Below are 55732 nucleotides of genomic sequence, written 5' to 3'. Positions count from 1 at the left end.
CCGTGCTCCGCCCGGTACTGCCCGCTCCGCGGGCAGTGGAGCCTCGGGGGGCTCGCTCCGCGAGCACCTCCACCTATGAGTGGCTCGGCGTAATGATGCTCGTGATGGCCGGAGTGGTGGCAGCAGTTGCACTGCTCAGCGGCGATCTCTGGTCGGTCGCAGTTGCTGTCCCATTGGCTGCCTTTGGGGTTCTCGCTGCCGCCGGCGCCGCCTCCGATGTAGTTGACGCCAGAAGGCGGCGCCGGCGACGGAAGGTACACGCGCCAAGCTGGGGATTCACTGCTGGTCATCAATGCATCGATCGACCGGCTGACTTCGTTGAGAGACGAGATCGCTCGCCTTGAGGAAGAAACAGCTGAGCGTCAGGTAGCGGCTCGTCAGGTTGCGGAGCTCGCTGAGGTCACCGAATCGCAAGCCGAGGCCCTCACGCACCGGCTCGACATCCAGTTCCGGGACTCAAGTAGACGTGCCTTCTGGATGTCAGCAGGTCTCAACTTAGCCTTCCTGACGGCTGGCGCCCTGATCTCCTACGCCCTTCGGTGATTCAGGCCGGGACGTACCGCAGGAGCCCACGCGCTGCTCGCCGCGGCTCCTCCCGGTCGTGGTCATACCGCTGAATGAGTTCCTCAAGTTCGATGAGCTCGGCCGCCCCACGGCGCCCCGCGATCTGGAGCAGCACACGGGACGTATCGCCACCGAGCGTTCGCAGCTGGCCGCGGCCGACGTTCGCATGCCCGGCGGCCACGACCACCAGCGGCGCCCGGAACCCGCCAGCGGAGCCGACGCCGTTGACGAGCTCACCTAGGGACATACCCGCTGCCCGGGGCCTGCGGCCGCCGACGAACCACCGCCCGCCTGGCCACGGCCGCCTCGCGCTCCCCCACGTCTTCTTCGTCCAGCCGGTCGAGGCCAGCACCACCACGTCGACCGGCAGCGTCAGAGCCGCACAGGCCGTCGCAGCGCTGTCCACAACATGCTCGGCCACCCGGGCCAGCGGGAACCGCACCTGGAGGTCCTCGACGACTGTGCGGTCTGCCTCGAGGCCGGCGAACCGCACCACCGCCACCTCCAAAGGCCGGCGGATGGTCGTCGGCCCGCCAGTCTCACGCCAGGTCTCGGTGTGACCGGTCGGCACCAGGTGCTTGGGGGTGATGCATCGGTGCTCGTCGACCCGGGCGAGGATCTCCTGCTTGAGCGCGATCGCGGCGTACTTGTTGGGCACCTCGATCGCGTCGAGGATCTCACCGTGCCGCAGCACCCTGGCTGAGGACTTGTGGTGCGTGACGACCGCGACCCCGTAGGCGTGCGCACGGGGCCAGTGCACGACGTAGACCCACCGCTTGTCGAGGGTGCCGTTCTTCTTCCACGTCGGGGCGATCCGGTCCGGCTCAGTCCGGATCAGCTCGTCGTTGCGCTTCGCGGTCGCGTACGCCAGTTCCGACCGGCGCCGGCTGGCCTCGTCGAGCGCGGGCCAGAGGTATGTCCCTCGACCGCGCAGGATGGCCCGCTGGTGCATCCTGACGACCTGCTGGCGCAGGAGCTTGGGTTCGTCCTCGGCGATCCAGCGGCGCAGCGTCGTGGGTGAGATCTCCAGCGCCTCGGCGATCCGCGCGATGTTCAGCCGGCCGTTTCTCGGCGGGAAGGCGGCCCACAGCCAGCAGACGAAGTCGGTCGTCGAGGGTGTCGCGGCCGGCACCCAGTCGAGCTCGAGCTGCTCGTCGGCCACCGTCTTGACGGTAGGTCTGACGGCCATCAGTCAGCGCCCTTGTCGCTCGTCTGCGTGGTCCTCGGCCAGGTGCTCTGCCCGACGGCGGTCCCGCGAGCTGCCCGCCAGTGCTCACGCACCGGCCATCCACCACGGATGTGGTGCCGCACGTACACATCGCCTCCAGCGGCCACGTCAGCCGCTACGGCGACCTCAGTAGCCTCCACGGCCTCCGGTGCCGTCCAGCCCGCACCAGGCACCCACACAGCGGTCTCAGAGCCCACAGGGGCCAGCGCCGGGTCGACCAACTGCGCGACGTACGCCTCGGCCTCGGCAGGGGTCAGGTCCCCCGCACCGGGGACACCGCGGGCCTCCTTGGGGTAGGACTGCGCCCAGTCGTTTGGCACCTGGAGTTGTGTGAACGGGGTGAGCTGGCTCAGAGCTGCCTTGGTCGCGATCGCCACCCGCAGCTCTTCGAGGTTGACCTTCTGGGTCCGGGCCAGCACGACTAGGTCGACCAGGTCCTTGACCCGACTGGAGCGTCGATCGGAATCTCCGTAAGTCGACATGGTCGCGCAGACCTTGTCAGCGATCTGATCGACTGTCGGGTAGAGCCGGTAGGGGTGCGTGACCAGCGGCCGCGCCAGATGGAGCCGGCTCGCCGGCTCAACAACCTCCGGCTTGCCCACCGGCGCCGGCCCTACGACGACGTCGACCTTCACCCGAGTACCGCGCTCGACACCCTCGCCGGTGCTGGTATCGATGCAGGCGAACACGAAACGTCGCATCAGCACACCGGGCTGGTTCTCCCCCTGCCCGATCTCCTCTTCGCCGGTGAACCGGAACGTCATGTGGTCGCCCAGGTCGACGTCGACCGCCCGCGACAGCGCTTCTCGCGCCTCGTCGAGGTCAGCTAGATCAGCGGCGAGGTCCACGTCCTTCGTTCGACGGGCAGCAGGGACCCGAGCCAGCATGCTTAGACCACCCTTGAGCATCCACCCCGACTGCTCTCCATCGGCGAATACCCGCGTCAGGAATCGGTCGAACCGGGCCTGCTGGATCTGTGCATCCAGACGCACAGACGGCGCCGTGGAACCCGTGTCACGCTCTCGCCGCTTCGCGGCCTCCTTAGTGGCCAGTTCGAGCGCCCGCCAGTTCGCGTACCCGCCCTCAGCCACGGTCCCACCTCTCCGGGTAGACACCCGCGAGCTCGAACAGATCGCTCGCCATGACTCGCCCGTCCCCCGCACCCACATCGGTGCGCCTCTGTGCCCTCGCAATCGGGTCGAGGTAGCTCACCAGGGCATCGGGAAACGCGAGCTTCCTCGAGGTAACGCCATCGCGCACCACGTCGGCCACCAGGGACAGGTCGACCCATTGCTCGACCAGGTCCGCGATCGTGCGCTCCACCGTCAGCGTCGGAAGCCCGTTGACCGGGAACACCTCATCGCGGGTCAGCTTCTTCACTCGCAGCTTCACCCCGGGCAGCCGGGTGGACTTGCGGGCCGGGACGATGAAGTCGATCTCGTCGAGGAAGAAGTCACCCAGCCCGTGCACGATCGCCGCGGTGGTCCCGGCGGCAACGACCGCAGAGACTCCCGGCGTCGGCGCCGGTGAGGTCGCTCCTCCGAGCGCCAGCCAGGTCGCATAGATCGACTCGTGGTCCTGAGGCGGAGCGCCAGCCATCCGGTAGACGCCCTGGGCGACCCGCTCGAGCACGCCGCTGGTCGACCACCGCGACAGCTGCTGACGGCTCACGCCGGCAGCCTCTGCCTGGGCAGTCGTCAGCAGACCCCATCGCTGCTCAGCGATGGCGCCCAGCGTCGTGAGGGTCACTGCGGCCATGTCGGCAATTGTACGTGAAGTGATTGACAAATGCTGTAGCAGAGGTGAGTTGATTCACATTCGGTCTGCATTTGTCGCACTGCTGTAGACAAATGCAGATCACCCCTTGAGGCGCGCCCGGTCGCCGCCGGAACGTCCGGAGACGCTGCTCGCCTTCACACCCCACCAACGGCTGTGTCCCTCTCGCCGAGACCGTTGGCGGCGCGGATCCGGCTAGCCAACGCACCCACCTCGGTGCGCAGTACTCCATCGACATGCTCCGGTTGGAGGCGATCGGCAACCAGCCTTGCGATCTCAGGTTTGGAGTATGTTCCTGCACGCATCCCCTCGAACGGCTTCTCGAACCTCCCGTACCCATCTGCCTTCTTGAGCCTGCGGCCGGCGTTCGGATGCCGCTCGGTGACCACCTCGCGGAACAACTCACGTGGGATCAAGTTCTCCACCGTGCGGACCTCCTCGATGACGACTAGGCGCCCGCTGCCATCCGATCGAGCTTCCTCTCGCAGGCGCAGGATCGTCGGGGAGAGTTCGGAGGTTGCCGACGCCTTGTCGCTGTCAGCGATCAGGGTGCATTCGCGTCCCAGGTTAAGCAATCGCACAAGGCCGTCCTCGAACGTATTCGCCGCTTCGTCGGGCTCCAGGCTCACTTCGCTAACCAGGTAGCCGCCGTAGCTCATAACGGTGTAGTGGACCCCTTCCGCCAGGTCGGGGTCCACCAGCTCGAGCCATCGACGCCAGTAGATCCGATCCGACGGGCCCTCGACCCATACCGTGTAGTTGGCCTGCAGTAGGTCGGAGGCCATATAGCCCAAGTCCTGACAGATTCGTTGCACCTCGGAGGCGCGAACCGCTGGAGCAACCTGCGTTGACTCGCCGTTGTGGGTGACATGGAAGATCCGAGCCCCTGGCAGATCTAGCACGTGTGCACTGTGGGTGGCGATCAGATACTGGTTGCTGGTCTTCTCTGCCAAGAACTTCATGAGCTTGCGTTGGAGCCCCGCGTGCAGGTGGATCTCGGGCTCCTCGAGGCACACCAGGTGATCGGAGTAGTAGACACACGCCGCCGCGATCATCAGTACCTGCTTCACCCCGTCGCCAAGATCATCGATCTTGAGCATCCGCCCGGCCTGGGCCAGGCGGACGTGGAGGTCTGTCTGGTTCGCGGCCACCTCAAGATCAGCATTGGGGTCCTCGAGGACATCGCGCATGAACTCTCGGAGACTCCCCCACCGCGCTCGGGCAGCGTCGTAGCCGGCGGTGCCGGGGTTCACCGGGTTCTGCCACGTCGCCAGTTCTCTGACAAGACCTTCCCCCTTGTACAAGGCGGGGGCAGTCTTCCCAGTCTCGTCATCAATAGGACTTAGAGCCCGGAAGGCAGGGATCAACACCGCCTTCCGGGCTAGGTGCAGCCCGATCGCGGCGTCATTAATGCTCGTTCCACCCGCTGGTCTCGTCAGCTCCTGCATGACGTAACCACTCTTGAGTTCGGTTCCGGGCTCTGCCTTCACCCAGACCGCCACCCGGGTGCTGTCCAACTCCAGCGCTTGGCCCTCGACGATCGCGGCCTGGAGCCCTTGCTCTGTCCGGAAGAAGCGCTTCATCGCCTCTCTTTTGACCGGCACGAGCGTTTCAGCGACCAAGCCCTTCGTCCTGGTCGACCCTGGGACCCAGCGGGTCGCTGCTTTAAGAAGGGTGGATTTGCCGTGGTTATTGCGTCCAACCAGGAAGTTCACCTTGGCGAGCGGCCCGACACGAACTGGGGTTTCGCCCAGCAGCCCACCCGGGCCCTTGATGGCGAAACCGTGCAACCACGCGGCCTGTGTGTCGTGCATCGAATCCTCCTTTTCGGTCTATCCGAAGGTGTCGAGTTGGTCGATCTCGACCAGGGTCACCGACCCACCGAACGCCTCACCGAACGCCTCCTCGAGGCTGGCCAATGCGAGCTGATCATCCGCGGCGAGGGCGGCGTCGAGGATCTGCGCCATCCGTTCGGGGCCGATCGTCACCGTTGTTCCACGTCGACGCTCATCGGCGCTGATGCGGACCTTTCCGTAGAACACCATCTGGGTGCCCTTGTTCCGTAGCCGCGACTCCCGCCGGGTGCTCAGTCGTGCCCGCCGCCCGGCCGGGCTGGCGCGCCACGATCCGTGCTGCTGGGTCAGGTTCTCCGCCGCTGCGCTTCTCTTGGGCATGCCCTGCTTGAGCCACCGCTGCACCGTCCGTTGGCTCACCCCGAGCTGTGCGGCGGCCCCCTTGGTGTTCGGAGACCCACGCCGGGTCTGTCCGTACAGGTCACGCACCATGGACTCCGGCGTCGGTCTCTTCTCCGGGGTCTTGCGCACCGCGGCCCACAGGGCCTCAGCGCGTGAGGGTTGGGGCTGATCAGGCATCGTCGCACTCCGCTCCAGTTGTGGCCAGCCACTCGCGCTCAATCAGTTGGGCCTGGGTCTCCCACCGCTGCGCGGACAGGAGGCAGTCGGCAGCGTCCTCAGAACCGGTCGGGTAACCGTTGGCCTCGGTGCGGTCGATCTCGGCGGACCGGTAGCACCCGTCGATTTCGACCGCGGGATCGACAAGGTTCCCGTCCCACACGTACGGCATCCGCCGATCTCGCTGGGCAGTCATCGAGCATCCCCAGCGAGAGCGGCGACAGCGTCGGCATAGTGCCAGCGGCCGGTCCTCTTGGGCAGGTACTCCGGCCCCCAGGTCTGCAGATCCGCGGTGCCGATCGGCTTCCAGGAACCCAGCGAGGTGCCGAGCTTGGCCGGGTCGCCGGGCCAAGCGGCGATCGGGTCGGGGTTGTCGGAGGCGTAGAAGACCGCGTCACGGTCGACCACCAGCGGGTGCTCTCCGGAGATCTCCTGCGCCTTCGTGATTGTGTACAGGATCGCGGTGCGGGTCGCGGAGATGACGTGGTCGCGCCAGTCCGGGCGCCACAGATGGAAGTCGGCGTAGTGTTCGCGCTCGGCGAGCTTGCCGACCGTGGCCGAGTACAGGGCCTTGATCGTGGCCAGCACAGCCAGCTCCCCCGCGTCCCGGCTGCCGATGAGGGCCATGCGCGCCTGCCCGAGAGCAGTGCCCGGTCCCTCGAGGTACCGCGCGGTCACACCCCAGGTGTAGGACTCGTGCACCCGCGGGGCGATCCCGTGAGCCTTGAGCTGCCGGAGGGTGTGCACGGTGACCCACATCTTGCCGCCGCCCACCCGGGCGCCAGCGGCCGTTCCCGGGTCCGGGAGACCCCACGAGGGCCACTCGTAGTTGGCGTCGATCAGGTAGTACCCGGGCTTCTCCTTGCCGTCCCACGCCGCGGCGTCGCCGGTGCGGTGAATCAGGTCCTCAACGCCCAGGTCGATGCTGCGCCACGGAACCAGGTAGCTCGCGTTGCGGTCGTAACCGTGGACGTACCTTCGGCCCCGCTCGCTCTCGGGAAGCGAGTCCCATGCGCGCCACCAGGAGAAGTCCTGCTCGAGGCCGGCGAACCGCGCGTCCTTGGAGTTGGCCCGCCAACCCGGCAGCTCGGCCGCGGTTTTGCGGATCAGCGCGACGCGGCCGCGGGAAGCGCCCTTGTCGTCGTCGATGCTGCGCCGCGGCGGGCGGTGGTGGTCGATCAGGTCGAGGCCGGTGGCGGCGGAGGTGATCCGGTAGGACACCCCGACGTGCCTCGCGAACAGCAGCAGGCGCCGGGAAAGCTCGGCCGGAGCGGGGTGGTCCTCGAACAGCGCCACGCCCTCGATGCGGTGCCAAGACAGGCCCACTAGCAGCGCGCCGGCCGGCAGCAGTTCGGGGTGCCAGATCCGGGTCCACACGTCCATGTGCCCGCCCTGCCCGAGGTGCCAGCCAGCCTCGAGCGCACCCGACACCAGTGGGTGGTCGTCGAGCTTGGAGAAGAGCTTCTGGGTCTCCTTGGCGCGCTGGGACTTGGTTAGCGCCTTGGCGGGCAGCGGCATCTCGGTCGGGAACCCGAGACGCTCCAGAGCGTCGGGGTACAGCCAGATCTGGCCCTGGTCGGGTAGCCGGTCCTCTCCCCCGCCCCAGCCGAGCCGCAGTTGCTCGCGGCCAGTCAGCAGGGCCAGGTCACCGATGTGGGAGATCTCCGGGAACGGTCGGGTGGTGCCGTCGGCCAGGTGGATGCTCTCGGCGTCGATGCAGGCAGCCGGGGCGGTGAACCGGGCCTCGCGGCCCTCGGTCGTCTTCCGGTGCTCCGGAGCCTCATTGGACGGCTGGGCGACCGGCGCCTTGCTCGGGGTGAGCTGGTCGACGCAGTCGCCGCCGTGGACCACGACGCCGTTGACGGCGTACCCGGTCGGCTCGCCGCAGACGTCGCAGGGCTGGAGGTTCTCGAGCTTCGTCAGGACTTCTCCGGAAGGTGCCTCAGCGGGGGCATCCGGGGTGGGCTCTGCGCCGGGAAAATGGATCTCGCTCGCGTGCGCGCCCACGTGTGCCCGCGAGGCCGTAACCCCCGTAACCGCCGTAACCCCGCAGGTCAGAGGCACATCGGCTGCCGTAACCCTCGCCGTAACCTCGTCCGCGGAAGCCGTAACCCTGTTGCCCTGGGAGCCAGAAAATGCGCGCCGGTCGATCACCGGTTCATCCGTAGTCGACTGGGCGTCGGGACCACCGTCACTGGGGCCCTCCTCAAGCGGCAGCTCCTCGTCGTTCTCCGGGCCGTCGAGTTGCGGGTAGGCGAGCTTGTAGAGCCGCACCCGCTTCTCCCCCCTGCCGACATTCACCACCGAGGTGAAGTTCCGGGCCCCCGGCTTGTTGGAGGACCCCTGTCGGATCAGCACGCCGCGCTTGGTGAGCTCACGGCAGGCAACGTCGGAGTCCACGCCGAGCTCGTTACACAGGGAGGTCCACACGGTCGGGAAGACACCCAGCCACTCCTCGTTGTTGGACACCAGCCCCTTGGTCTTGAGGGCTACGCCGTGACGAGCGATCTCTGTCGACGCCGAGTCTCCGAAGGTCGGCGCCTGCGTGTTCTCGATGTGCTGTGCGACGGTCGGCCAGCACGCAGGCTCCTGGAACAGGCTGTCGTGGATCGCCTCAAGCAGACGGTCGGCGTCGTGCAGCGGCGCTTCCCACTCGGCCAGATACTCGACCGCTCCGTCAGCCGCGGCCGCGGCCAGCAGCCCGTGTGTGCCGACCAGGTCATCGATCATCGCTGCACCGGCGATGTGCGAGACCAGGTGCTTCCGGATCTCGTATGCCATCCGGTCATCGGTGTCGATCTCGCCAAGCAGGTCATCAGCGAAAGCAAGGTAGCGCTGGGCAGTCTCGGTCGAGTTGGCCTCGAGCAGGGCGATGCCCAGGTGGCCGTAGACCTCCCGGGAGAGGCCCTCGATCGCGTCGGAGTGAGTCTCTGACTGTGTGAACGGGGTGCCCAACTCGACCACGCGCCGCGGCGACCCGGCGAACCCGCCGGCGCCCACGTTGGCGAGGAGCCGGCCGTTGCCAGCCGAGAACATGATCCCGTACCAACCACGCCCCCGGTGGTAGCCGAGACGGCCCGCCGCCGCAGGACGCCCACGAGAGGCGCCGTTGCAGATGTCGTAGATCTGTTTGCCCCACGCCTCGGGGTTGATCTTCCCAGCCATGGCACTCTCATCGAAGAACGCCGGCAGCACACCGAGCATGCCCAGGTAGGAGATCGGGCCCTGCCCAGACTGGTTCCATGACTCCACCAACCCGGCGTCACCGGCACCACCGGGGTAACCCCAAATGGATCCCGCGGTGCGGAGGGTGACCGACTTGCCCTGGGCTGCGTCACCATGCAGCGACACAATGTGCGGCTGACGGCCCGTGGCGCCTTGGAAGGGCCCGAACGCGGCCGCGCCGAGGACCATGGCCATGCGTGGGCTCTCAGTGGCCAGTCGGACGATCTCGGCCCACCGCTGCAGCGCCTCGGCGCGCTCGATCGGGCTTGCCACCAGGTACCCCGGCGGCAGGGTTTCGGGGATCGCTTGGGAGATCTTCCCTTCCGGCGTGAGCTGCGGGGTGGCCTCTACCTCGTCGGCCTCATCACGGGCTGCGTTCACCAGCGCCGTGGTGGCGGCGTTCATGATCGTGGTGTCGTACGGGGCGGCCAGGCCGAGGATGTTGGGCCAGGTCTGGCGGCTGAGCTCGTCGTGGCCGATCAGGACCCGGATGCTGTCAGGCTGAGCCGACACCAGGTAGTGGGTGCCGGTCGGACGCCCGAAGCCGTCGCGAGCGGTCACCCGGGCGTGGATGTAGGGCAGCGGCGCCTTGTAGGCCCACCGGTTGTCCTCGAGCTGGTACACGCCGCGCCGCCGGCGGCCGCGGCCGCCGAGCTCGTAGGCCCAGTGACCCTTGGACGTCGCGATCTGTCCGGCGGGGTCAGGCATCCGGGCCGAGGTCGGGTGTTCGACAACGCGACCGGACTCTCCCTCTCCCTCTCCCTCGTCCTCGACGACGTCTTCCTCGACTGCTGCGGGCACATCGATCTCGCCGAGGTACTGCTGCAGGTCGTCCCCTGCCGCGATCCCGGCTGTCTCGTGCGCGCCGATGGTCGAGTCCTGGCACGAGCGAACGGCGGCCAGCAGCCGCTCTGCCTGATCTTCGTCAGCGCTGTCGCTGGTCTGCAGCGCCTCCCACGCCTTGACCAGGTGCTTGCCTGCCTCGGCTGCCCAGCGACCGGCGAACCGTAGCTCGTCGTTGGCCCTCGCGCCACCAGTTGCGGCGATCTCGGCGCGGGCCCGGGCCTCAGCAGCCGCAGTCTTCGCTGCCCGAGCCGCTTCCTCGGCCGTGGCGACCTGCTCCAGAAGCCGCAGCTCCTCGAGCGTGACGTCGACGAAGTCCTCCAGGCCGTGCCCAGCATCGAAGTGGTCGCTGGCGTCCTCGTGGAGACCGAGTGTCACCGGCAGCACCACGCGCAGCGATGCGACCTCGGTGAGCACACTGGCCAGCTTGAGCCCGCGACGGTAGCCGGCTAGGTCGTGGTCCAGCACGGCCGTGACGTGCGCCCCGGCCAGTGCCGCTGCCTGCTCAGGCTTGAAGTTGCCTGCACCCGAGGGATTCGTGGTCGCCGCCTCGCCGAGCTCGAGGAACCGCTCGGCATCCTTGACGCCCTCGCACAGCCACACCGAACGCCCTTCAGCGATCCAACCCGCTAGGTCCGGGAGCCGGTACAGCACTGGCACGAACCCGGCCGGGGTCTTCTCGACCCATCCACCCTTGTTGTCGGGCCAGCGCTGAGTGAACCGCTTCTCAACCTGCTGGGAAACCTCACCGGTCTCGGGGTTGGTTACCTCAATCGACCGTTGGTGTCGCACCTCCTGGTGGATCACCAGTCCTTCGACGTCGCAGTAGTCGTACGTCGTGGTGACCGACCACTCGCTGAGCGGTCGCGGCTCGACCTTGGTCACCCGCCCAGGTAGCCGACCCTTTGGCAGCGCAGGCCGGGTCTTCTCGACCTGGACGCGCTTGGGTCGACTCGGCGTCATCCGTCTGCCGCCTTTGCGCTCCTCTTCTCGCTCGCGTGCTCGTCGCTGGATGAAGACTTCGGGGTCCTCGTAGTCGTCGAACAGCATCGGGGTGGTCAGCCCAAGCCCGGCAAGGATGTCGTCGATGTCGCAGGAGGCGAAGCATCGGATGAGGGTGGCGGGATGCTTGTAATCGATCGAGAGTGACGGGCTGTTGTCGTCGTGCGTGGGGCACTCGGCCTTGATGTGGTTGCCGCCGTGAGTCACCGTGTGGCGTAGACCCGCCGCCTCGACGGCGGCAAGAACGCGATCGAACGACGATCGGGCTCCACGGCCGGCAGGCTGGATCGTCATCGCAGCCCCCTACTGGGAAGGGCATGCGCTCCCTGAGAAAGGTCGCCGCTGCGGCCAACAGTGGGCGTGCGTGTGTCCAGGTCGCGCGAAGAAGGCCTCACACCCGGGGCAAGTACCGCGACGGGTGTGTGTGTGACACACATTCCGGAAGTGATCGACTTCATCAGGTCACCGAGATCGGCCGAGCCGCGCCACGCGGGCGGGGGACATACCATCGATATCCGTGATGCAGCATCCGGATTCGGGTACGCTCAAGGCCGGAACCTTTCTTCTACGTGGGCCTGGACAAGCCCGTCAACGTGGTGGATCCCAAAGGCAAGGGGCAGGTTTCACTTTCTGAGAGAGACCCTCGGCTGGCAGGCCGGGGGTCTCCTCACGTTTAGGCGCCGATCGGCAACTCCGCTTGACCTTTGTTCCGTGGGAGTAGGTACTCCGGAACAGGGAAGCCGTGGTGCTCTGCGAGGATCACGGCGACGTAGTCGCCCAGGGGCATGCCCGCAGCACGGGCAGCTTCCTCGAAGAGTGGCTTCTGGTCCGAGGGCACTCGGCAACTGATCGCTGCCCGGTTGCCCTTGGGCTTGCGGCCTCCGCGGTTGGTCATCGTTGTCGCCATGCGTGACATCATTCCGTTTCGGTTTCCGCACAGTGCGCCGACACGCCGACAAATCCGTTTCCGTTTCAGATCACCTCCGGGAACGTCATCCCGAGGTGTTCCTCGATGAGACGCTCAAGCTCGACCTCCGTTCTGGCGCTGAACGTGGTGGCTTCCCCCGTTGTGGGGTCGGTGACCTCGGCCTCATACCGCTTGCCTGCCATGTGCGAACCTCCCTTTTCTCACTTCGACGGCCAGTCGCCGTCCATGATCTTGTTGTGGGCCCGGACGGCCTTGTCGATCGCGGAGTGCATGATCTTGGCGTCCCCGCGGGACCAGCCTGCGATGTAGGCCGGCGAGAACGAATGAGCCTGCTCGTCTGACGCGCCCCTTGCGCGCATCGTGAGGAAGGCGACTGCCTCCGCCTCAGTTTCCATCTGGCCGCGGTGCTTGCGGTACTCGCTGTAGTCGACGTCGACGTGCCCACAGTGAACGTGCCCGAGCTCGTGCGCGATCGTCGATGCCTTCTGAGCGTTGGAGAGTCGGGAGTCGACGACGATCTTCTTGGTCTTGGGATCGGTGTAGCCGAGGGTCCCTTCCCCTGTCTCGGGTTGGCAGTCGGGGATCGTGACCTCTTCGTAGGTGTAGCCGACCGTGCCGACCCGGTTCCGGAGTCCCTCGAGGGTCCCCTGTGTCGCCTCGCCCGGTGCGGGCCTGCCTGGATTCTCGGGTAGTGGGTCTCCGGTGGTGTCGGAGATGTTGAAGACCGGCACGCTCTTGAAGCCCACGACTCGGCTGCGCTCGGTCTTCTTGCCGTCGTCGTCCTCCTCGGTGACCTTGCGAGTGATCGGCGCGAGGATCCACACGGCCTTGGCACCCTTGGACACCTTGCGGTTGAACTTCTCCCACTGACGGAAACCCATCAGATGCAGATCGTTGATATCGACGCCGCGCTGCGACATCTGAACCATGGCCAAGATCCGGTTGTTCGCGCTCCACCGGTTCATCCCGTTGCTGGCCATCGCGCCCAGCCACTCCCCCAGGCGACCGCTCTCGACGACGGCCTTCACTGACTCCTCCAAGTCGGCGACCATCGCCTTGACCCGCTCGTCGCCCTTCAGATCGCCGTAGTTGCATGCCGGCAAGCCCTCAACCATGGTGCCGGCAACTTCGCCGACCACGGGGGACGTACCCGCCTGGGCGAGCTGCACGCCGCGTGAGCTCGACGGGCAGGTGTGGCTGCCGTCGTACGGAAGGTACTGGCCACACCTGTCGCAGCGGCGGGGCTGCTGACGTTCGGCCACGTCCTCGGCAGCCCGGCGTGCGGCCGTCGACTTGGAGACCGGGTCGCCTTGACGACTGCTGATGAACCCGGCCCGTGGACCGTAGGGGTGCTCGGTCGGGTTGCTGCACGCGCCGGTGTGGTCTGCAGTCCACACGGTGAAGGTCCCCTGACTGGGCCCGCTCTCGGTGTGGTCGACGACGTTGCGCTCGGAGAGCTGGACGCCGCCGTGACCCTCGACCTCAGGGAAGTGAGTCGGAATCCCATCACCTGCGGTCTCCAGGCTCATGCTCGCCTCACGCATCCACGACTCCGACCCAGGTCGGCCTTTCGGAAGGGCGCTGGCCAGCCGACAGGCTCGTCCGAGTCCGGCCGAGACGTCAGTACAGGTCCGTGGTGGGTCGAACGACTCTGATCGCCAGACCTCAACCTGCCCGGCCTTGCTCGGCGTCACCAAGTAGGTCCCGTGGGGGCCGTCTACTGACCAGCACGTCTGGCCGCTGTGAGGGACATACTCAGTCACGGCGACGTCGCCATGCTTGTCAACGTAGCTGTTTGCGGCCGCCGCGGCTTCCGGGTTGACCACGACCCCGTCAGCTGCTCGACATGTGTGATGAGATCCCTTGAACTCACCACACGTCGAGCATCGCTGCTGCTGGTTGGCTGTTGTTTCTGGGTGAGTTTGCTCGAGTGCTTGACGTCTCCGGCGTAGCGCCTCCAGGCCGGCGGCCACCTTCGCGTCGCGCTGGCCGATCACTCCAACGGGTTGGGTGCTGACGTGGCTGAGCTGGCCGCCGCCGGCCACCCGCCACACCGCCGCCTCGGCCGCTGGCCCCGAGGGAACCGGATCAGCGGCCATGCACGTGGCCGCTGGGGAGAGGTCGGCTGCCGGCTGGCCGTATCCATGGTCGGTGCCGACCTCGGCCGTCGCGCCCTGGGTGCGTGTTCGCTTACGCCAGTGCCCGGCTACGTGGGTGCCGGTACTGGTCACATAGTCGTCGACCCAGACCTGGTCGCTAGCTCCCGTGGTCATCACCGATTCGTCCCTTTGCCTCGGAGTTGCTCCTTCATTCAGGGCAAGTACGAGACGAGGGCTATATGTGACAGCTGGGGAGCTGGGCGGGTGAGGGGCCTGAAGTGAGATGGCCTGCACGAAGGACGTTCAGCGGCCTCCGGATCGCACCTAGCCGATATACCCAGTGGGGACGACCTCGGTGATGGTTCGCCGTCCCCCATCCGACGAGGGATAGAAGACTGTCTGACTAAGCAAGTAGTTCCGGAAGTGTTTGCGTGCCTTCTTCTTGGGGAAGCCTTCCCCCTCTGGTAGCTGGGTCAGGAGGTAGGAAGCGATCCCGATCGCTCGCCACTTCGCCTTGTCTGCACTCTGAAAGGGCGTTGACTTGCTCACCACGGCACGGGGCCCACTCCACAGACCGTCGATACTTGGCTGGATCCAGAGGGTTCCCCACGGTCCCGAGGTTGACGAGATGGTGAAGGTGAGACGGCTGCCGTCAACTAGAGACGTTGTCCACACGACAGCGCCGTCGGGCCTGTCCGAAACCTCGAACCGATACTGGTACCCGTCCTCTGCTACCCCCTGGATGTGGACGATCGCGCTGAAGATCCAGTTGTTCTGAGCTGAGCCAAGCCCCATGTCGCCCTCACCTTCTTCACGGGCTGGTCGTCTTCAGAACAACCCTAGCTGGGACCGGGATCAACCTAGGGCGATTCGAGCCATTGCCGCGGAGCCGTGGCTCTTAGAGCGCTTGACGCGAGAGTGAGATTGTCTCGGCGTCCTGCTGGGCGAGCGCCTGGAGGAGTGCGGTGGTCTCGTCCTCGAGTTCGAAGCCGAGTTCGGTGATCCGGGCGTGCATCCGGGCGACCGCCTCGCTGACCTCGGCAGAGTTGCCGGCCGAATGTGCGGCGTGGATCCGCAGGCGCCAAAGCCGTTCGTTGCCGGGCTCGAGCAGTACGCCGAGCGCCGCGGCCTGGCCGGCCTTGCGCCAGGACCCCTCGAAGTAGCGGCGCCGGGCGAGCTCGTAGGCAGCATCGACGATTGTGTCCATCATTTCAGCCACGACGTACTCGGCGAATCCGTAGTGCTTGGACTCCTCACCTTCCAGCGGTCGCCCTCGGACCAGGCTGAGCGCCTCCTCGAGTGCCGTGGTGGCTGCCGTTGTCGGGTTGGAGCCGATCAGTTTGGTGAAGATGCCCCAGTCGGTTGTGACGGCGTCGGTGAACCGCAGGCTGCGCGGAGGCAGGTACTTCTCCTGAGTGTCGGGGTTCTCCCCCAGCCAGGCGCGCAGGTTGCTGATTCGTGAGTCGACAGTGCTTGGGGAGATCCGCTGCCCTCCCCACACCGCTTGGTTCAGTGACTGTCGGGAGGTGTTGGGGTTGAGGGCGAGGTAGGCCGCGATCCGGGTGCAAACCTTCTGATGGGTTTCAGAGGCCGGTGCGGGCGCGGTGGTGCCCACGATGTCGACCACCTCACCGAGGAGTCGGATCACGGGGTGCCCGGTCTGGAGGAACTCGTGAAGCGTCGCCTCAAGCTCCTCCGCGGGGAGTGCAGCCGACACAACAGCCGCCTCGAGGGACCCGGCCTCCGTGCCCACACTGGTGGCGTCGATGGCAGGTTCCTCAGCGGGGTCCAGGGCTGTCGCGTCGGCCTCTTCCTGGTCCTCGGTGGAGGCATCAGGGACGACGTCGTCGAGGACGTCGTCCGCGTCGAAAGGGACAACGGGCTCCCGGCTCTGGCTAGCAACAGGCTCGAGGAGACTGGCCTGCAGGATCTCCCGGAGCCCTTCGAACGTGCGGTCATCGACCAGTTGAGGGGTGACTTCAAGGTTGTAGGGCAGTAGCCGGGCTTGATCCGGGCCAGTGATTTGCAGGCCGGTGTCCCCCGCGGACCATCCGTGGGTGACCACCACCACGCCTCGGTTCCGCAGGGCTGAACATTCCTCACGGGTGAGGCTGCGCGCACCATCGAGAACGACCTCCAGGGCAGCTCCAGATTCCGGGGCGAGCTTCCTAGCGGAGGGGACATACCGTACGCGACCTGGTTCGAGGAGCTCCCCGAGTTCCTCGAGGGCCCCCACGATGGTGAGGGATACGTCCTGGCTCCAGGAGGCGGTGCCCAACTCGATCGCGATCGCTGCGAACACGTTGAGGGCCTGGGCTGCTCCGACAACCCCGAACGTCCCCACTTCCTCCAGGTTCAGCAGCAGCAGCCCGTCCTCGCCGTCATGCCCGACAGTGACCAAGCCGGGCCACGGCGCCGCCACCTCAGCAGCAAGGTCCGGGATCTGGGCGGCATCTGTGGTGGGCAGGAACCACACGGTGGACTCATCCGTGGCCCGCCAAGGAGCCGGCAGAGTTGCCGCGGCGGACAGATAGAGGTCGATCTGGGAGGCAGTCACGCGGGCCAGCCGTACTCGGGGTCTCGGTTCCCCGTCCTGGTCACAGGCGGCAGCCAACGCACGGAGAGCCACGTCGACATTGTCCACGGCCTGGTCATCGGCCACCACTCGCAACTCCTGCTCGACCTCGGCCGCCGCCGGGGATGACGGGAGAGGCATCCGCTCACCAGGCTTGCGTTGCCGCCGCTGCCGACCACGCCTGAGCGCGATCAGCGCGATGACACCGGCGGCTAGGAACGCACCGACTCCGCCAACGGTCCGGACAGGCCATACGGTCCCCTCGTTCTCGTCGAGGCTCACGCTGTCGCTCGTGGTTGTGCCAGCAAGCGACGGCTTCTCACCAGCGTCGACAATCTGGGTGAGGAACTCGGTGCTCGGATCCGCCTGCGGCGCCGCCACCGGCGGCTCGGTTGAGGGGACTGCCCCTAGTGCGGCTGCGTCGTTCGATTCGGCCCTCTCAGCCACGTCAGGTGTGTCGAGCCCTACCTTGTCGGTGGCCACCGTGCCGCGTGCTGGGGTGTCGCCGGGCACTGCAAGTACCTGACCGGGATGGATCAGGTTCGGGTCGTCGATCACCTCACGGTTGGCGTCGTAGAGTTCTGGCCACCGGTTGCCGTCGCCGAGTCGGTCCTGGGCGATCTTGGACAGGTACTCGCCCTTGGCCACTGTGTGGGTGCCAGCCTCCTGCGGCGAGGAGGGTTCGTCAGCCGTGGGGACTCGCAGCTCCCACCCGGCGTGGATGACCTCGGGGTTGGTGAACGTGGTCCCGTCCTTCATCTCCAGGCCTTGATTGAGTCGCGCGATCTCGGGCCACCGGTTCCCGGCACCGAGGTGGGTCTGGGCGATCGTGTAGAGGTTGTCCAGGTGACCAACTACCACGGTCCGTGTCTCTTGCGCGGCTGCGGCCAGGGTGGTTGGAGCCGCAACCTCGACTTCCTCCTCGGTGTGGCTCACCAGCATCGAGGACTGAGGCCCCGGCATCGGGGCAGGCTCTGCGGCGATGGCAGCCCCGGTGAAGCCAAGGACGGGGGTGGCGACGCCGACAGCCAGGACGGCAGTCACGAGCCTTCGGGCCAACTGCTGCTGGAACCCAAACGCCAGCGGTACCCCGACAGCCCGGTCGCGTTGCCGGAACGCCGCGGTGACCTCAGCCAGCACGCACAGCACGAACTGCGCCCACAAGACCCACACCACAACGGCGAGGATCCCGATCACCGCGCTGTCACTAAGCGCCGCCGACCACATGATTCCGCCCTCGGGCCACGGGTTCCCGATGAACACGATCAGCCCGGCTGGTGGCAACACCACCAGTGCACCCAGCATCAGTCCTGCCGCTACGGCCTTGATCCAACGCATCTGTAGTCCTCTCCTCGCGCAGAAGCCCTCTCGACTAGGGCAAGTGCCCGATAACCCGAAGGTGTGACATGACTAGTTGCCGTCCTCGTTGATGCTGACCGCGGCCGCCGTGGCGGCCACATCGAGCCGGTTGATACCGATCAGTGTCAACAGGGCGGTCTTGTATCGGTCGGTGACAGTCACCGTGACGGTGTCTCCGGACACCGTCACGGTTCCGGTGGCCCCGATCCTGGTCAGGTAGCTGTGGGCGGCGGTACGTGCTCGTGCCGGGGCGACTACGGGGTGGCCGGAGCGCAGGGAGGCAGAGTCGAGGGCGTCGGCGCCGACTCGGGCGGCGTGCTCGGCCGCGGTGGCGGCCTGTCGTTTGGTGGCCAAGGCTCCGCCGGCGTCGATGACGAGCCCGGCCATACTCATCAGCGCGGTGACGAGCAGCAGCACGAAGACAGTCACGTTCCCGCGCTCATGTTCCGTCGTGGCCACTAGTTACCTCGCATGGTTTCGATCGGGACGACCGCAGTCGCGGTGTACGCCTTGCTGCCAGGCAACCCCGACAGTGCGACGTCACCCAGTGATGTGGTGCAGGTGACGGTGACCTCAACCGAGCCACCGGGCCGGTAGTCGCTCACGTCGACGTTCACGTCGAGCCAGCGACACGTCATTCCCCGGTCCCCCAGCGAGGCGTCGATGGCCGCGCGGGCGGCTGTGGCCGACTGGATGGTGTTGCGTTCGAGGGAGGCGGCCCGGGCGCCGTCGGCGGCTGCGGATTGGACGTACTGCATTGCTGAGGCCATCCGCCCGAACCCGACGACCAGCAGCATGATCATCACCAGCACCGGACCCAGGACGACGAGTTCTACTGCGGCGGCGGATCCACGTTCTGTTCTCATGGCTGCGACCTTGGGGGGACATACCGTTCCACGGGGGCGGCCGCGGTCTTGGTGACTGACAAGTTCAGCCCGGGCACCACCGACATCACCGTCCCGGTGACAGTGACCTGCACCTGTACGGGGGTCCGCTGCACGGCGATGCTGCGATCGCGCAAGATTGTGGCGGCGTTGCCGGCAAGAAACTCCTCGGCCCGGGCCCGCCCCGCTGGGCCAGTGCCGTCGTGTCGTTTCGCCACACCAGCGGCCTCGTGAGCTGCGGCTTCAGCAAGGTGGTGGGCGTGCGCAGCAACAGCGAACTGCACGATCAACATCACCAGCAGCATCACCGCTGGGAAGATGATTGCGAGCTCGACTGCGGTGGCTCCGCGTTCTTCACGCCTACGCATGGGTGTCAGTTCAGCGAGATCTCGTTGGCCTTGTCGGTCACCTTGGCCACGATGATGGCCCCGACTGCGAGTACCAGTCCGGCCACGATGGTGATCCCGATAACCCACTCGACGACGCTGAGGCCAGCCTCATCGCGGCGCCGCTCCCCGAGCAGCGTGACCAGGTACTCCCGAGCCACGAGGATGTCGATCCACATAGATTTCTCCTTCTTCTAGGTCGCGAATCAGATCGCGAGGAACGTGATGATTGCCGGGTAGATGAGGAAGAGGAGGAAGGCGCCGGCGAGCACGAACCCCGATAGCGTCATGGTGTCGTTGGCCTTCTCCGCGGCGGCCTCAAGTTCGGTGACCCGCCGACGCCGCAGCGTCGCACCCCGGGCCATCAGGGTGGACCTGACTTGGGCACCGTCCTCGGCAACCAAGGTGAGTGCTCCTCCGAGGTCTTGCAGTTCCTTCATCTGAGTCCGCTCCCCCAGATCGGCCAGCGCCTCCCAAGGGGTGAGATCACGCCGCCGCGCGGCGAGCACTGTGTCGGCGATCAGCCCGAACGCCCGACCTTGTCCGAGCCGGGCAGCGGTCGGCAGCGCCTCGGTGATGCCACGGCCGCTGGCCATCGCCATAGTGACCAGGTCCAGGTAGGTCGACAGCGCGCGACGCAGGTCCTCACGCAGCTGGCCAGCCTCAGCCTTGAGCCGGGAGTCGGGCAGCAAGAAGAACGCGACCCCGAACCCGACACACGCCAACGTGGGGATCGTCCACGGCAGGTAGATGTCACCGGCAGCCAAGATGGCAACGAACAGACCGGGCACTAGGAACCCGACCACGGCGTAAGCCAACTTCTTCGCGAGGTGATCCTCTACGGTCTTGCCGACGAGCTCCAGGTCGGGCCGCACCCGAGTGAACGTGATTCCACGCCGAGCTGCCTCGGCCACGATCCGGTCCACCAGCCGTGCTGTCGGACGTCTCTCCTGGCCGCGGTCGACCATGACCCGGACCCGTTGGCGGTCAGCCTCCCACCGCCCCACCGCCACGGCGAGGTTGCGCCGCGGCGGCGCGATCGCGACCGCGAGCAGGTAAAGAGCGCCACCGAGCAGTCCGCCGGCGATGAGAGCGGTAGTCACCGGGCACCTCCGAGGCTGGCCATCTGTTCCGGGCTGGCCAGGAACCGTTCGGGGGCATCGATCGCGCCGGCCCGGCGGATGATCCACAACCCGAGCGCGAACCCGCCGATCAACAGCACCAGCACCATTTGACCTTGCATCGTGGAGTACGGAGCCACGAACTCACGAGAGAACAGCGAGATCGCACCGACCATCCCGACGCTGACACCCACGATGATCCGGGTGTTGCGCCGCAGCGATCTGCGGGCCGCCTCGATCCGGCGCCGCATCTCCAACTCCTCACGCGTGGTCTCGATCAGGTTGGACATCGTGGCCACCAAACCCGGCCCGTGCAGCCGCGCCGACAAGTACAGCGCCGCCACCACCTGGTCAGCAGTCGCGTCATCGAGATCCTCACCAAAATGCGCCAACGCCTGCGGAAGCGGTACTCGGGCCTGCATCAGGGCGACCAGCCGCCTGAGCGGCTCACCGATCAACTCCGACGCCCCGTCAAGAGAACGGGGAATGGCCTGCTCCAGGCTGGATGCAGTCGCCACGGTGTCACGTAAAGACTCCATCCAGGTGACGAGTGCTTCGAGGCGTTCGATCTGACGTACTCCGTCTCGGCCGCCCCCGAACACCGCAGGGCCGACCCACACCACCGCTGCAGCTGCGGCAGCGGCCACGGGCCAGCGGGAAAGCACCCCGACCACGACTGCCGCGGTGGCCGCGTAGGTGGCCCGCCGCGCGGCGGCTGATGACCACCAGGTCTTGGCCCTCGTCAGGATCACTCGGTCAGGTTCAGCGCCCCGGACAACGGCCACCAGCAGCACCACCGCGGCCGCGAACCCGGCCCCGACCGCGAGTCCAGTCAGCGTGGCCCACGACATGTCACCACGCTCCCCATCTAGAGGCCGGGTGTTCCCAGTCGACGTCACGGAATTGGTCGGTGCGGGCCAGTCCCGCGACATCGGGGTTGAAGATTGCCCTCTCGTTGTCGAGGACGACGACCTCACTGGTCACGATCATGCCGTCGTCGGTCTGGCCGGTGATCTCCCGGATCGAGGAGAGTCGGCGTTCTCCGGTGCCACGGTGCCGTTCCACGAACAGTACGAAGTCCAGGCCGCCGGCGATCAACCCGAGGGCTGCCTCTTTGGGCATCCGCTCTTCGGATTGGAGTGCGTAGGTGGTGATTCGGTTGAACACTTCGGCGCTGGAGCGTGCGTGGATCGTGGACATCGACCCGTCGTTGCCCTGAGTCATCGCATTGAGCATGGTGATGATCTCGGGGCCGAGGACCTCACCCACGATCACCCGATCCGGGCTCATCCGCAGGCTGCGACGCACCAGGTCTCCCATCGGAACCCCGCCGACACCCTCGGAGTTGGGGAGCCGGACCTCGAACTCGACCAGGTCGGGGTGACGGCCGGTCGCACCGAGGCCGAGCTCGAGCGCGTTCTCGACGGTGACCAGCCGCTCTCCCGGGTCGATTTCTCCTGCGAGTGCCCGGAGCAGGGTCGTTTTCCCGGCGTTGGTGGCGCCCGCGATCATGATGTTGCACCGCGCGGCAACCATGGCACGCAGGAACTCGGCGACCTCCTCGGTGACGGTCTTGAACCGCACCAAATCCTCCAGGGACACCGACTCCAGCCGGTTTCGCCGGATCGAGACCACCGGGTGTGCGCAAACTCCGAGCACTGCTGAGAGCCGTGACCCGTCGGGCAGCCGCAGATCCAACTGGGGGTTGGCCTCATCGAAAGGACGGGCGTTCAGCCCGGCGTACGCAGCCAAGTTCCCAACGAGCTCCCGCAACTCCTCGTCGCTGTCCGCGACCGGCTCTACCTGTTCCTTCACCCCACCGGCCCGGGTCACAAAGACGGTGCCGGGGCCGTTGATCGAGATGTCTTCGATCGTCTCGTCCTGCAGCAACGGCTGAAGCCGACCCGCACCGAACATCCGCGCCACGACGTGCTCGACGAGCTGCTGCTCATCGGCGGGAGTCAGCGGCTCCACTCCAGAGTTCACCAACCCGATCGAATGGTCACGCACGGCCGCAGCTGCGGCCGCCTGGAACTGCATCCGCTCGGTGGCCGGGTCGAGTGCTGTCCCGGTGTGGTGGACCCGGTCCCCGGCCTCTCGGTGGAGCAGCCGCACCAGGTCACTGCTGAACGTGGTCATGACTGCTCCCCTGCTCGGAACCACTTGGACGCGGCATCGAGGTGTTGGCTGTTGTCGACTGAGACGTGCTCAGCAAGCTCACGCGCGGACTTGATCAGGGAGGACTTCGCCAGCGACTTGTGGTGGGGGTCTCCCCCGACCTGGAGCCGCTGCAACCCAGTTGGATCCCAGGACAGGTGCTGGGTCAGGTCGGCGTGCACTCCGGCACCCGAAAGCACCTGGTCGACTTCCCCGCACTCGGCCGCCGCGTGCTTGGGGTGACCCACTAGCACCGGAGTCACCGCCACTGGAGAGGTCCGCTGCCGACGGATCCGATCCACGCCTTCACGCAACCAGACCACCTGCTCCATCGTCGGTGCCGCCACCACCAGCAGCCGGTGGGCCTCAGCGACGAACCCAGGCACCACAGAATGCAGCCGCCCCAGATCCACGATCACGTCGATCTCCTTGGCGGCGGCAGCCACGAGCTGCACGATCGAGGGCCACATGTTCGCCACCCCGGCCCCCTGGATCCCAGTGACCCCCTGAACCAGCCGTACCCCACAACCCAGCCGTTGAGTGGACTTATCCAGTACCGCTGCCGCTGTGGCCTCTGCACGGCCGGAGTGTGCGTCCTGGGCGAGATCCAACAGACCTGGCCGCGGCGTCGGCGGACCCCCTGCAGGAGTGAGGCACCGGTACGTCAGGGCCCCACCCACCGGGTCGGCCTCAAGCAACACCACGTCGCGTGGCCACACAGCGCCGAGCGCCAACGCCGCCGAGGTAGCCCCCGGCGCGCCCTTGGTCGCACACACACCCAGCAGCATCAAGACCCCCCAGACACCTTCATCACCGCTACCCGGTTCGCGGTCGAGAAAGCCGCCACCCGAGCTGCCTCACCCTCAGTGACCACCACCGTGAGCAACTGCTGGCCACCAGACAACGCCTGGCCATCGATCCCGTACACGATCGCCCTAGCCGCCAGCACCGTCGGCGCATCCAACTCCGCGCCCGCATCGGTGTTGGCCGTGGCCGGGGTGGCCACCAACGCGACCACATCCCCGGGCGCAAGCCCAGCGGCCGGGACCCGTGACGGATCCAGGGCCAACCCGACCAGCGCCTCACCAGGGCCTGGCACCACCTGGTCGGTAATCATCGACGGCAGCATCAACTGCCCCGGCACCAGATCGACCGCGGCGGTCTTCCCGACCACCTCACGCGCCTGCCCTACGCCGATCGCGCCCTCGACGCCAGCCACCGACCGTGCCTGCAGATCACTCTGAGTGATCACTTGGCCCTTAGCCACCGGCTGGGCCACCGCGATCACCTCCACTTTGTCACCGGCCCTCATCACGACGACCGCGACGGCCAGGCCGGTCGCAATCACGAGCAGCAGCGCCGCCAGAACCCGACCCCGCGAAGCGGTCGGCCGAACTGGCAGATCCCGCCTTGCCCCGCCACCGCCGCCTACAGCTCGGGAACCGATCCGCGACGTCCAGCCGCTGCCGGTGGCGGGGTTCTGCTGCATCGTGCTGCTCATCAGTTGTCTCCCATGATCACGACTGTTTGCCGCTCCCCTACGCGGATCGCCGACTCCCCAGCCGGCCCCGGGACCTCACCCAAGTTTCCATCCGGGGTCAGGCAGGCGCCGGTGCAGACCCAGTCCACCCGGAACTCGATCACCGCGCTGATGGCGAACGTGCCGTCCGGTTCGAACCGCGACACTCGGGTGTAGACGTGCTGACATTCGGTCTGCTCGTGCGAGGTCATCCCGATCACCCAGGCACGGCCCGCCGAGCCGCATGCCACGGCGTTTCCATCGCCCAGCTGCCAGGTCGTGCGGACTGGCTGAGCAGTCACTGTCACCGTCGTGTCACCGGCGGTCACCGACCTGGTCAACGGCTCCCATTCACTCGGGTCGATCCACAGCCACGTTTCGAGCCCGACATAGGTCATCAACGGTGGCGCTGGTGCCAGCCTCACAGTCGGGGTCGTGAGGCGCATCGCCGAGAACGCCTCCTCGGCCATCGCGGCCGGATCCGGCAACGCGGGTGCTGCCGAGTGCGGTACGAAGAAGTAGCTCCCGGAGGCGGTGCCGCCGTGGATCTCGGTGTACGTCATGCATAACCAGAGGAACCCATCGTCGACAGTGTTCCCACCCCACGCCGAGTTGGTCGGCTCGGGCTGAGGGAACTGCAGGTAGGCGTAGCACTGCTGAGAAGCGAACCAGCTGTACGACGTACCGGGAGGGTTGCAAGGCACCGAGTTCCCGTGGCTGTCCCAGCACTGCTGCGGCCCCGACTGCCCCCCACCGCTACCGCCACCGGCGTTGCCGCCCCCGCCCCCACCAGCTCCGCCGCCGGGGGTCCCGGGGTCCACCACAGTGGTGCACACCCACCCATCACCGTCGTAGACGGGCTCTTGGCCAGGACCGCAGGTTGGTTCCGCTGATGCCGGTGGCAGCACGCTCAACGTGGCCGCCACCAACAGCGCACTGATCAGGGCTCGCATGGTGTCCGCTCCGGCTCGGTGGGGGTACGCAGCGGCGGCCACTCGTAGAGCAGCCAGTCGTAACCAGCCGGCTTGTCCACGTTGATCTCCCGGATGTGCGGCTTGTCTGCTCCTTCGCTCCGGGGTCTCGGTTCCCCGTTCTGGTACGCGGTGACCGATGTCCGGTCGATGCACTGCTCAAGTCGCACGCTGCCGCCGTCTTCGCCGACGCCGATGTGGGTCGGTCGGCTCCAGTGCACAGTGGGGGTGCCCTGGCGAGATAGTCCGTTGTCTTCAGACCACTGGAGGTCGCTCAGCTGGGTGCGCCACTGGGGGTCGGGGAAGAACTCCTGGAACAAGTCCTCGGCTCGCTGGGTGACTTTCCCGTGACGCCAGATCGGCTCGGCTCGGCGTTCGTACTCCGCGATCCGGTCCACCGCGGCCTCGAACAGTTCGAGCTGCTCGGGCGTGTAGTCGGCGTGCCAGTCCGGGGTCGGGTCTGGATCTGGTTCTGGTTCGACGGTGACTGTCGGTGTGGGGAGGGCCTCGGGCTCCTCATCGTTTGTGCAGGCCGCGGCGGACAGTGTGAGGGCCGCGGCGATCACACCGATAGTGATCCGGTTGAGACGAGATTGGGTGCGCATCAGCGATTCCTTCCCGAGGACGTGACATGTCTCAGCTGAGCGTATTCGGCTACCACTGAGACGTGACTCACCCTCGGTCGTGACGTAGGAGTCCGCCACCCCCAGGCCCAGTAACGGGGGTCCCGGGCCTGGGGGTGACGGTGCTGACGCATGCCGGCGGACAGGACCGACATCTCGGGTGCGCCAGCTCTCGCGGATCGCTCGACGTGGGGGGACGTTCGAGCCGCCGCGAGGAACTCTCGGACATTTCCACCCGAGAGGTCACGGCTGCCTTCCACACCAGTGGTGGTGGCGTCGGCCGCGACGACGGTGTCGAGGGCAAGCAGAAGTGCTCCCGAGTGTGGCGTGGACTGGCCCATTTCCGAGTGCCCCCTTCTGCTGTCCGAGTCAAGTGTGCGGGATCGCTGTGCCTCGTAGCACCCCTGGAAGTTCGGTTCGTCAGCTTCGACGCGTCCCTCTGAGGCACTCAGAAGCTAGTATCATCGTCACTTGTCAATTGACGATTGTCAACACGCTACGGAGGGCGAGTCACCATGAGCCAGTCCGAACCCGGCAGAATGCTGGCGTGCCCAAACGCCTGCCCATCGCGGTCCCCACGCCCATGAGCGTGCACGCCGCCACCCAGGCCTTCGGGAGCGAACTGCGCGTCCACCTGATCCACTACTACGCATTGCACCCCGGCACCCGCCAGGTCGACGCAGTCCGCGCCCTCGGAGTGGAGCGGGCCGTGGTCAGCCTCAACACCCGAGCACTCCTCGACACCGGGGTTCTGGCCCAGGCAGAGGACCGGACCTACACCGTCGACCAGACCCGCTTCCGGGAGTTGCTCCGGGCGCTCGAGGACTTCGGAACAGTTGAAACGCCCGGCACGCCTCCCGAGCGCCGGAACTAGGTTCAACGGTCACTCGGGCACGTTGAGGTCCCGCACGTACCTGGCGAAACCTGGAACGGTAAAGCGCAGCCTGCCGTGCCCGGCCGGCTCGATGACTCCACGGTCGACCAGCTCCTGCCGCGGCCGGCTGACCGCCTCTGTGCTTACCGCCAGTCGGGATGCGATCTCCGCCCGAGCAACGTCGTCGTCACCTAGCGCGGCCATCGCATCCACGAACCGCCGCTGCTCGGGGGTCAGCTTGGCCAAACGGCTCCGATACAGACCCGCCATTCGTTGGTCGACCAGATCCGCGGCTTGCTGCACGTGACCGGCTGCGATGAGGTCTCCCTGGCTCGGCCGCGCAGCCTGCCACGTCATGTCACCGATGAGCTGCACACGATGGGGGTAGCCGGCGGCTTGCTCGATAGCAGCCCCGATCGCGTCATCGGACCACTCGACATCGAGTCGCTTAGCGGGTAGGCGGAGCGCCTCGGCCACCGCGACGTCGGTCAGCAGACCTACCTCGATGAAGTCAGTACGCTCCCCGAACGTAGCGGCTTCAGGAACCGCCGCATGCATCGAGGGAAGCCCGGCTGCAATGATCGCGACTGGGCACCCGGCCGGTGCGCCGTCGAAGTGCTGGAGTGCAATCAACAGCGATCGGCGATCACCTAGGCGTGCCTCTTGGAACTCATCCACGAACAGCGCTAGTCCGTGCTTGTCGTGGTTGCGTGCGAACCGGCCAGCATCCTCAAGCGCCTCCTCAATTGCGGCACTCTCACGCGAGCTGGCGACTTCGAAACCTACCCTCGCACCCGGCACGCCGAGCTCGACCTGGACTCTGTCCAGGTTGTGCAGCAGACCCTTCGCGCGGTCACCGAACGCCTTCTCCCGCCTGATCTCCTCCCCCAGCCAGCGTGCCAGTTCGGGCGCGAGCGATACATCGTCGCGCCCGGTCACCCAGGCCGTGAGGAAGCCAGCGGCCTGCGCCTGGCGCTGAGCTTCGCGCAGGAGTGAGGTTTTCCCCAGCCCACGTGAGCCGTAGAAGGCCAACAGCGGGCCGCCGGAACGGTTGAGCATCGTTACCCGGGCCAGCCGGGTGCGGATTGCTTCAAGCTCAGACCCGCGGCCGGCGAGGTAGCCGGGCTGTGAGCCAGGTGAGTAGGGACTTGGTTTCATCCGGCCAGCGTCGCATAGGTACGTATAGAACTGGAGTAGTTATACGAAACTATTCATGCCTGCGCTGCACTTGTTCCTCGATCAGTAGTCCATCCCCTCGGCGTCGTACAGGGCCTCGATAAGTGACTGGTTGGTGGCGGCCGCGACCCTCTCCGCAACGCCGGGGGCCGTGAGATCGAGCGCTCGGATTCTCCCCCCGACTTCAATGATTGCGAGGCAGCGGCGGACGCGGTCGGGGTGGTCTTGGGCGTACTTGGCGAGTGCGCTCCACTTGGGTCCAGTGTCGGCCTGATTGTGCTGGTGGGGGTCCACGATGTCCATGACGATGCCGTCGCCGTCGTTGTGCCAGAACAGGAAGTCGGGGTGCATGAGGAGGTGCTGGTCGCCGAACTCGTATGAGATCGCCAGGGCGTGGCGCCCGGAAGGCGGGTTGCGGTACCAGCCGAGGAGCGTCGATGCGTTGAGTTCGGCCTCCAGCACCTTCCGTTCCCACGAGGACCGAGAGGTGTCGACGGGGAACTCCCCGGTTCCCTTCCGTCCCTCCGGGATCACGTACAAGTGATGGGGATAGGTCGGGATCCGCTCGGTCTGGTCGCCCTTCACCTTCTGTGTCGATGCTGGGTAGACCTCTCGGGCCTCCACCGTTGTTGGATGCATCGGCGATGACCCGAGGTGCCAGAGGGGCTCGATGAGGTCACGCACCCATCGCTGCAGGCGGGACACCGCTGAACGGTGCTGATCCCGCCAGGTGCGGATCAGACTGGCGGCTGCCTCCTCGATGACGTCCTTGAAGCCGAGCCCGGCCATCGCGGCCACCCGGACGCCGGCGTCCACTTCCTCATAGTCGCGGTTGCAAAGGTCGTTGTAGTACCAGGCCGCTGCGCCGTCCGGGAGAAGCCGGACGGCCTTGTTGTAGTAGCCGTCGAGGTCACGCTCGGAGGTGGCGAACTCCTGCGTGTCCCCCGACAACATGATGGCTTCGCCGTAGCCGACGACCGTGGTGCCAACTTTGAGGGCCAGGATGTCATCGACCTTCTTGTCGATCTCGTCCTTGCGCTGGCCATCGGCGGCACGCATCTGATCGACAATCCACGCCTTGGCCTTCGTCGGGGCGTTCGCGACGAACCGCTCCCCCGGCGCGGGCCCGTACTCGTTGAGCGCTGCCGCCAACCGCATCAACTGAGCGGTCCGGGACGGGTACGACACCCTGGGTCGCATGTACGACGGCAGGGTGTCGAGGAGCTCGAACACCTCGCCCGGCACCTTCGTGGAGCGACTGCACATCTCCGGGGAGATCAGGACCTCGGTCTGGACCGTCTCGTCCTCGGTGAGCGCGTTGACCACGCGCACGACGTGCTCGGTCCTGAAGCCCGGCAGATAGGCGACGACCTCGTTGAGCCGGTCATCGCCACCGTCGACCCGCTGCGCGAGAGGAGTCCGGACCAGGCGTCCTATCAACTGGGCGATCTCGGTGTAGGAGTCCTTGCCCTGGAACGACACCAGCACCTCTGCACGAGGGCAGTCCCAGCCGGTCGTCAGTGCGGACTTGAACAGGACCACCCGGGCGCGGTCGTCCCCCGAGATTGCCTGCGGCGGCAGATACCTGACCGTCCGGTCGCCGACAGTGAGCGGACCGTGGGGGTCTCCGAAGGCGTGGGCTACGGCATGGCCGGTCAGTTCAGACCACGCGGTGGCGATGACGTCGAGAATCTCGGTCAGGCGCTTCTCGGTGACCTTGGGCGGCACCTGGACGACGAGGAGAGGCTCAACCAGCCGGTCCCCCGTGTTCTGGTGGTGTGCCCGCCATGCCTTGCCGGCGTCCTTCAGATCCTCGACGGCGAGCGCGAGCATCGTGTTGTCCGCTGATTGGTCCTCGGCGATGTTCCGCAGGAGTATGCGGTCCTTCAGCAGGCCGGATTCACGCACGTCGCCAGGCGGGACTTCAACGAGTCGCATCGTCCGGTCGGCGGCCTTCATGGCCGAGTAGAACCGGTCAGGTGTTGCGGAGATGCCGAGCACCACGGGTGCGGCAGGCTGCTGGGTGCCAATGTTCGTCGGGCCTCCATTGACGATGGTTCCCGCGATGGACTTCCGGTCCGTCTTCGTGGTGCCGGAGCCCCGGTGTGCCTCGTCCCAGATGACGATGAAGTCTTCGCCACGGTCCTGGACGGTGTTGGCGATCATGTCCCACGCACCGTAGGTGCGCTTGTCGTTCTTGGTGCCGTCAGGGCGGTGGGCATGCAGCGTGGAGTTCTTCTGGAGCGCCTGGATATGGACGAAGTAGATGAAGCCCGGTTCCAGGACCCGCTCGTCGAGGTCCCACAGGAACCGGATCCGGTTGGCGTCGATGCGCCCGCCGGACGCCTGGAGGATCTTTCCGATGGTCTGGGCGTTGAGGGACCGGTCGTCTGTGAGCCACAAGACGGTTGCAAGTGGGTCCGGGTCGCGACTGGGTGTGCCCTGGTAGATGCCTTCCAGCACGGCGGTGGCGATGACGGTCTTTCCCGCGCCGGTCGGGGCGGTGAGGCCAACGGCGGTCTTCTCGCCGTCCTCCTCGTATCCCCGACGGGCCTTTGTCAGGGCGGCGAGGACGCGTTCGACGGCCTTGTCCTGGTAGTCCTCAAGCGTGAACTTCACCGGGCACCGCCCTCGATGTTGATGGTGTAGTTCGACAGGTAGTCCTGGTAAAGCCGCACGGTCTCGATCCCGACAGGAAGTCGTTCACACGCCTGCTGGTACTCGGTCGGCGAGTCGGTGATGACGAAGATGATGGCAGGTGGCCGCTCCTCGGACGCGGCTCTCGACACCGCGTCTGCGAACGGCGCCAGCTCGTCGACGGTGAACAGGACGCCGTACGAGTCGGTGAGCGCCCAGCCGTCGTCGGGGATCGTGTCGACCCGCTCCCCCCGGGCGCCGCCTTCGAGCCACATCAGCGGTGCCACTGCCTCGTACTCGTGTCCCCTGCGCACTCGGCCCGGGTCGAGGTAGGTCAGGTTGAAGAACTCGACGTTCGCCTTGGCGCCGCTATCGAGGACGTTCTTGATCCTGGTGGTCGTCACGGCTTGGAACACTCCCTGGGACTCCCACTCGGGGTCGCCGGGGTGTAGCCCCTTCTTCCGGAGTGCCTTCGCCTGATCGATGCCGACCTCGTTGTTGGTGACGAGGATGCACTGGCGCCGCCCGCCGTCTCGCGAGTTCATCTCCATCACTGCGTGGGCAGTGCTGCCCGACCCGGCGAAGAAGTCAACGATCACGGCATCGGGGCTGTTGTTTGCCCAGCGAACCAGTTGCTGGATGAGCCGAATCGGCTTCTTGCCGTTGTTGAAGGGGATTCCACCTTCGCGGTCCACTCGGGCCATGTCCTTGAAGAATCCCTTCCACAGGTCACCCCGTAGGACCGTGCGACCGTACCGGGGCTTGTGGTCGTCGCTCCACCGGTAGTTGAGGGAAAGCGGAAGTACCTGCACCTCGGTACCACTCGACAGGGTGGTCAAGATGTACTCGCGGTGATCCGCGTGGAAGCGTACGTAGCGCCCCTGGGGCGGGTTCTGTCCCCGGCAGGAAACGGGAAGGCGGTCCGTTCTCGCAATCCGGTCGACGTTCTTCTCGACGAACTCTCGCGCTGCATCTGACAACACCAGCAGGTCGCTCATTCGGTTCATGCTGAACGTTCCACGCCCACTCATACCGAGGGCCGCAATATCTGCGGCGACTTTCTCATCGGCCAGCAGTTGCTCAGCCAAGGTCCCCATAGCGCCGTCATCGTGCAGCCACCACGAGTAGTTCTGCGCCCAGCCCTCAACGCTGTCGACCAGTGGCGTATGCGAGACATCGTCGAACGCGGAGCTCTTGCGATAGATGAGCACGAACTCGCAGTTCTTGACGATGGTCCCTTGCTGCGCGTTGACGGTCTTGGGCCCAGACGTCGTGGACATCTCGACTGTGAGCACGTTTACGCAGTTGTCAGGACCGAACACCTGGTCCATCAGCAACCGGAGCCGATGCTGCTCGTCGTCACCGATGCTGACGAAGATGGCGCCGGAGTCCTTAAGCAGGTCCCGCGCGATCTTCAGTCTTCGCTCCATGAACGAGAGCCATTTCGACGACTTGGCTCGGTCACTGCGATCAACGAACTTGTCGTTGTAGAGCCAGGAGGTCTTGCCTCCAGTGTTGTAGGGCGGGTCGATGTAAATGAGGTCGACCTTGTCCCGATGGGTGGAGCGGAGCGCCTGGAGTGCGTGGAAGTTCTCACCGTTGATGACCGTGTGCCACGGAGCATCGTTGGGGCCGTTCTGGATGCGCTCGACGGACTCCAGGCCCGGGTAGACCGGCTCGCCGAACTCACGGATGACGATCAGGTCATCGACAGGGCGCTCCTTCCCCACGCCCAGAACGGCGACCTTGCGGGTCTTGTCAGTGAAGCCGAGGACCGGCCAGGTCTCGTCGGAGGATTCGTCACTCAGCGCAACCCGGACACCCTTGCGGATGGGGTGCTCAGGCAGGCGCACGGACTCGGGGAGGTGACGGTCGAACACGAGACCGAAACTGCGGGAGCCACGCAGCAGTTCGATCTCGCGGGCGATCCGAGAACGAAGGCTCGCGTCCTCGACCTGGTTGACCAGGACATCGAGGATGCTGGTCCCTTCGTCTGCCACTGTGCTTCCACCCTCCGTCAGGCCGTTCTCCCGAATCCTGCCGCATTAGACGGCAGTTGACAGACGAACCCCTTCAGGACCTCGGATAGGTGACGCCGGGGAGCGCCTGGCACTGTGGGTGATCTCCGCCGCACTGGCTGCTCGTTGGACGCCCGCCGCTCCCCCCCCGGATGGGACCCCTGGTTACGCCGGCAAGGTTGCTTCCAGCGCGGCGTTGATCAGAGCTGACCGGCTCCGCGCCCCGCTGGATTCGACCAACTGGTCGATGACTGCGAGTTGGCTGTCAAGCACGCCGCGGATGGTGAGTTGGACCCTGGGAGGTGAAGCTTCAGGTGTCGCAACGGCTCGCTCGAAGAGTTTTCCCTGGATGTGGGGTTGCTCGGTGGTTTCCGCGACTAGGTCAGGAAGACGGTCGACCGTGGCCTCGAGGGCGTCGAGGACCTGGTCGAGGTAGAGAGCCCCGGTGGATGATTGAACGGCTTGCATGCGCGCTCGGATTGACACCGGGGTCCACAGCACGAGGCGGCCTTGACCGGCTTGTGGTCGTCCGATTGTGCCGGGTGCCTTACCCGCGGCTGTCCGTCTGGTTGATGGTGGTTTCGCGGCGCGTGGCCGTTGTTCAGTGGCCGGCGCTCGTGAGGACTGGGGCTTCTCTGCGGGGATCTGAGGGTTCGACAGGTCTTCGGTGGGCGCTGGGTCCGGAACGGAACTCACGGACCGCTGGCGGGCTTGTGAGCGCTTCTGCGGGGGCTTTCTGGTCGGGGGTAGCTGTATGCCCGCGCCGCGGGAGGGCTTGGCGAATGCTGTGGAGAGGTCGGTTGAGGGCAGCGGCTTGTTCATGCTGACTCCTCGGCGCGGCCTTCTGCATCGCCGAGCAGGTTGACGAACTCTTGGGCCAACTCTGCGTAGTCCTGGGCAAGCCCGGTGGTGCTGGGTGCGAGAACGATCTCGGCTTCGTCGGTGCGGTCTGCCCTGTGGGCGCCTGGCTTGGTCGCGGCTTCCTTGACTTTGCGCTCTCGTAGTCGTTCGAAGCGGGCTTTGAACCAACGCTCAGCCTCAGGCTCGAGTTCGTGCGGAAGTCGGCCGGTGTCCCGCACCGCTTTGGCCGGGCGCTCTGCGTACCGGATGCAGGTCTCGAACACCGGGGCCGCTCCCCCAAGGTCGGCCGCGATCTCGCGCCTGACCTCTTCGCGGATTCCTTTGGCTGAGGAGGTGATGCCGGTGCGGACCACTCCGAGCAGCTCGAGGTCTTCGTTCCAGGCGCGTGCGGCTGCGAACCTGCGGGCAACCAGGCGCATCCCCTTGCGGCTGCCCGCGTCAGAGCGAGTGGGGATGACCACGTAGCGGGCGGCGACCAGTGCGAGGGTTTGCAGGATGGGTAGTCCCGGGGGGCAGTCCATGAGGATCAGGTCGTAGTCGTCGCGGATGCTCGCGATGGACTTCCCGAGGGCGTACATCCACTCCGGGTCCCGGGCCTGGCGGCCCTGCATGACGGATGCGAGGTCCTCGAGTTCGATGCCGCCGTGGATGATGTCGAGCCGTTCCCGGCCGGTGGGTTGGGGTTCGAAGGGCCGTCCCGCAGGGATGACTGCGACCTGGTGCTTGCCTTCGTCGGTGCTGTCGGCCAGCCCCAGATCCTCGGATTGGTTGCCCTGGATGTCGAGGTCGATGAGGAGTACTCGCCATCCGGCTTCGGCTAGCAGTGCCCCGACGGAGCTGACGATGGAGCTCTTGAAGACGCCACCTTTGCCGTTGATGACGGCGATGGTGCGGGGAAGGCCCGCCGCTGCGTTGGTCATGTGCGTCCCTTAGTCCTTTCGCGGCTGCGCTGCTCCTGGTAGGGGCAGCGCCAAAGGTTCTAGCAATGGTGTCGTGCCACCAGACACGAGTATCTGGTGCGCTATGGGATCACGTCGCGTGACCGCTCTATATGGCTTCACAAGATAAGGCGCCACCATAGCGCGCCAGACAGGCAAACTATGGGAGCGGCAAGGTCTAGGTGCAAGCGTGTCGCACCAACAGAACGCGCCCCCATAGGGAACCACCATTGCAGGCAATAGGTCCGCGCAAGAGTATGCGCCAGATCTAGCCGCCATAGGCACGTGCAATAGTTTCGGGCTAGAGAAGGTTGGCGAGGGATCGCAGAACCCGGCTCGCTGCCCGAGCATCGCCAGCTGCTCGGTGGCCGCCGTCCAGACGGCACCACGCCCGTCCCTCCTGGAGGGCCCGAGCCCGCATGAGGCACCCCCACGCATGTCGTCGACCGAGCCTCCCGAGTTGGAAACCCGTCCGGTCCGCTTCGGCGGTAAGTACCGCTCTGTCGTAGGGGGCGTTGTAGGCCAGGATTGGCCGTCGGCCCACCAACGCCCGAAGTTGGGGGAGTACCTCGAGGACGGTCGGCGCGCCGGCCACGTCGGCGTCATGAATCCCGTGGACCGCCGTGGCGGCCGGGTCGATGGGGCAGCCGGGGTCGACGAGGGTGTCCAGCAGGACGGTGCCCCTGGCGTCAGCCACAGCCAGTTCGCAGATCCGCCCGTGCAGCGTCGTGGTCTCGGTGTCGATGATGACGGCTCGCCGCCAAACCATCCAGCGGGCCCACGTGCGAACCGCCGCGGCCTGGAACAGTGACTTGGGGAGCACCATGCGAGCACCGTAGAGGCGACCCCGGACACTTCCCCGAGGTGAGATGGAAAGAGAACTGGGCTCGACATGGCAATTCAACTGGCCAGGGCCATCGAGTCGCCCACCGCTGCCACTTCAGCTGCTACGGCCGAACAGAGGCGGCTGCGCAGCCGGGAGACCCGCTGACGGGTGGCGGCGTGGCTGAGCCCGAGGCGGCGGGCAGCATCCTTCTGGTCCCCTCCGGAGACCAGATAGACCTCCCCGAGGAACTTGGCCTCTTCGGGGGTCAAGCTGCCCGCGTCGCGCATCTGCAGCAGCAGCTCCGCAAGGTCTGTCTCCGGCCCCGCAACCTGTCCCGCTACCTGGTTGTGGTCGGGCAGGTCCTGGTCCCCCTCATCGTGGTAGGTGACGTGCTCCTCCCAGGCATCCGGGCTGCGACGGTGCGCGGTTGCTCGGTGGAGCGTGTCCATGCGCAACCGCCCTGCAACCCGGGCGCGCTGGATGGTTCGGGGCTGAATGATCACCAGCCAGAACTCGGACAAGACCCGTTGGAGGCGATCCTCGTAGGAGTCTTCGCCCCTGGGTGCCCGGATCCGCTTCGCCATGCACGTGAGCGTCGGAAGCATGGTCTGTAGGAGAACCTCACCAGCGAGACGGTCCCCGTCCTGAACGAGCGCGAGCAGCGAACGCAGGATCTGGTCTTCTCCATCGTGACTGGCCGCGACGATCTGGTCGAGCACCTCTCCGGGGGTGCCAAGACCTGTCAGAGGCGGATGCGTTTCGCCCCACAACCGGACGGTCGCTCTGGCCTCTGCTGAGGCGTTCAGGCGCGCCCAGTTGTCGCAGATCTGTCGCAACAGGGGAGAGGACAGACTGGGCGCCTTCTCGTGCTGCATGAACAAGTTCGTGGCCACGGGCGGGTGTCCCTTCAATGGTCGGGGCCTGACGTGACTCACGGTCTGTTTCGACCCTTGCCCGATCCCTTGCCCGATTCAGACCGTGGCGAAGAAGGTTCCGGGCAAGCACCCGGCCCACTTCTTGCCCAACCCGTCTGACCTGCACAAACACACCTCGCTGCCGCTGCGAAGAAGTTCCTCGAACTGACCTGTCACACGCCGGCAGATGCGGCCACTTGCCCTGAGTGAAGGGCCCAGTGGAGGGCAATCGCCCCGCCGTAGAGAGGAACTAACGAGGACATGGACGACAACGAGCAGGCCACCGCCCGCGATCTCGCTGCAGCCGCCGAGGTCCATGCCGCGAAGCGTCAGATCGATGGAGCGATCGCCGACCTGGCGTCCAGTCCACTCGATGAGGCGGCAGCCGACCGCATGCGCGAGGTACTGGCTAGCTCGAAACTGCGTAGCGCCCGCCGGGCCCTCATCCGCCTGCAGAAGCCGCGCCGAACCCACCTGAGTGTGGTGAGTGAGCTCGATGCCGATGAGCCCGAAGAGCCTGTTCGAGTGCTTGCCGGAGGTGCAGCATGAAACTGAAATCTCACAGCGCCAACGAACCCGAGGACCTCGCGGCAGCGCCCGGCCGATCCGATGGAACGCCTTCGGCTGCCCTGGAGTGGACGGCCCCTGCCGCCTGGATCACCAAGGTCACCACCGGTGCGTTGTGGTGCTGTCTGGCAGCCGGGCCGCCCGCGCTTGGTCTTGCGGTCTGGGCTGTCTGGAACGCCCCGGCACCTGCTCCCGTGACAGTCGCCTCGACGCAGCCCGGCACTCTCGACGAGCGAGCCGCAGTCGAGGCCTTCGCCGTGGACTACGTGATCACGTGGTTGACGACCACCCGCGGAGACGAGAAGGCATTGGCCCGCTTCCTGCCGACCACGGCAGGTGCGGCACTGCCCGAGTCCGGCTGGCTGGTGCGGGACGCCGCGGTGTCGGGGATCGACCAGGTCGAGGGCGCCTGGTCAGTCACCGTCGCAGCCACCGTTGCCGCTGAGGCCGCTGAAGAGTCTCGCCGCTACTTCCAGGTGCCGGTGGCCTACGAAGCCGGGGCGCTCATTGCCACGATGCTTCCTGCCCCGGTCGCTGCCCCCGGACTGGCGAACCCACCGGGCTTGGCCTACCGCCACCGAGTCACCCCAGCTGACCCAGTCGCTGCAGCGACTGCCGAGTTCCTTCACGCGCTACTGGTGACCGGCGACGTCGCCCGAGTGATCGTCCCCGGGACCCCCATCCGGCCAGTCACTCCACCTGTCTTCGCCGCGGTCAAGGTCACCAGCGTCTACGCCGACCGAGACCGGATCCCCACGGATGCGCCATCGGACGGAGACGAGATCCGGGTCCTCGTGACCGCGACCGGTACCCCATCCAGCGACACCGCGTCACTGGCCATCGGGTACGCGCTCACCCTCCAAGCCCGCGCCGGCCGATGGGAAGTCGCCGCGATCGACGCGGCCCCCGTCACCAAAGCCCAGATCCCCGACCACGCCACTAACGAGTGAACCCGAAAGGAAACCCACCATGTCCGCCATCACCACACTCCTCATCGAAGGTCTCCCACTGGCCGCGAACGATGACCTCATCGGCTGGAGCACCGAGAAGCTCGGCGCGCTCGAGACCCTGATGAAGACGTTCGCCGTCGTCGCCGGCATCGCCTTCGTGATCCTCCAAGCGATCGCTTCTCGGGGTGCGATGGCCCGAGTTGTGATCTCTGGACTGGCCGCAGGCCTGTTCATCTGGATCGTCCTCAACGTCGAGCTCGTGAAGGACCGCGTTGACAGCGAGATCAACTCCGCCCCCGAAGTCACCCACGTGACACAGGTCTGAGCAGCCTGAGCCGAGGGGACGAGCACCGTGAGCCACGAGACACCAGCCGAGATCGTCCGGTGGTACACACGCGCCAGGAAGTTCCCGCAACTAGTCGGACGCACTCCAGACGGCACCAAGATCCCCTTCGGCCCCTACACGGTCACCCAGGCGGTAGCCGCCGGCGTGATCTTGCTGGTCGCGTTCAACACCACCAGCGTGTGGGCTCGTTTCGGGCTCCTCGTCAACGTCACCGCCTTCACCTGTGTGCTGGCCGGCACTGTGTGGCTGATCGGTCGTATCCCGGTCGGCTCCCGCAGCCCCGTCTCGGTCGTCCTCGGTGCCGTGCAGGCCATCACAGCCCCGCGCGCTGGCCGAATCGGAGGCCGGGTCATTCGCGTCCGCCCCCCGCACCGTGTCCAGCATCGCCTGGTGGTGGCCGTTGACCTCCCAGATGAGCCGTCCCCGGCTCCCGAACCCGCGGCGGTCAAACCCGCACTGACCCAGATCCAGACCCTCCTTGCCGCTAACCCAACCCCCTCGGAGACCCGATGAGATCCCCCGCCCGCAACATCGCCGGACACCTGATGTGGACCCGCAGCGGATCGGTGTGGGCGCTGTGGAGGCTCGAACCACTGCCGTACGGGTATCGGCCCGCTAAAGACAAGGCCGAGGCACGAGTCCTCCACCAGGCGCTGTTCCGGTCCCTGCCAGGGGAGAGCCTGGTGCTGGGCCTTTGCGCTGGGTTGGAGCCGGCTGCCGTCGTTGAGCGCATGATCGACGGTGTCGACCTGGCTCGTTGCCCCGATTGGGCCGCTGAATGCGTCGCCACACTCGACACCCTCGACCAGATCGGGATCGGGCAACGGATCTACTGGCTTGCGGTACCCCTGAGCGACCCGTCAGGTAGAGATCGAGCCAAGGAGTCCATCACCGCCGCCTTCGCTGATCTGCGTGATGCTCTCGGCCTCCCGCGAGCCGGCCTGACCCAACGCGAGGTCGATCGTCGAATGGAGCAGGCCCGCAAGGTCGAGGCGATGATCCCGGCACCCTTCCGTCCGGTACCCGCCACTGCGGCCCAGATGGTGTGGCTGCACCTGCACGCACAGGAGCGCGGACTGTTCGCTGATATGGCAGTCCCTCAGAGCCACAGCGATATCACCGACCAGCTCCTCACCCCCCGATCAGGGGCGGCCCTCACCGACCCACTCCTCGACGAGGGCGGCCAGTCAGACCTAGACCGGCGACAGTTGAGGAACTGGAACCCCCTCGAACGGCGCTATCTCAAGGTCGCTCAACCCCACGCCGTGCCAGGAACCACTACTGCCTCCTACCAGTCACTCCTCGTCCTCGCGGACGTCCCCGACGAAGGAATGCTGTTCCCCGGCTCGGAGTTCCTCGGCCGCGTTGATGAGTCCGGTCTGGAGGTGGACTGGGCCCTGAGGCTGACGGTGCGGTCCTCGCAGCAAGTCGCCAAAGAGAACCGCCGGGCCCTGAACAACTTGAACGAACAGTTCGGGCAACGCGAAGGCGAACTTTCCCATGGCCTCAACACCCTAGAACGCGCTGCCTCGGACCTGGCCGAGTACGCCGCTCTCTTGGACTCGGACAAGCTCGAGGTCGAGGCCCAGGCCACAGTCGTGTTCGCAGTCGCCGGCCCGACCCCCACTGCAGCAGCCGACGACGCCCGCAAGCTCACGAGCTACTTCAATGACGCTGGGTACCGGCTCGCCCAGCCCTTGGGCTACCAAGAACTGTTGTGGTGGGCGATGCTCCCTGGGGCCCCCAGCAACAAAGCAGTTCGAGAGTTCGCTCAGATCACCACGTCCAAGGCACTGTCTGCCGCGGTCCCGCTGGCCTCCACCGAGCTCGGCGACTCCCGAGGCTCCCTGCTCGGGGTCAACATCTCCGGTGGCCGGACCGGGGTCGTCCTGCACGACATCGCCGGCGCGTCCCTGCGTGACGTCTCAGGCAGCATCGGGATCGCGGGAGAGCTAGGTAGCGGCAAGTCCCTGCTGCAGAAGAAGCTCGCCGGGGATGTCGTCGACCGTGGCGGGCAGATCGTGGTTCCAGACCGTACAGCGATGGGGGAGTGGGCCTTCTGGGCGTCCTCGGTGACCGATGCCGTCGTGGTCGACATCGCCGACCCGGCAGTCTCGTTGGATCCGCTGCGCATGTACGGCCGTGTGACCGGGTCACGGATCACCCAGAGCTTCCTCACCCCGCTGCTCAATGTCGCACCCGCCTCCGACCGCGGCGCTCTCCTCGCGGAAGTCCTCGCCGCCGAGTACCTTGCGCGCCACGAGCTCACGGGTCTAGGTGACCTGGTGGCCCACTTGGAGAGCAGCTGTTCCCTTGCTGGGGCTGGGGATCTGGCTCGGCTCATGAGGGTGTTCGCACGTCGCGACTTCGGTCGAGTCGTGTTCGACAACAGTTTGCCGCCATTAACTCACGACGCCCCAGCCGTCATCATCCGCACTCACACCCTCGAGCTGCCCAACCGGGAGGAGCTTGAGGTCGAGCACCTGTTCAACCAGATGAGGTTGGAGAAGGTTTTCGGCCGTGCTTGCTACGCGCTAATCGCTGGGCTCGCCCGCCAGATGTGCTTCACCGACCGTTCCCGCCTCGGCCTGTTTGTGGTCGACGAAGCCCATCACCTCACCTCTAGCCCAGAAGGTGAGCGTGAGATCAGCGACTTCGTTCGCGATGGTCGCAAGCACCAGGCCGCGGTCATCCTCGGTTCCCACGACCCGGAGGCCGACTTCGGGTCGGACACGCTGCGCGGGCTGATCCCCACACGGATCCAGATGCGGCAACGCGACAGAACCTTGGCCAAGAAGGGCCTGCGCTGGCTGGACATGGACCCTGACGACGAGGGCCTGCTGGAGATGTTGATCTCCGATACCTCCCCGATTGGCCCCGAGGCGGTTGACGAGTGGCGTCGAGGTGAGGCCTTCATCCGAGACAGTTCCGGCAACATCGGCCGGATCAAAGTGTTGGCGCCCTCGCTGCCCACCCGAAACGAGGCCGTGCGCACGAGCCCGCCCCCGTCCAGGTCGGAGCCATGATGCGCACCGGGGGATCCGCGAGAGAAGGGGGTCGCCGCCGGCGGTTGAGCAGGGGAGTGCGCTGGCCCCTCTCCCTGATGGTCCTGACGCCCGTTCTCATCCTGATCACCGCACGGGCGGCGGCCGCGGCCGACGGCTCGGCAGGGGTGTTGGACTGGATCGTGGTCGAGGACTCCTACGGCGTCAGCATCTGGCAGTACGAGATGAGCCTTGACCGTGGCGGCGTGACGGCACCCTTCAAGGGGGTCTTCGCGATGCTCGTCGACCTGAGCTGGCAGGCCTACCGGGCGTACGTCGCGATCGCGATCTGGATCCTCGACTGGGCGCTCGGCTTCAGCTGGCTCGGCTGGCTTGCTGGGCCCGTCATAGGGCTGGGCGATGCCCTCACCTCCGTCGTGGACCAGTTCGGGCTGACCACGGTGCTGGCCACGATCACTGCCTGCGCGGCTGTCCTGTGGATGGCCCGCGGCAGGTGGGTTCTGGGCTTCTTCGAACTGTTCCTGACCCTAGTGATCGCCAGCCTCGCCATCGGAGTCCTGGCCAACCCGGTCGACCGAGTCGCCGGTGACGAGGGGCTACTAGTCAAAACCCGCGACGCATCGCTGGCGTTGGCGGTCGGGCTCAACAACGGCGGAAACCTGGACGCTGAGGCACCCGCCGTGGCGACCCGAAGGGTCACCAGCGGACTGGCGGACGCCCTGCTGCGCAAACCGCATCAGCTCGTCAACTTCGGCAAGATCCTCGACGGCACCGAATGCGAGATGGCCTACCAGGACGCGATCCTCGCCGGTCCGCACTACCTCGGAGACGACCTACGGGACGCCGTGGGCCGCTGTGACCCAGCGGCTGGCCAAACTGCTTCGAACCCCTCAGCGGCCATGGTGATGAACATGTGGGTGCTAGCTCCGGCAGCCAGCTTCATGGTCATCTTCGCGGTCCTGTTGTCGGGGACTGTCGTAATGGCTGGGCTCTACGCGCTCTACCAGTCCCTCAAGCTGATCATCGCGCTCGTCCTGGCGCTCCTCCCCGGTTCCGCCCGCGGCTCGTTGTGGACCACAGCCGCTGAACTCGTCATCGCCGTGGTGATGATCGTGTTCACGGTCGTCTTCCTCAGCGGTTATCTCCTCCTCCTCCAGGGCATCTTCGACTCTGCTGACGGTGGCCGAAACAACATTGAGACGTTCTTCGTCGTCGACATCTTGATGCTGGTCGGCCTGTTCGTCTTCTGGAAGGGCCGCAAGAGGATCAAGGCTGCTACCGAGAAGATGGCGCGGGCGATGTCCACCAGGCCCGGTGGCGGGCCAACTCAGCTGCCGGCCAAGATCCGGTCGAACCCGGCCGAGCTCTACTACAAAGGCCGCATGGCGCTGGGTGGCGCCAAGGTTGCAGCTGGGGTCGGCAGCACCGCGGCTGGGCTCGCAGGCCGAACAGTGAGCGCCGCCGGCCGGACCGCCTACGCCCCCGTTGGCCAGGCTTTCGCCCGGATTCGGTTCGCCAACGCCGCAGCAAACACGCAATCCCCGGGATCCGCGGATGCTACGCCTGCAGAGGCCCTGACGACCAGGTTGCGCCGCCCCAGCCGCACTGGCCAACTAGTCCGCATTGCCGCCCATGTCGGGGCCGCCGCCGCAACGGGCGGTGCCAGCGCCGCCACTGGGGCGGCCGGCACACGAGCAGTCGCCGCCGCCGCCCGACGGGCAGCCCTCACAGCACCCACGCGGGCATCCACGAAGACTCCGCACGAGCCACGGCCGCTGACCCCTCGGTCGGGGGCCCCGACAGCTGCACCTTCAGTGGTTCCAGGGGAGGTACTCACGAGCACCACACACCAGCCCCGCCCCCTAGCTACCGTGACCGGCAGTCCCCCTGCCCGATCACTGACCCCACAGGAGCAGCTGAGGGCACGCCTCGAGGCACGGCTGGGCCCCCGGCCGTCCCTCAACAGCCAGCGGGCACGCATAGAGGCGCGTCTCGGCCCGGCGCCACACACCCAGGGCTGACCATGTCCACCGCAACGAAGACTCTCCTGGCTCTCGGTACCTTCGTGGGGTTGCTCGGGTTGGGGCTGGTGCTCCTGCCGCTGGTGATCATCGCGTCAACCGCCGGAAGTAGCGGCGCTGCCGCCAACTCCGGCTGCCCTCCACAAACTACATCGACACATCCGGACTTGACCGAGGAACAGGCAGCAAACGCGACAACAATCATCGCAGCCGCCCACGAGGTCGGCGCTGGGGAGCACGGCGCTGTCATCGCGATTGCGACCGCCTGGCAAGAATCCCGACTGCGAAACCTCGACCACGGTGACCGGGACTCTCTTGGGCTGTTCCAGCAGCGACCCAGCCAGGGCTGGGGCACCCCGGCGCAGATCCGGACACCTGCCCGCGCGGCACGTGCCTTCTTCGGCCGCGCCACCCACACCCACAACCCAGGGTTGTTGGACATCAGCGGCTGGGAATCCATGCCCGTGGCCCAGGCCGCCCAGGCCGTGCAGCGATCAGCTGACCCCACCGGAGCCTGGTTCGGGCAGCACGAGCAGTTGGCCCGCCAGATTCTCGTCATCCACACAGCAGGTGCCACCCCGGTGCCGCGGACCATCACCATCGCGCAGGCCAACATCCCCAGTGGCGCACCCAACATCGTGGACGCGATGACCCAAGTTGTCGCAGACACCCCCGACTTCGTCTCCCTCAACGAGGTCGCGCACCGCCGGACTGCCGACCTCAAACCCGCTGGTTACGACGTCTACCGCGACCAACCCAGCGATCCACGCAACCAAACTCACTCGACGGCAGTAGCTTGGCGAACCGACACCTGGACGATGACTGCCGGTGGCCGGATTCTGATGGTCCCCGACGGCCCGCAGAAGTGGGACGCGGGCCGCTCCGCAACCTGGGTGACGCTCACAGACCAGACTCGCGAGGTCTCCATAGTGAGCGCCCACCACATGATCAACCCCGCCAAGTACCCGGTGCACAACCCGACTGTGCGCCGAGAGCGGCAACGTCTCTACCGGGAAGGGATGCAGCGACTGCAACGCCTGATCCGATCGCTGGAGCCACGCGGCCCTGTGTTCGTGGCAGGAGACTTCAACTCCCAGTACAACGCCGACGACCCGTGGGGGCCCCGAGCGCTGCTCGGCGAGATCGAGTTGCGGCCCAGTTTCGACTTCGCTGGCGCCACGCCCACTCACGAACAAGGTGGCGTCATCGACTACATCTTCGCCCAACCCGCCCACGCCGAGTTGACCCGCCAGTGGACCCGCGCGATCCCCTCGGACCACCTACTGCTCGCTGCCACCTACACGCTGACCACCCAAGCCGTCGCCGCAGCAGGGGAGATCTGCGGTCCCGCCACAGCAATGACCTGCCCAGCCACGCCCTGGCCTGACCTCGAGGCCGGGCTGACCCCTGACGCACTCCGGGTCCTGCGGTGCGTACACCAGGCGTTCCCTGAGATCGACTCCTACATCGGCGTCGCGGATCGGCCCAACAATCCAGACTCCAGCCACCCCACCGGCCGGGCCCTCGACGTGATGATCCCCGAATACAGCACCCTCCAGGGCAAAGCGCTCGGGGACGCGATCGCCGACTGGGTGCGGGGCCACGCACACGCATTGGGCGTGCACTACATCATCTGGAACGACCAAATCTGGTCCACCCCGCGCGCTGCCGCGGGATGGCGCCCCTACACCCACCCATCAGGTGCCACCGACGACACCCATGCCCACCGCGACCACGTACACGTTGACGTCTACGGGAACGCCGCCGGCACCACGACCGGAGGTGACTGGACCCTTCCCATCGCGGGGACATACCGCCTCACGGCCAGGTTCGGGGACTGCGGCGCCGCATGGTCCAGCTGCCACACCGGCCTCGACTTCGCCGCCCCCCTGGGCACCCAGACACTCGCCGCCGCCGGCGGCACAGTCGTCTCCGCAGGGTGGGGTGGTTCGTACGGCCAGCTGGTGATCATCGACCACGGCGCCGGAGTCAGCACCTACTACGCACACCTGCTGCGTCCCGGTGTCACAGCGGGGGAGCGAGTCCAGCCCGGGCAGCCGATCGGGCTAGTGGGGTCGACCGGCAACTCCACCGGCCCCCACCTGCACTTCGAGGTCCGCACCAACTCTGGGCCGACTGACCCCGCCGGGTTCCTAGCCAGTCGAGGACTCCGGCCGTGACCGGCCCACGCGCGGCCATCGTGGTTGCCCTCTTAGTAGCAGCCGGGTTCGCCCATAGCCTCCTTGCCCGTCCGTCCAGCGAGGACCTTGCCCAATCAGAGGGGCAGCCCGAGTTGGGCGCCCCGGCCGTCACTGGCCCACCGGTGGCCGGCGCCGATGAGGACGAGGCCTCCCCCCCAGCAGCGGCCGGCCACCACCCAGCTGCAGACGAGACGGGCAGCCTGAGTGCCGCAGCCGATGTCTTCTCCCGCACCTACTTGTCTGGAGAGTTCGAAGGGTGGCACGCCGCCCTGGAACCGGTGACAACCCGGGACCTCGCCCAAGCGCTGGGCACTGTGAACCCCGAGAACGTGCCGGAGGGTGAGGTCCTCTCAAACCAGATCTTGGTGAGGTCTGGTCTCACCGCCGCGGTCGAGGTCACTACCACCTCCGGCGTACTCCTCCTCGAACTCACTCACCTCGACACGTGGCGAGTCCACTCCGTCGACCCCCGGGGCCTGTACCCCGCCGCGCCGTAGCCAACCTCTCCCGGCCCCGCAAGACCAGGACCGGCCCGCCGCGCTCCCGGACTCCACCGGCCGGATGGCCGAAGTCATCAGTGCACCGGCAGCAACATTGGCCTGCCGGGCGCCTGTTGAAAGGACCCGGGAATGACCATCCTGGTGTGGGCGACTATGAACATCGTCGCTGCAGTCATCGGCCTGTGGATGTACTTGAGGGTGCAAGAGACCCTCCCGGAGCGCGACCGCTTCAAGGCGCTGAAACTGTGCCTTGCGCTCTCATGCGCGGTGCTGGTCCTCAGCGCCTGGCGTCGGGAGGTCATCAGCTTCCTGATTCGCCTGCTCGACATGGTGGAGCGCCTGTGAAGGTTGCCGGGCGTCAAGGCCAGCTCGACTGAAATCGGCTCCGGGCCCCCTTCCCGATGGGCCCCTTCCCGGTGCCGATTTTAGGAGGGGGGGCGACCACCATTGCAAGTTTGGTAGCGCGCAATGGTGGCCGTAATGGTCGCGGGCAAGGTGGACAGGCCATATGGGCACCTGTCGGGGCCAACCAGGTGAACCGGCCACGGTGGCCCGCCACCAGACCCAAGGGCCGGTCCCGGGAGAGAAGCCATGTCACACCGTCCTCGTTCGCTGCACTTGCCCCAGGTGAGAAGCAACCTCGCGCGAAGGGAACGAACCCATGGCGATCGCCACCACCGCACCCCGGCCCCGGGCCCACGTCCGCGACGGCCTGGCCCTGGGCTGCGTCGGCCTCGCTGGCTGGGGAGCGGCCCCTCTCATCGACCGCCCCGGCCTCGCCCTCCCCGCCCTGGCCATCGGCACGCTCACCGGCGCCGGCGTGATCACCTTCGGCCAGCGCTCGGCCCGCAGAGCCGAGCTTGTGAACTACCTGAACGAGAACCTCGCCCCGCTGCTCGGAGCGAACAACCGCTCCCGCGGCCCGGCTCGGGTCAAAGGCTGGACCCGCGGCTGGCCCGGGGTCCCGCGCCGAGTGCATCTGCGGTACGGAGTCGGCCGCATCCGGCTGGGAGCCGACCCGACCGCGATCACCGGGTCGTCGTCCTCGGCGACCGTTGAGCTCGGAGACAACCGGTGGGTCTCGGAGATCTCGCGCCAGGTCGGCCGCCGTTTTGGGGCCGACTACGCCGTCGACCACAACGACCCGGTACGCGGCCGCCTGGTCCTCAAGCTCCGCCCTGCCGCCGAGGAGAAGGGCGAGACCCCAGAGACCCCCCAGTTGAGTCGGGCCAAGAAGGTCGTCAACGAACTGCTCGCCGGCACTGCCACGATCGGGAAGGTCGAGGTCGACGAGGCCACTGGTGAAGTACGCCGCCTCGAGGTCAAGCACGAGGTCGGGGCGAAACTGGTCGCATCCGGCTACCGGGCCCGCGTCGAGCGGACTCTCTCGGTGATGTTGCCCGGCCGTTGGCGGGCCAGGTGGGACATGGAAGGCGACTCAGTCGTCTTCGAGGTCCGTCCCACGCTTCCCGAGAGCCTGTGGATCCCGCCGCTCGAACTGCCCGACGACGATCCGCTCCACAACTACCGCCAGGTGCGCATCCCGTACGGCGTCGACGAGGACGGCGAGGTCATCGCCTGGCAGCCAGCGATCAACCCTCAGTGGCTGATCACCGGCGGCACAGGCTCGGGCAAGACCTCGACCGGGCACGGCATCCTCACCCAGATCACCCAGTTCGGGTGGCCGGTGTGGATCGCCGACGGCAAGGGCATCGAGTTCCTTGGGTTCCAGGACTGGCCGAACGTCCAGATCGTTGCCTCGGAGATCGCGCAACAGGTCGCGGTCATCCACCGGGCCTGGCAGTTGATGGAGTACCGCTACCAACTGGTGGTCGAGCGACGGGCCCGGACCGAGGACTTCGAGCCGCTCATGGTCTTCGTCGACGAGTTCACCGATCTCAAGGCCAACCTGCTCACCTGGTACGCACAGATCAAGGTGAAGGGCGACCCCACCAAGCCGGCCACCCTCTCCGAAGTTGGCTCGATCGCCCGCAAGGGACGTACCGCCAGGGTCCACCTGGTGCTCTCGATGCAGCGACCCGACGCAGACATCCTCACCGGCGAGGCCCGGGAGAACTTCGGTCAGCGCACCTCCATGGGCCCCCTGTCCCCGCAGGGCGCGGAGATGATGTGGAACAGCCCCGTCGTCGGGGTCACGATTCCCCGTGGCCGCACCGGCCGGGCGATCGGCACCAACAACCTCGGTGTCCCGGTCGAGATGCAGGCCTACCGCGTCCCCGACCCCAAGGACGCCTCTCCAGGGACGCCTGAGGGTGAGTTGATCGAGAAGCTCCGCCCGCGCGAGGCGCGCCACGAGAGGTTGCTGATCGTTTCCCCGGAGGTCGACTGGTCGGGTGATGAGCCGTGCGAGCCGACATTCTCTGACTTCGCCGGAGCCGAGTGGGTCAAGGCCGCCGACCGACCCGACCTTGACCCCCTGGCCCAGCGAGACAGCGACGGGGATGCGGCCGATGCTGATGGCCGTGCGCTCTCGTCCCCGCTCACCCTGCTTGGCCTTAACGGCACCACGGTCCCGTCAGTCCCCGCGAGCTCGCGTCGCAGTGTCGTCGAGGACCTGAACGAGTCCGCCGGTATGTCCCCGGTCTTCTCGAGTTCGGCAGCCATCGACGACGACCTGTACGCCGACGGCTACGGCCAGCCTTCGGGCACCCGGGCCTCGATGCTCGCGATCGGCGACCTCATCCGCGTCGACGAGGACCTTGATGCCTGGGCCGTAGTGGAGGAAGAGCCGGTCGAGGACTTCGACGACCCCGACTTCCTGGTCATCGCCTGGCGTGACGACCAGGACAACAGCGGCCAGCTGAGTTTGCCCAGCGAGGCCTTCATCCAGGCCCGCCGACCCATCTGAGAGGAACCGAGATGTCAAGCAGTCAGCTCACCCCGACCGAGGAGTTGCTCATGATCAAGGTCGGCATGGTGGCGTTCGCTGTGGTCGTCGGCTCGATCTTCACTGTGGCGACGTGGCACAAGGCGTTGGACTGGCTCGTGGCCCACCAGGTCCTGGTGACCGCTGCCGAGTCCCCTCTGGTGACGCTGCCCGCCGGCGATGGTGTCGGCCTCGATGCTTCACGGCTGGCGATCGCTGCTGCTGCCGCGGTGTTCGCGGTCGTCAGTGGGGTTGCTGCCCTGCGCCGACACTTCGCCGCGGCGGGCAAGGAGCAACTGACGTGAGGCCGATGAGCCGCGAGGTTCTCGCTCGCGACGCCGCAGTGAAGTTGACCGCCGCTGAGATGCCGAATGGCGCCTGTACCCGTCGAGGGCGACTGTGGTCGGTCCTGGAGCGTGCTCATCGCCGAGCGAGTCAGCCCGAGGAAGCTCGCGACGTGATCACCGCGATCCGGGAGGAGTTCTGCGGGAACTGCGCGGCTCGGCTGGCCTGCCATCAGTTGGCGACGACCGGTGAGTACACGGGACTGGCCGCCGGGGCCGCCTACGAGAACGGCGAACGGCAGGACGCCACCTGGACTGCGCCCAAGGCCGGGAGGTCCGGCCGTCGGACCTCTGGCCGGTCACGGGAAGCCAGCTGAGGCCCACGCGGCCTCGAGGAAGCGTTAGGTCCCTGGTTCGGACAGCCCGGGGTGCCTAGGGAGAAGGAAGAGGGGAATGAGCTTGGGGGCAGAACAGTGTGTCGGGCGATAGGTGACGGCGGCCGTCGTTGCCGCTGTGTAGGTACTCAGTTGGTCAGGCACAACGAGCGTCGTCGAGAGAACCGGGCGATCCGCCGCAACGTCGCCGAGTGGGCCCGCCAGAACGGACACAGTCCCGAGGAGTGCGCGCAACTGGTGGCGGCGCCGCCCAAGGTGGCCAAGGAGTGGATAAGGGAGAAGGGGTTCGACCCCAACGACTTTGTCAACGGCGTCCCGGTCGACGGTCCAACCCAGCCTCCTGCGGCTGCAGCTGGCCAGCGCCCGGGCGTCCCGCCGCATCTCGGCGCGGTCCACATCCCTCCCGCTGCGGGCGGTCGGCGTGCCGGGGGTCCGGCACCTGCCGCAGGAGCAGGCTTAGGCGTCGGTGGTGGGGCTGGCTCAGCTGTTGCACCAGATTCAGATCGGCCGTCTGTGCCGGTCCCGACCTGGTCGACGAGCACATGGTGCACCGGCGAGCTCCAGGGGCAGATCCTGGCCGTCATGGCTCAGCAGGGAGGTCACCGCGACGAGCGTTCGATGCTCTCCGGCCAGCCGTCGGCGGTCGAGACTCTGGGTAGTGCGAAGGGTGATCGGACCCCGCGGTCGGGCACGAACACCACCCGTCGGGTCGAGATCGACAACGGAGTCGTGGGCTACTTCAAGCCCTTCGGCGGCGAGAACAAGCGCCTCGAGCGAGGTTTCGGCCAGGACAGTGCCCAGCAGTCACTGCACGAGGCGGCCGCCTGGCGTCTGGCCAGTCAGATGGGCCCGCCCTGGTCCGAAGTCGTTCCTCCGGTGGTGATCCGGGAGATCAACGGTGAGCTCGGCTCGTTCGCCCTCCAGCGTCCCGGCAAGGAACGTGACCAAGACCCCTGGCGTACAGGGGAGTGGCGCGAGGCTGGGTTCTTTGACTGCCTCATCGGCCAGCAGGATCGCCACGGCGCCAACTACCTCATCGCAGGTGACCGTCTGTCATTGATCGACCACGGGTACGCCTTCGCCCGACCCGGCGACATCCAGAACGCCTCGATCTTGGTGTGGAGCCGCGTTCAGCGCGATCCGGCGTTGACCTACCAGGAGCGCGATGCACTCCAGCGTTTGCTGTCTTCCCCGGACCTGATGGGGATGGAGAAGGTACTCCAACCGTCGCGCTCCCAGGCGCTGCGGGCCAGGGCCGAGAGGATGCTCTCCGAGGGTGTCGTGAGGGACGCCTACTGACATGTACAGTTCGAGGCTGTAAAATGTTGGGTGAAGTCGTCTACCCAGACCCAGATGACCCAGACACAGAAGGGGGGTGCGAGTCCCATGATCAGAGTTGAGTTCCAGGAGCCCGTCCCCGAGAACACCGCTGACTACCAGGTTGCAGCTGTCCTGGTCGTGGATGCGGACGGGACCTACCGCTTCGAGGGAAGCGAGTCGGCCGTCCCGGTCGATGTCCCTGTCCCGGTCGCCGACGAGACCGGAAAATTCGTCGCCAGCGTGACCCTGGCTCAGGACCCTTCGTACTGGGCACGCAACATCGACCTTGCGCTGCGCACGCCGTACCTGGTTCCTGTGATCACCCACGACGACGAAGCTGCTGCGGGGGAGAACGCCTGATGGGCCGAGAGATCACCAGCGGTGAGGTCGTCGAGTTGACTGGCGTCGCGCGGAAGACATTCTCGGGCTACGTCGCGCGCGGCCAGGCGCCCAAGCCGATCCGACACGTCGGCCGCACGCCAGTGTGGGACGAGGACGAGATCAAGGCCTGGCAGGCCAACCGTCCCGGACGCGGTGACCACAGCAAGGGAGCGGATCGCGCTCCTAGACGACGTGCACCTGCGAGCTCCCCGACCGAGCAAGGCTGAGGGCCCCACTGGGTCTGCCCCTTCAGGGGGAACCGAAACCCTGGTAGGTGGTCGCACTACGAGATCCCCATTGCGAGACTCTCGCATCGGGGATCTCGTCCATTTCGGCTCTGCGCTCCTTGTTGCCACAGCGCCCCGGCGTGACGGCACCACTGTCGCTCGCCTCCCGTTGGCGCCCATACCCAGAGCTTGAGCTGGGCAGATTCGTCCTCACCTCGGCCAACGTCGAGTCCTGGAGGCTCGCCCAGGTCTGGCGGCTCGCCGCCGAGACCGGCACCAAGGCGTGCTGTCCTTCGCTGACCCGATGGTCCGCCATCGCGAGGTCCTCGATGCCGCAGCACCCTGGCGACGTTGTACGCCGCCGCGAGCTTCTGGCCACGTCGGAGTCAGCTGCCAGGCCACCGATGCCATCGCCGCCGCTCGACGACGCGCACCCTGACCTACCTGCCGAACCTCGGACGCGCGGGGGAGAGGGAGAGGCCGGCCGAATTTCGTGGGCTGCTCAAGGTCACACGACGGTGCTCGCCGCGTACTTGCCCTGAGTGAGAAGGCAGTTCGTGATCCGGAGAAGGTTCTTCACAATTTACAGCGTCGGACTGTTGACTAAATGCAGTCTGAAACTGTAATCTAACAACGTGAGCCGGCACCCCTGCCGGAACCCACCAGCCCAACAGGAAGGGGAGGGCGCGATGAGCGACCTGACTGACTTCTTCGGCGAACCGATCGCCGTCTACACGATGGCCGCCGCGGTCGCCGACGGCGTGCTGATCGAGGCCGGCGACCTCGCCGGTGACCTGTTCGCCTGGCCCGTCCTCCTGACTGCGGCCGCCTGGACCGACTGCGTCGCTTGGACCGATGAGGATAGTGAGCGCACCGGTGCCTACGGCCAGAGCGAGACCGGCCGCCTGTGGGACGTCCTCTGGATGACCTACGTCGCGGTTAAGGGCCTCATGCGCAACGCCGATCGCCCCGGGCAGGTCAAGGTCGAGCTCTACCGGATCCCCAACGAGACCGTCGAGCTGCTCGACGGTGAGCCGCAGCCGGAGAAGGTCGAGCTCAAGGTCGTCGTCACCGTCGACGACAACGGGGCCCCGGTGCTCCTCATCAGCCTTCCTGAGGAGGACTGATGATCCCCCTCTTCGCACCCTCGGACGAGCCCAGCGACTACAGCTGGATGATCGTGGTCGACCACCTCTTCGCCGCCGACGCCGGCGACCACTCCAGCAGCACCGACAATGAGGCTGGCACCTCCGGCCCGCGCCAGGCGCCCAACGACCTCATCGACGCCCTGGACCGCCGCGGAAGCGAGGCGGGCCGCCGCGCGCTGGAGGATTGCGGCATCCGCACCGCGGTGTTCAAGATGTACGACGACGACGGCGAGCTCTACTACACCGGCGTCCTGGCCTACCGGGCCGAGGTCGAGGGCGAGGAGCACGTCGTCGCTGGCCCACTGTTCGACTTTGGCGCACCCAACGCCGGTTGCACCCGGATCGGATATCCCGCCCACCCTGACTGGGCCGTGGGGTGAGCGCAATGACCGCCCATCTCGCAGCTCACCTGGCCGTCGAGGCCCCCGGCCAGCCGTCCCAAGGGCCCCGGGTCCTCTCGGCTGTTCCCAACCCCCAGGCCGGTGTCTGCCAGCACCAGTTGTGGGACGCGCCGGACGGGTTGAGGTGCGCCCGTCCTACCGGCCACTCCGACGGCCACGTCTACCTGGACTCGTCGGGCTCCTCGGTCAACGATCGCCACGCCGATGGTGGCCACGGCTGACATGCCCCCCTCGCCCCTGCCCCTTGCCGAAGTGAAGGAACTGATCCAGATGCACATAATCGACCCGCGGTTCGCCGACGTCGCACCCGTCCTCCTGCTCGATGAGGGGCAGCGGCACCGTCGCCCGGCTGCTCCCCGACCTGGTCGTGGGCGCCCTTCCGCCTCGCCTGGCCGAGAGGAGGACTGAGCCATGAAGAACCTCGACGTCACCGGCGCACTCGCCAGCCTCGCGCTCCACTCCGACGCCCTCGAGGAGGACTGGCGCGACCAAGCACTGTGCGCCCAGACCGACGCGGAGTCCTTCTTCCCCGAGAAGGGCGGCTCGTCCCGCGCGGCCAAGAAGATATGTCAGTCCTGCGACGTGCGCGAGCAATGCCTCCAGGCCGCGCTCGACAACGACGAGCGATTCGGAATCTGGGGCGGCCTCTCAGAAAGGGAGCGCCGTGGCCTCAAACACCGATCCCTCGAGCTCACCGAGGCCACCGCCCCCGGACCGACCCCGCGCCCTGCGGCTCCCGCCGCGGTGCAGCCCCCGGAAGGAACGGCCGCATGAGCGCCACCTGCTACGGGCCGAGCACGTTCACCCCGGAGGCCTTCACTGAGGCTGTCTTGGAGACCCTCCGGGGCGCGACCTGGCCCGATGGCTCGCCGCTCATCGAGGTCGACGAGCAGATCCTGCGCCGCGAAATCGTCAACAAGATCCGCACCTCGGCCTACGCCTTTGCCGCCACTGCGGCGATCCTGCCCGGTTCCGTGTTCGGAGGTGCCCGATGAACGCTCCGATCTGCGTGTCGTGCGGCCGCGGCACCGACGTCACTCTGGCCTTCCCCGACACCACCTTCGCGCTGTGCCTGCGCTGCGTCCCGATTGAACACCGCGCCCAGGTCGTTGCGCTCCCCGGGCACGAGCAGCTCGTCGAACTCATGCTCGGCGTCCTCGCCGCCCGCGAGCCGCCGGCCACCCAGCAGCCCGCTACCACCGTCACCGGGAGCGCCCGATGACCGAGCCGCTCCTCGCCGACCTCATCCGTGCCGTAGCAGTAGATGCGGCAGACGATGTCGACCAACTTCTCGGCGCTCTCGACGCCCAGCAGCTGCGCGTCCTGGTGGTTGAGCTCGCCGAGCAACTCGCCGACCATGTGACCGTCTCCCACGAGTTCGACTACAGCCCCGACCAGATCTGCTCCGCGGCGACCCGGCTAGCCTCCGGTGTGTTCGGGGTCTCGGTCGAGGCGGTGAGATCGCGCGATCGGCACCGCCCCGTCACTGATGCCCGTGCTGTGGCCCAGGCCGTCGCCCGCGCCTGCGGTCTGACGCTGTCCGCGATCGGGGCCTTCTTCGGCCAGCACCACGCCACGGTGATGTACGCGATCGACAAGGTCGCCACCACGCCGCGGCTGGCGGCTGCGGCCGCACAGATCACCGATGGCCTCCTCGCCCCACAGCAGGCCGACCAGGCGGCGTAGCCGGGCAAGAGCAGACTCTGCGGACCTCGAGCTCAGCCGCCCGGCTGCTGCGCCGGCGGAGGGGACATACCACCTCCGGCGCAGCTACCGGGGGGATCTCGTCGGGCTGCTCGACCAGGTCACCGTCTGGTCGGCCCTGGTGACCGCGCCCGTCTGGGTAAGCGTGTCTCTCGGGTCCATTCCTGCCCCTCGGGACTCCTTGACCTACCTGGGCTCTGGTCAGCACCCGGGCGAGAGCTTGCCCAAGGGAGCGCCCGGCGGAGGGGACGTACCACCTACCCGGGTGCCCGAGCTAACCGTCCGTTTGCCGCTACGCACAGCCGCAGCCCGCTGTCACTCCCTACCCGGATTCCCCTCTCGAAACCCTTGGCAAAATACAGCGTGAGACTGTAAACTATGGGGTAGTAATCAACTAAGGAGGTTCCCCCCTGACATGGACGAGATGCTCGCAGGGCTCGCGGAACTGCTCCCCGAGGGGTGGGAGCTTGATGACACCTACGGCCTGGACTTCACCCTGGTCTGTCCACACAGCCACTCCGTCGAGCAGGACGGTCGCTGCCCCTCGGGCTGCGTCTCCCCGCTCCGCGCGATGGGGCTCATCTGATGAGCGGCGTGATCGACGCGGCCAGCGTCCGGGTCGACCGGGCGCTGGAGGCCTGCTACGCCGCCGAGGCTGAGGTCGTCGCCGCCGCGCTGCACCTGCTCGTGCTCCGGGCCCGTGAGGCCCACCCGACCTCGGTCGCGGTCCTCCTGGACTGGTCCGATCAGGGTGACTTCCTCGACGTGCGACGCCTCGAAGGCCTCGACGGTGCCGAGATCGAATGGTCTGACGAGGAGTCCCTCGGCTGGAACTTCGGCGGCCACCTTGAAGCCCGGTGGATGACCTTCATGTCCTGCCAGGTCCGCGAGCCCGCACAGGGCCCGTTCCGACTCTCGATCGAGCCGACGCTCGACCACTTCAACCGACTGGAGGGACTGTGATGTCCACCTGCACCGTGACCGCCACCTATAAGGAGGAGCACCACGTCTATCTGACCTGCGAGATTCTGTGGCCGTCGCTGCGCACCATGGCCAAGCTGAGCAACACCCCGGTCTACGTCAGCGAGCGCGCTGCCGCTCTGCTGGTCGCGCTCGCGGGCAATGACGAGAACCTGACCGACGTCCGGGTCGAGAGCGAGGTGCAGCGATGAGTCTCCGCGCGCGCATCGACCAGGGGCGGGGCGGTACGTCCCCGGCCCCTGGGGCACCCCGGGCCCCAGCTCGAAGTTCCGCAACCGAAGTTCCGCTCGACCCTCCGAGCTGAGCGCTCGGCCCCTTGGTGCGGTATGTCCCCGCGGAGCTCGCAAAGGCAGTTGCCTTCGTTAAGCCCCACAGCCAGTGAGCCGAGGCCCCCGGCTCCGGGGGAGGGTCGGCAGCGCCCGCGGAGCGGGTATGCCGGGCCCCCCGGGGGGCGGGCCTCGGCGAGCACCGCAAGGGTTGCACCCACCCCCGACCCCCG

The 55732-nt window shown here is 66.8% G+C and carries 54 protein-coding genes and 1 pseudogene; 26 read left to right on the top strand and 29 right to left on the bottom strand.

Translation table 11 applies throughout. The annotated features are described in order from the left end of the window. Window positions 1-544: 544 nt before the first annotated feature. The 23 genes from JKG67_RS17530 to JKG67_RS17420 form a co-directional block, all read right to left on the bottom strand. Entirely contained in the window at window positions 545-1753 is a 1209-nt protein-coding gene (locus JKG67_RS17530) for a hypothetical protein (RefSeq protein WP_203338647.1), read from the bottom strand. Further along, entirely contained in the window at window positions 1753-2883 is a 1131-nt protein-coding gene (locus JKG67_RS17525) for a nucleotidyl transferase AbiEii/AbiGii toxin family protein (RefSeq protein ID WP_307816617.1), read from the bottom strand. The genes JKG67_RS17530 and JKG67_RS17525 overlap by 1 nt, the downstream gene beginning before the upstream one ends. Then, entirely contained in the window at window positions 2876-3550 is a 675-nt protein-coding gene (locus JKG67_RS17520; protein ID WP_203338645.1) for a type IV toxin-antitoxin system AbiEi family antitoxin domain-containing protein, read from the bottom strand. The genes JKG67_RS17525 and JKG67_RS17520 overlap by 8 nt, the downstream gene beginning before the upstream one ends. Window positions 3551-3705: 155 nt before the next feature. Then, complete coding sequence (locus tag JKG67_RS17515; protein ID WP_203338644.1) at window positions 3706-5382, bottom strand: AAA family ATPase; 1677 nt, start codon at window positions 5380-5382, stop codon at window positions 3706-3708. Window positions 5383-5400: 18 nt separating this feature from the next. After that, window positions 5401-5940, bottom strand: a complete 540-nt coding sequence (locus JKG67_RS17510; protein WP_203338643.1) for a hypothetical protein — start codon at window positions 5938-5940, stop codon at window positions 5401-5403. Beyond that, window positions 5933-6175: a hypothetical protein gene (locus JKG67_RS17505; protein ID WP_203338642.1), complete on the bottom strand. Its 243-nt coding sequence runs from the start codon at window positions 6173-6175 to the stop codon at window positions 5933-5935. Before JKG67_RS17505 ends, JKG67_RS17510 begins: the two co-directional genes overlap by 8 nt. Next, window positions 6172-11343 carry a DUF927 domain-containing protein gene (locus tag JKG67_RS17500; protein ID WP_203338641.1) on the bottom strand — a complete coding sequence of 1724 codons (5172 nt, stop codon included), beginning with the start codon at window positions 11341-11343 and terminating at the stop codon, window positions 6172-6174. The genes JKG67_RS17505 and JKG67_RS17500 overlap by 4 nt, the downstream gene beginning before the upstream one ends. Window positions 11344-11722: 379 nt before the next feature. Further along, complete coding sequence (locus JKG67_RS17495) at window positions 11723-11944, bottom strand: hypothetical protein (RefSeq protein WP_203338640.1); 222 nt, start codon at window positions 11942-11944, stop codon at window positions 11723-11725. Window positions 11945-12021: 77 nt separating this feature from the next. Next, the gene (locus JKG67_RS17490; RefSeq protein ID WP_203338639.1) at window positions 12022-12159 is read right to left on the bottom strand and encodes a hypothetical protein; all 138 of its coding nucleotides are present in this window, start codon (window positions 12157-12159) and stop codon (window positions 12022-12024) included. Window positions 12160-12177: 18 nt separating this feature from the next. Then, a complete protein-coding gene (locus JKG67_RS17485; protein WP_203338638.1) occupies window positions 12178-13521 on the bottom strand; it encodes an ImmA/IrrE family metallo-endopeptidase in 1344 nt (447 codons plus the stop codon). A gap of 879 nt (window positions 13522-14400) precedes the next feature. Beyond that, window positions 14401-14871: a hypothetical protein gene (locus JKG67_RS17480; protein ID WP_203338637.1), complete on the bottom strand. Its 471-nt coding sequence runs from the start codon at window positions 14869-14871 to the stop codon at window positions 14401-14403. Window positions 14872-14974: 103 nt separating this feature from the next. After that, window positions 14975-17989 carry an AfsR/SARP family transcriptional regulator gene (locus tag JKG67_RS17475; RefSeq protein WP_203338636.1) on the bottom strand — a complete coding sequence of 1005 codons (3015 nt, stop codon included), beginning with the start codon at window positions 17987-17989 and terminating at the stop codon, window positions 14975-14977. Window positions 17990-18061: 72 nt separating this feature from the next. After that, window positions 18062-18439 carry a pilus assembly protein TadG-related protein gene (locus JKG67_RS17470; RefSeq protein ID WP_203338635.1) on the bottom strand — a complete coding sequence of 126 codons (378 nt, stop codon included), beginning with the start codon at window positions 18437-18439 and terminating at the stop codon, window positions 18062-18064. 29 nt (window positions 18440-18468) lie between these two features. After that, a complete protein-coding gene (locus tag JKG67_RS17465; protein ID WP_203338634.1) occupies window positions 18469-18876 on the bottom strand; it encodes a TadE family protein in 408 nt (135 codons plus the stop codon). After that, window positions 18873-19262 carry a TadE family protein gene (locus JKG67_RS17460; RefSeq protein WP_275403414.1) on the bottom strand — a complete coding sequence of 130 codons (390 nt, stop codon included), beginning with the start codon at window positions 19260-19262 and terminating at the stop codon, window positions 18873-18875. The genes JKG67_RS17465 and JKG67_RS17460 overlap by 4 nt, the downstream gene beginning before the upstream one ends. 5 nt (window positions 19263-19267) lie before the next feature. Continuing rightward, on the bottom strand, window positions 19268-19459 hold the full coding sequence (locus JKG67_RS17455; protein WP_203338632.1) for a hypothetical protein: 192 nt from the start codon (window positions 19457-19459) through the stop codon (window positions 19268-19270). A 27-nt stretch (window positions 19460-19486) separates the two neighbouring features. Beyond that, window positions 19487-20383, bottom strand: a complete 897-nt coding sequence (locus JKG67_RS18975; RefSeq protein WP_203338631.1) for a type II secretion system F family protein — start codon at window positions 20381-20383, stop codon at window positions 19487-19489. After that, window positions 20380-21252 (bottom strand): type II secretion system F family protein, encoded by an 873-nt coding sequence (locus JKG67_RS17445; RefSeq protein ID WP_203338630.1) that lies wholly within the window; start codon window positions 21250-21252, stop codon window positions 20380-20382. Before JKG67_RS17445 ends, JKG67_RS18975 begins: the two co-directional genes overlap by 4 nt. A gap of 1 nt (window position 21253) precedes the next feature. Next, window positions 21254-22540: a TadA family conjugal transfer-associated ATPase gene (locus tag JKG67_RS17440; protein WP_203338629.1), complete on the bottom strand. Its 1287-nt coding sequence runs from the start codon at window positions 22538-22540 to the stop codon at window positions 21254-21256. Continuing rightward, window positions 22537-23037 carry a hypothetical protein gene (locus JKG67_RS17435; protein WP_203338628.1) on the bottom strand — a complete coding sequence of 167 codons (501 nt, stop codon included), beginning with the start codon at window positions 23035-23037 and terminating at the stop codon, window positions 22537-22539. The genes JKG67_RS17440 and JKG67_RS17435 overlap by 4 nt, the downstream gene beginning before the upstream one ends. A gap of 308 nt (window positions 23038-23345) precedes the next feature. After that, window positions 23346-24059: an SAF domain-containing protein gene (locus JKG67_RS17430; RefSeq protein ID WP_203338627.1), complete on the bottom strand. Its 714-nt coding sequence runs from the start codon at window positions 24057-24059 to the stop codon at window positions 23346-23348. After that, window positions 24059-24640 carry a hypothetical protein gene (locus JKG67_RS17425; protein ID WP_203338626.1) on the bottom strand — a complete coding sequence of 194 codons (582 nt, stop codon included), beginning with the start codon at window positions 24638-24640 and terminating at the stop codon, window positions 24059-24061. Before JKG67_RS17425 ends, JKG67_RS17430 begins: the two co-directional genes overlap by 1 nt. A 377-nt stretch (window positions 24641-25017) precedes the next feature. Further along, the gene (locus JKG67_RS17420; protein ID WP_203338625.1) at window positions 25018-25653 is read right to left on the bottom strand and encodes a hypothetical protein; all 636 of its coding nucleotides are present in this window, start codon (window positions 25651-25653) and stop codon (window positions 25018-25020) included. A gap of 565 nt (window positions 25654-26218) precedes the next feature. On the opposite strand from JKG67_RS17420, the gene JKG67_RS17415 reads away from it, so the two are divergent. Further along, window positions 26219-26545, top strand: coding sequence for a hypothetical protein (locus tag JKG67_RS17415; RefSeq protein WP_203338624.1), 327 nt, complete (start codon window positions 26219-26221; stop codon window positions 26543-26545). A 9-nt stretch (window positions 26546-26554) separates the two neighbouring features. Here the strand turns inward: JKG67_RS17415 and JKG67_RS17410 are convergent, their stop codons facing one another. From JKG67_RS17410 to JKG67_RS17385, 6 genes are all read right to left on the bottom strand, one after another. Next, window positions 26555-27703: an ATP-binding protein gene (locus JKG67_RS17410; RefSeq protein ID WP_203338623.1), complete on the bottom strand. Its 1149-nt coding sequence runs from the start codon at window positions 27701-27703 to the stop codon at window positions 26555-26557. Between the two features lie 81 nt (window positions 27704-27784). Next, window positions 27785-30340, bottom strand: a complete 2556-nt coding sequence (locus JKG67_RS17405) for a DEAD/DEAH box helicase (protein WP_203338622.1) — start codon at window positions 30338-30340, stop codon at window positions 27785-27787. After that, entirely contained in the window at window positions 30337-32358 is a 2022-nt protein-coding gene (locus JKG67_RS17400) for a site-specific DNA-methyltransferase (RefSeq protein ID WP_203338621.1), read from the bottom strand. Before JKG67_RS17400 ends, JKG67_RS17405 begins: the two co-directional genes overlap by 4 nt. A gap of 836 nt (window positions 32359-33194) precedes the next feature. Then, window positions 33195-34157 carry a ParA family protein gene (locus JKG67_RS17395; RefSeq protein ID WP_203338620.1) on the bottom strand — a complete coding sequence of 321 codons (963 nt, stop codon included), beginning with the start codon at window positions 34155-34157 and terminating at the stop codon, window positions 33195-33197. Window positions 34158-34476: 319 nt separating this feature from the next. Further along, window positions 34477-35001 (bottom strand): 3'-5' exonuclease, encoded by a 525-nt coding sequence (locus JKG67_RS17390; RefSeq protein WP_203338619.1) that lies wholly within the window; start codon window positions 34999-35001, stop codon window positions 34477-34479. Between the two features lie 74 nt (window positions 35002-35075). Next, a complete protein-coding gene (locus JKG67_RS17385; RefSeq protein ID WP_203338618.1) occupies window positions 35076-35450 on the bottom strand; it encodes a hypothetical protein in 375 nt (124 codons plus the stop codon). A 726-nt stretch (window positions 35451-36176) separates the two neighbouring features. Between JKG67_RS17385 and JKG67_RS17380 the strand changes: the two genes are divergently transcribed. The 25 genes and pseudogenes from JKG67_RS17380 to JKG67_RS17260 all read left to right on the top strand — a co-directional run bounded on the left by JKG67_RS17380 (window position 36177) and on the right by JKG67_RS17260 (window position 55424). After that, window positions 36177-36464 (top strand): hypothetical protein, encoded by a 288-nt coding sequence (locus JKG67_RS17380; protein WP_203338617.1) that lies wholly within the window; start codon window positions 36177-36179, stop codon window positions 36462-36464. Beyond that, a complete protein-coding gene (locus JKG67_RS17375; RefSeq protein ID WP_203338616.1) occupies window positions 36461-37432 on the top strand; it encodes a conjugal transfer protein in 972 nt (323 codons plus the stop codon). The genes JKG67_RS17380 and JKG67_RS17375 overlap by 4 nt, the downstream gene beginning before the upstream one ends. A gap of 19 nt (window positions 37433-37451) precedes the next feature. Beyond that, window positions 37452-37757 carry a hypothetical protein gene (locus JKG67_RS17370; protein WP_203338615.1) on the top strand — a complete coding sequence of 102 codons (306 nt, stop codon included), beginning with the start codon at window positions 37452-37454 and terminating at the stop codon, window positions 37755-37757. Between the two features lie 27 nt (window positions 37758-37784). Beyond that, entirely contained in the window at window positions 37785-38291 is a 507-nt protein-coding gene (locus JKG67_RS17365; protein ID WP_203338614.1) for a hypothetical protein, read from the top strand. Beyond that, complete coding sequence (locus JKG67_RS17360; RefSeq protein ID WP_203338613.1) at window positions 38288-40804, top strand: ATP-binding protein; 2517 nt, start codon at window positions 38288-38290, stop codon at window positions 40802-40804. The genes JKG67_RS17365 and JKG67_RS17360 overlap by 4 nt, the downstream gene beginning before the upstream one ends. 77 nt (window positions 40805-40881) lie before the next feature. Beyond that, a complete protein-coding gene (locus tag JKG67_RS17355) occupies window positions 40882-42804 on the top strand; it encodes a hypothetical protein (RefSeq protein ID WP_203338612.1) in 1923 nt (640 codons plus the stop codon). A gap of 2 nt (window positions 42805-42806) precedes the next feature. Then, on the top strand, window positions 42807-44984 hold the full coding sequence (locus JKG67_RS17350) for a peptidoglycan DD-metalloendopeptidase family protein (RefSeq protein ID WP_203338611.1): 2178 nt from the start codon (window positions 42807-42809) through the stop codon (window positions 44982-44984). Next, window positions 44981-45502 carry a hypothetical protein gene (locus JKG67_RS17345; protein WP_203338610.1) on the top strand — a complete coding sequence of 174 codons (522 nt, stop codon included), beginning with the start codon at window positions 44981-44983 and terminating at the stop codon, window positions 45500-45502. Before JKG67_RS17350 ends, JKG67_RS17345 begins: the two co-directional genes overlap by 4 nt. A gap of 132 nt (window positions 45503-45634) precedes the next feature. After that, window positions 45635-45850 carry a hypothetical protein gene (locus JKG67_RS17340; RefSeq protein ID WP_203338609.1) on the top strand — a complete coding sequence of 72 codons (216 nt, stop codon included), beginning with the start codon at window positions 45635-45637 and terminating at the stop codon, window positions 45848-45850. Between the two features lie 316 nt (window positions 45851-46166). After that, on the top strand, window positions 46167-48374 hold the full coding sequence (locus JKG67_RS17335; RefSeq protein WP_203338608.1) for a type IV secretory system conjugative DNA transfer family protein: 2208 nt from the start codon (window positions 46167-46169) through the stop codon (window positions 48372-48374). 11 nt (window positions 48375-48385) lie between these two features. Next, window positions 48386-48697: a hypothetical protein gene (locus JKG67_RS17330; RefSeq protein WP_203338607.1), complete on the top strand. Its 312-nt coding sequence runs from the start codon at window positions 48386-48388 to the stop codon at window positions 48695-48697. Window positions 48698-48702: 5 nt separating this feature from the next. Next, entirely contained in the window at window positions 48703-49053 is a 351-nt protein-coding gene (locus tag JKG67_RS17325) for a hypothetical protein (protein ID WP_203338606.1), read from the top strand. Window positions 49054-49653: 600 nt separating this feature from the next. After that, window positions 49654-50370, top strand: a complete 717-nt coding sequence (locus JKG67_RS17320) for a hypothetical protein (RefSeq protein WP_203338605.1) — start codon at window positions 49654-49656, stop codon at window positions 50368-50370. Window positions 50371-50457: 87 nt separating this feature from the next. Then, window positions 50458-50751 carry a hypothetical protein gene (locus JKG67_RS17315; protein ID WP_203338604.1) on the top strand — a complete coding sequence of 98 codons (294 nt, stop codon included), beginning with the start codon at window positions 50458-50460 and terminating at the stop codon, window positions 50749-50751. After that, on the top strand, window positions 50751-50999 hold the full coding sequence (locus JKG67_RS19325) for an AlpA family phage regulatory protein (RefSeq protein ID WP_203338603.1): 249 nt from the start codon (window positions 50751-50753) through the stop codon (window positions 50997-50999). The genes JKG67_RS17315 and JKG67_RS19325 overlap by 1 nt, the downstream gene beginning before the upstream one ends. Window positions 51000-51688: 689 nt before the next feature. Next, window positions 51689-52126, top strand: a complete 438-nt coding sequence (locus tag JKG67_RS17305) for a DUF6573 family protein (RefSeq protein ID WP_203338602.1) — start codon at window positions 51689-51691, stop codon at window positions 52124-52126. Next, window positions 52126-52527 carry a hypothetical protein gene (locus JKG67_RS17300; RefSeq protein ID WP_203338601.1) on the top strand — a complete coding sequence of 134 codons (402 nt, stop codon included), beginning with the start codon at window positions 52126-52128 and terminating at the stop codon, window positions 52525-52527. Before JKG67_RS17305 ends, JKG67_RS17300 begins: the two co-directional genes overlap by 1 nt. 5 nt (window positions 52528-52532) lie before the next feature. Further along, window positions 52533-52769 (top strand): hypothetical protein, encoded by a 237-nt coding sequence (locus JKG67_RS17295; protein WP_203338600.1) that lies wholly within the window; start codon window positions 52533-52535, stop codon window positions 52767-52769. Between the two features lie 190 nt (window positions 52770-52959). Further along, window positions 52960-53232 (top strand): annotated as a pseudogene (locus tag JKG67_RS17290) (WhiB family transcriptional regulator); the annotation flags it as partial. An 86-nt stretch (window positions 53233-53318) separates the two neighbouring features. After that, window positions 53319-53543 (top strand): hypothetical protein, encoded by a 225-nt coding sequence (locus tag JKG67_RS17285; RefSeq protein ID WP_203338598.1) that lies wholly within the window; start codon window positions 53319-53321, stop codon window positions 53541-53543. Further along, window positions 53540-53770 (top strand): hypothetical protein, encoded by a 231-nt coding sequence (locus JKG67_RS17280; RefSeq protein WP_203338597.1) that lies wholly within the window; start codon window positions 53540-53542, stop codon window positions 53768-53770. The genes JKG67_RS17285 and JKG67_RS17280 overlap by 4 nt, the downstream gene beginning before the upstream one ends. Further along, window positions 53767-54234: a helix-turn-helix domain-containing protein gene (locus JKG67_RS17275; protein ID WP_203338596.1), complete on the top strand. Its 468-nt coding sequence runs from the start codon at window positions 53767-53769 to the stop codon at window positions 54232-54234. The genes JKG67_RS17280 and JKG67_RS17275 overlap by 4 nt, the downstream gene beginning before the upstream one ends. 433 nt (window positions 54235-54667) lie before the next feature. After that, window positions 54668-54838 (top strand): hypothetical protein, encoded by a 171-nt coding sequence (locus tag JKG67_RS17270; protein WP_203338595.1) that lies wholly within the window; start codon window positions 54668-54670, stop codon window positions 54836-54838. Further along, the gene (locus JKG67_RS17265) at window positions 54838-55215 is read left to right on the top strand and encodes a hypothetical protein (protein ID WP_203338594.1); all 378 of its coding nucleotides are present in this window, start codon (window positions 54838-54840) and stop codon (window positions 55213-55215) included. The genes JKG67_RS17270 and JKG67_RS17265 overlap by 1 nt, the downstream gene beginning before the upstream one ends. Then, on the top strand, window positions 55215-55424 hold the full coding sequence (locus JKG67_RS17260; RefSeq protein WP_203338593.1) for a hypothetical protein: 210 nt from the start codon (window positions 55215-55217) through the stop codon (window positions 55422-55424). The genes JKG67_RS17265 and JKG67_RS17260 overlap by 1 nt, the downstream gene beginning before the upstream one ends. Window positions 55425-55732: the final 308 nt, after the last annotated feature.

Source organism: Nocardioides limicola (assembly GCF_016827675.1).
Classification (GTDB): domain Bacteria; phylum Actinomycetota; class Actinomycetes; order Propionibacteriales; family Nocardioidaceae; genus Nocardioides; species Nocardioides limicola.
The sequence above is the reverse complement of the archived record's forward strand: the minus strand, read 5'-3'. Positions and strand labels throughout refer to the sequence as shown.

Excerpts from the sequence above, each read along its gene's own strand:
- JKG67_RS17530 (WP_203338647.1), bottom strand. The coding sequence starts at position 1,753 with ATGGCCGTCAGACCTACCGTCAAGACGGTGGCCGACGAGCAGCTCGAG.
- JKG67_RS17520 (WP_203338645.1), bottom strand. The coding sequence starts at position 3,550 with ATGGCCGCAGTGACCCTCACGACGCTGGGCGCCATCGCTGAGCAGCGA.
- JKG67_RS17515 (WP_203338644.1), bottom strand. The coding sequence starts at position 5,382 with ATGCACGACACACAGGCCGCGTGGTTGCACGGTTTCGCCATCAAGGGC.
- JKG67_RS17510 (WP_203338643.1), bottom strand. The coding sequence starts at position 5,940 with ATGCCTGATCAGCCCCAACCCTCACGCGCTGAGGCCCTGTGGGCCGCG.
- JKG67_RS17505 (WP_203338642.1), bottom strand. The coding sequence starts at position 6,175 with ATGACTGCCCAGCGAGATCGGCGGATGCCGTACGTGTGGGACGGGAAC.
- JKG67_RS17500 (WP_203338641.1), bottom strand. The coding sequence starts at position 11,343 with ATGACGATCCAGCCTGCCGGCCGTGGAGCCCGATCGTCGTTCGATCGC.
- JKG67_RS17495 (WP_203338640.1), bottom strand. The coding sequence starts at position 11,944 with ATGACCAACCGCGGAGGCCGCAAGCCCAAGGGCAACCGGGCAGCGATC.
- JKG67_RS17490 (WP_203338639.1), bottom strand. The coding sequence starts at position 12,159 with ATGGCAGGCAAGCGGTATGAGGCCGAGGTCACCGACCCCACAACGGGG.
- JKG67_RS17485 (WP_203338638.1), bottom strand. The coding sequence starts at position 13,521 with ATGCGTGAGGCGAGCATGAGCCTGGAGACCGCAGGTGATGGGATTCCG.
- JKG67_RS17480 (WP_203338637.1), bottom strand. The coding sequence starts at position 14,871 with ATGGGGCTTGGCTCAGCTCAGAACAACTGGATCTTCAGCGCGATCGTC.
- JKG67_RS17475 (WP_203338636.1), bottom strand. The coding sequence starts at position 17,989 with ATGCGTTGGATCAAGGCCGTAGCGGCAGGACTGATGCTGGGTGCACTG.
- JKG67_RS17465 (WP_203338634.1), bottom strand. The coding sequence starts at position 18,876 with ATGAGAACAGAACGTGGATCCGCCGCCGCAGTAGAACTCGTCGTCCTG.
- JKG67_RS17460 (WP_275403414.1), bottom strand. The coding sequence starts at position 19,262 with ATGCGTAGGCGTGAAGAACGCGGAGCCACCGCAGTCGAGCTCGCAATC.
- JKG67_RS17455 (WP_203338632.1), bottom strand. The coding sequence starts at position 19,459 with ATGTGGATCGACATCCTCGTGGCTCGGGAGTACCTGGTCACGCTGCTC.
- JKG67_RS17445 (WP_203338630.1), bottom strand. The coding sequence starts at position 21,252 with ATGTCGTGGGCCACGCTGACTGGACTCGCGGTCGGGGCCGGGTTCGCG.
- JKG67_RS17440 (WP_203338629.1), bottom strand. The coding sequence starts at position 22,540 with ATGACCACGTTCAGCAGTGACCTGGTGCGGCTGCTCCACCGAGAGGCC.
- JKG67_RS17430 (WP_203338627.1), bottom strand. The coding sequence starts at position 24,059 with ATGAGCAGCACGATGCAGCAGAACCCCGCCACCGGCAGCGGCTGGACG.
- JKG67_RS17425 (WP_203338626.1), bottom strand. The coding sequence starts at position 24,640 with ATGACGTACACCGAGATCCACGGCGGCACCGCCTCCGGGAGCTACTTC.
- JKG67_RS17420 (WP_203338625.1), bottom strand. The coding sequence starts at position 25,653 with ATGCGCACCCAATCTCGTCTCAACCGGATCACTATCGGTGTGATCGCC.
- JKG67_RS17410 (WP_203338623.1), bottom strand. The coding sequence starts at position 27,703 with ATGAAACCAAGTCCCTACTCACCTGGCTCACAGCCCGGCTACCTCGCC.
- JKG67_RS17395 (WP_203338620.1), bottom strand. The coding sequence starts at position 34,157 with ATGACCAACGCAGCGGCGGGCCTTCCCCGCACCATCGCCGTCATCAAC.
- JKG67_RS17390 (WP_203338619.1), bottom strand. The coding sequence starts at position 35,001 with ATGGTGCTCCCCAAGTCACTGTTCCAGGCCGCGGCGGTTCGCACGTGG.
- JKG67_RS17385 (WP_203338618.1), bottom strand. The coding sequence starts at position 35,450 with ATGGACACGCTCCACCGAGCAACCGCGCACCGTCGCAGCCCGGATGCC.
- JKG67_RS17380 (WP_203338617.1), top strand. The coding sequence starts at position 36,177 with ATGGACGACAACGAGCAGGCCACCGCCCGCGATCTCGCTGCAGCCGCC.
- JKG67_RS17375 (WP_203338616.1), top strand. The coding sequence starts at position 36,461 with ATGAAACTGAAATCTCACAGCGCCAACGAACCCGAGGACCTCGCGGCA.
- JKG67_RS17370 (WP_203338615.1), top strand. The coding sequence starts at position 37,452 with ATGTCCGCCATCACCACACTCCTCATCGAAGGTCTCCCACTGGCCGCG.
- JKG67_RS17360 (WP_203338613.1), top strand. The coding sequence starts at position 38,288 with ATGAGATCCCCCGCCCGCAACATCGCCGGACACCTGATGTGGACCCGC.
- JKG67_RS17355 (WP_203338612.1), top strand. The coding sequence starts at position 40,882 with ATGGTCCTGACGCCCGTTCTCATCCTGATCACCGCACGGGCGGCGGCC.
- JKG67_RS17350 (WP_203338611.1), top strand. The coding sequence starts at position 42,807 with ATGTCCACCGCAACGAAGACTCTCCTGGCTCTCGGTACCTTCGTGGGG.
- JKG67_RS17340 (WP_203338609.1), top strand. The coding sequence starts at position 45,635 with ATGACCATCCTGGTGTGGGCGACTATGAACATCGTCGCTGCAGTCATC.
- JKG67_RS17335 (WP_203338608.1), top strand. The coding sequence starts at position 46,167 with ATGGCGATCGCCACCACCGCACCCCGGCCCCGGGCCCACGTCCGCGAC.
- JKG67_RS17330 (WP_203338607.1), top strand. The coding sequence starts at position 48,386 with ATGTCAAGCAGTCAGCTCACCCCGACCGAGGAGTTGCTCATGATCAAG.
- JKG67_RS17325 (WP_203338606.1), top strand. The coding sequence starts at position 48,703 with ATGAGCCGCGAGGTTCTCGCTCGCGACGCCGCAGTGAAGTTGACCGCC.
- JKG67_RS17320 (WP_203338605.1), top strand. The coding sequence starts at position 49,654 with ATGGCTCAGCAGGGAGGTCACCGCGACGAGCGTTCGATGCTCTCCGGC.
- JKG67_RS17315 (WP_203338604.1), top strand. The coding sequence starts at position 50,458 with ATGATCAGAGTTGAGTTCCAGGAGCCCGTCCCCGAGAACACCGCTGAC.
- JKG67_RS19325 (WP_203338603.1), top strand. The coding sequence starts at position 50,751 with ATGGGCCGAGAGATCACCAGCGGTGAGGTCGTCGAGTTGACTGGCGTC.
- JKG67_RS17305 (WP_203338602.1), top strand. The coding sequence starts at position 51,689 with ATGAGCGACCTGACTGACTTCTTCGGCGAACCGATCGCCGTCTACACG.
- JKG67_RS17300 (WP_203338601.1), top strand. The coding sequence starts at position 52,126 with ATGATCCCCCTCTTCGCACCCTCGGACGAGCCCAGCGACTACAGCTGG.
- JKG67_RS17295 (WP_203338600.1), top strand. The coding sequence starts at position 52,533 with ATGACCGCCCATCTCGCAGCTCACCTGGCCGTCGAGGCCCCCGGCCAG.
- JKG67_RS17285 (WP_203338598.1), top strand. The coding sequence starts at position 53,319 with ATGAGCGCCACCTGCTACGGGCCGAGCACGTTCACCCCGGAGGCCTTC.
- JKG67_RS17280 (WP_203338597.1), top strand. The coding sequence starts at position 53,540 with ATGAACGCTCCGATCTGCGTGTCGTGCGGCCGCGGCACCGACGTCACT.
- JKG67_RS17275 (WP_203338596.1), top strand. The coding sequence starts at position 53,767 with ATGACCGAGCCGCTCCTCGCCGACCTCATCCGTGCCGTAGCAGTAGAT.
- JKG67_RS17270 (WP_203338595.1), top strand. The coding sequence starts at position 54,668 with ATGGACGAGATGCTCGCAGGGCTCGCGGAACTGCTCCCCGAGGGGTGG.
- JKG67_RS17265 (WP_203338594.1), top strand. The coding sequence starts at position 54,838 with ATGAGCGGCGTGATCGACGCGGCCAGCGTCCGGGTCGACCGGGCGCTG.
- JKG67_RS17260 (WP_203338593.1), top strand. The coding sequence starts at position 55,215 with ATGTCCACCTGCACCGTGACCGCCACCTATAAGGAGGAGCACCACGTC.